Raw genomic sequence first — 57,671 nt, 5'->3', positions numbered from 1 at the left:
CGCAGTTGCAGGTTCAGGAAAAACAACCACCATCATTGAGTATGCCAGGACAAGACCATCCAACTCCCGGATCTTATACCTTGCCTTCAACAAAGCTGTAAAAGTAGAGGCCGCCGGAAAATTCGCTGCAAAAGGTTTACAGAACGTTGATGTGGAAACCGCTCATTCCCTCGCCTTTCGCAACATCGTCATGCGCAGCAAATACCAGGTCAGAAACCAGGATTATACCACAAACGAAATTGCCGGCATTCTTAAACTAAAAGGTACAGGAGAAAAGCACAGTGAATTAGTAATCGCTAATCACGTACTTAAACTCATATCTTATTTCTGTAACAGCGACAAGCCGAAAGTCCAGCACTTAAACTACCTCGAGCTTGCAGCAGATGAAGCTGCGAAAACCCTTGTCGCCGAAAACCATGAATACATTGTTTCACAGGCAAGAATTTTTCTTGGCAAAATGGACCGCGGTGAAATCGAAATCACCCACGACTTTTACCTGAAAAAATTCCAGCTTCAGCATCCCCAGCTTGGCTTCGACTACATCCTGTTTGATGAAGCGCAGGATGCCTCCCCAGCCATGCTGGATATCTTTTTAAAACAAAATGCCACTAAAGTTATTGTGGGCGATACCCATCAGCAAATATACAGCTGGCGTTATGCCATTAATTCCCTTGAGAAAGCTCATTTCAAAACCTACCACCTCTCCACCAGTTTCCGGTTCGGACAGGACATTGCAAACCTCGCAATGGAAACCCTGAGATTGAAAAATCTCCTGGAACCCCATCGCCCAATTACCATACTGGGAAAAGGCAGCGGAAAAAAAATTAAAAGCAATGCCGTCATCGCACGCACAAATCTCGGACTGCTCATCAAAGCAATCGAGTATGTGACCGAAAGGAAAAACATCAGACATATCTACTTTGAAGGCAACATCAACTCCTACACTTATGCGGAAGAAGGCGCATCACTATATGATATCCTGAGCTTGCATAATCGAAATTATAGTCAGATCAAAGATCCGCTAATCAGCGCCATGCGTGATATTAAAGCGCTGAAAGAATATGTGGAGCAGACCGGCGATAAGCAGTTATCGATGATGATTGAACTGGTGGAAAAATATGGTAACGCCATACCCGGAATGATCAAAGCCATAAAAGCAAAGCATGTAGAAAACAAAGATAAATCAAAAGCTGAAATCGTTTTTTCCACCGTGCACCGCAGTAAGGGAATGGAATATGACGCCGTGCTTCTGGCCGATGACTTTGTAACCGAAGAAAAAGTAAGGCGGCTAAGGGAAGACAAAAATGCCCTGCCAGAGGATTTTAACCGGATGAACGAAGAAATCAATTTATTGTATGTTGCCATCACCCGGGCTAAAACTGGTCTTTATATCCCAGAATCCCTGGTTCCAAAACATTTTCCAGCCTCCCCGCAGATCTATTTCATCGCAGCCCCCAAAGCATCACAACATCACGCAAAGACATCCGCAGGATCTCAAAAAAAGACGATCGATACCAAATCAGCTAACCGCGAACAAACACCCTCCGCTAACCAATCCTGGACAGTGGAACTGGATAATGAACTTACCATCATGTTTGCCGATGGCTACAGCCCGGGGGATCTTTCGCTGCACTTTGGCCGCTCCCGGTCCGCAATCAGCATGCGGATAAAAAAACTGGGATTGGAGGATTTATTTTATTAATCCACTTGCCTATATGTTGAAGTTCTGCTCTTAACTATAAAGGTTAAATTTCAACAAACACCGTTCTTCAATGAGGTATAATTCAACATTTAACAACCGAAAGTTGTATACTTAAACATGGTATTGAACAAAATAGGCAGTTGTATATCTTTTTAGAAAAAAATTTATTTAACCGGTTTGTAACCAATAAGAAAACACTATCCCTGAACAACTGAGCGCTAAACTTTTGAACTAAATTCTTCCTATATTGTACTTATAATATCTACCCTCTGGTTTTTTCTTATATCATGTGTATTGATGGCACATTTCGGTGTCGGCAAAATCATAAGGCATTATGATACACCGGAAGAATGGCAAAAAGCTACATTAAAAGGTGTGGTTGTTATCGTTCTTATATTAGCTAGCCCAGGAGCGATCCAATGGTATTTCGGAGAATGATTAATTGCATTCATCAACTTTGTTTTGATTACGGCACAACATTATGATATTCACTGCACAAGGTCTATTTTTTATCACGCCAATCGCAAACTGAACCAAGTCTCCTACATTTAAAATTATCAGATCATCCTCGTTGTAAAATCGAATTTTTTGACCATTTAGATCTCTGATGAACCCATATTTAACATCTCTGTTATAAGACAAAACTATTCCCTTTCTCATATATCTCTATTCTAGCTTTTATGAACTTAAAGACCGGGACGTAATGTAGTTACGTAGATTCAATGGTTTAGGATTTTAAAACTTTCTTACTTATTAAAGTTAGTTGTGCTGCATTAAACAACCGCAAGTTGTATAGTTAAATCCGGTATTGCATAAAATATGCAGTTTTTTATTTTTGCATAAAATGAACTTAAAAAACGAATTTGGGGACAATAAATGGGATAATTTTAGCGGCATATCGCCGCTCATCGCCGTTTTTAAGTCCTTTCATGAACTCAGCCCGGAAATCGAGCAAATCATCAATGCACAGACATTCCCTGTTGCTTTTGCAAAAGGAAAACACCTGGCTTCTCCACTCAAACGCAACCGTTATATATTTTTAATCATCAAAGGCGCCGTGCACGGATATATCAAAGCAGGAAACCAAAAGATCACGACCTGGATTGCCGCGGACAATGAACTTGCAGGAAGCATCCGAAACCTTTGGAAAGAAGTAGATTCGGATGAATACATTGAAAGCATTGAACCTGTTTTGGCTATCGCCGTTCCCCATTCCATGTCAAGATACTTATACGAACATTTCTCAATTGCCAATTATGTCGGTCGAAAAATGACCGAGATCTATTACCAGGGTGCCTCAGAACGTGCCTTCATCGCCAGGCTTCCAACAGCTGCCAAACGCTATGAACGGTTTCTGGTCACCTACCATCATCTGCTGGACCGGGTACCACTTAAATACATCGCTTCCTTTTTAGCCATGAGACTGGAAACCCTGAGCAGAATCCGAAGTGCCGCAGCAAAGATCAATACCAAATAACAACAAAACACAAAACACAAAAAACAGCTACAAATAAAATCATCCTATCACATCAAAATCCTTAAATTAATTAGACTTCAGCCCTTTAATATTGCTAACCGTTGTCACCCAATTAATGAATGAAATGGAATGTTGGCTGAAGTTTAATTACCAACTTCGTCAGTAAATATTCAGTCATCAAGTCTATTATTTTTTGAATTTGATACAAAATACAGTATTCTTGCCCTATCTAATAAAAGACTATGGTCACACCATTTATCAGTTATTGCAAGGCAAATCATCCACTATCCGCTAAATTTATAAAACTGATCCGATCAGATGCCTATATTCTTGAGGTGAGTCGTCATGAGGACCTTACTCAATTGTTACAGGACACCGATAGTACATTCTTTTTGTCTTCCGGACTCATCCGTAAATATATCGAGCACCAGGGAAAAGATATTACGTTGGATTTCCTGAGTGAAGAAAACCTGCTGGACTCCGACCTGTTTAAATACCATTACCTTGAAGGACAACAACTTCGTCTTCAAGCATTAGAAGATTGCAGATTGATTGTCATGCCACACCCATTGATCAAAAAACTGATGCGTCAGTGCCCGGAATCCGGTTTCGTATTAAAAACACTCATGATGAGTAAAATATACCAGCTCAACCAGCAGTCTGCCCTTTCCCGGATCCCTGATGCTTCAGCACGATATCAAATATTCTGTTCCATGTTCAGCAACAATAAAAGAATTCCTGGTAAATATCTAGCGAGCTATCTTGGAATGCGCCCCGAAACGCTGAGTAGAGTCAAAGCCAGCAGTGAGCTGAATTGATTCAGTCTAGTCAGGATCTTGTATGAGTTTCGACGGACTGATGAATCACATCATTCCCTTATCCCCGAAACTATAATAACCATAGGCTGAAACCATAATATGGTCTTGCACCTCAATTCCCAATAGCTTCCCTCCACTATTTTTCTGGTCGGCCAGATATCCGCCTCACCCAGACTGAGCTGCGAACCCGGATGATTGTGAGCTAAATAATACCACTCGCACAAGCTTTCAGTGCCGCAGGAAACACCACCTTCGGGTCAATCAAGACCACTAAGAATCCACTTTGCGCCACATTCAGCACACCAAGTACCCTGTTCTGCATTTTCAAAAACAATAGCTTAAACACTTCCAGCAGCGCCATTTTATTTTGATCCCAACTTTCGTTCAATACGCCACAAGCGATCTTATATGTTTTAGCTTTCTCTGCCACCAATGCTATTATCCTAAAAATTTATCGTTCAAGAAAATGGGTTTTGGATACAAACATAAAGGCTTTGGCTTCATTCCCCATGTTTTGTCGACATACCTTTGCTTTACATTAATAAATTAAACAGAAGCATGTCATCACAAAACAAAATTGCAGTAATTACCGGGGGAAGCCGGGGTATAGGAAAAGATATCGTCCTAAGCCTTGCTAAAAATGAACTTGATGTCATTTTTACCTATCACAGTCAAAGAGATGCAGCCGAAGAAGTTGTAAACCAAATTGAAGCAACCGGGCAAAAGGGAATTGCACTTCAACTTGATATTTCAAATTCTTCGCTATTTGATGGATTCTCAAAAACTTTAATAGCCAAGTTGCAATCTGAATTAAATACAGACAGATTTGACTTCCTTATCAACAATGCTGGATTTATCCACTATGCAGAATTTGAAAATCTTACTGAAAAGCAGTTCACAGAAATGGAAAATGTACACCTTAGAGGACCATTGTTCCTTACCCAAAAACTATTGTCACAAATCAATCCGTTCGGGGGTATTGTAAACGTTTCTTCGGGTCTTACACGATTCTCTACGCCCGGTTTTGCAGCGTACGCGGCATTGAAAGGCGCCATGGAAACCTTGACAAAATACCAGGCACAGGAGTTAGGCAAAAGAAATATCAGGGTTAATGTAATAGCGCCCGGAGCAATTGAAACCGATATTATGGGAGGTGCCGTTCGGGACAATGAGGAAATGAATAGACAACTAGCTTCCCAGACTGCTTTGGGAAGAGTAGGTCTTCCTGGAGATATAGGTGGAGTTGTTGCTTTTTTATGCAGTGACGCGGCACGCTGGATTACCGCCCAGCGGATTGAAATTTCCGGAGGATCCAATCTATAATACCCTATGAATATGGAAAATGAAGAAAATGATTTTGTTAAAAACCTGACGAAATCCGAGATAGAAACAATCAGGAAATTTTACGGTGCGTTTAAAATGAAAAATCCCTCAGTATTGGATGAAATTTGTACGCCGGATTGGAAAGATATCCCACTTGCACCTGGCCAGAAAAACGGGCCCGAAGGTCTGCAGAACATTATGGCCTATCTTTTTGAAACATGTCCGGACATCGAGGTGATCATCCACGACATTTTCGGAAGCCACGAGCGGGCGGCAGTGAGGGCATCAATGGAGTTTACCCACATCAATGAAATTATGGGGATTAAGCCGACCCATCAGAAAGTATCAGTATCGCTGCACGAATTTCATTACTTAAAAAATGGTAAGCTTACACATACCTGGCATTTGGAGGATTGGTTTGGGCTTTTAATGAAAAGCCAGTCAGGAAAAACAAAATAATTTTAAGTGGATAACATTTTTTTTAAAAATATCCAATTCACAACTGATCTTAAATACTTTAAATTGCACCTATGGAAATCGCTAGAATAAAATCCATTACAGAATATCACCGTTTCAGAGGACTTCCAAAACCGGAACATTCCCTAATCAGTCTTGTTGACTATTCACAGTTGCAATTTAGCGAAGATTCAAAAGTTGTGAATCTTGTTATGGATTTTTATTCGATAGCTTTAAAGCGTGATATTGGCGCAAAACTGCATTATGGGCAACAGATTTATGATTTTGATGAAGGATTGATGTCTTTTTTAGCGCCGGGTCAGGTATTACGAATAGAAAAAGACCCGGGTTCGTCTGATAGCGGATCCGGTTATCTTCTGCAAATCCATCCTGATTTCCTATGGGGATTTTCTTTAGCGAAGCAAATTAAAAAATATTCGTTTTTTGATTATTCAATTCACGAAGCGCTGTTTCTTTCCGGTAGAGAAGAAACGGTTATTCTTACTATTTTTGAAAACATAAGACAAGAATACAATGCTAATATTGATAGCTTTTCGCAAGGTCTCATTGTATCTCAGATTGAACTGTTGCTCAAATACTGTGAACGCTTCTACAACCGTCAGTTTATGACCAGAAAAATCAGCAGTCACCAAATGCTGACCAAAGTTGAAAATTTCCTGAATTCCTATTTCTCCGCTGAAGAACAATCGGAAGGTGGTCTTCTTTCCGTCAATAAAGTTGCCGATGCTATGAACGTTTCATCAGATTACCTGAGCAGCATGCTGAAACAGCTTACAGGTAAAAATGCTCAGGAACACATCCACCAAAAACTAATTGAAAAAGCGAAAGAGAAGTTATCCACCACTTATCTTTCAGTGAGCGAAATCGCCTACGCACTCGGGTTTGAACATCCCCAGTCGTTTAGCAAACTTTTTAAGATAAAAACAAACGTTTCACCATTGGAGTTTCGAAAATCATTTAATTAAAAACCAATGCTTATATCTAAAACAATGATGAAGATAAAAATGATAATTATCTACAAACATCAGGGTCAGGCAAATGTAGACTACCTTAAACGTTCTTTCAAATATCCTGCTACTCTGAATTAGAAAATAAACGATAATTATCCTCTTGAATCATCCTTACTTTGCCAAAATCACAATCCTTCACAGCAGCCTTTTTCTATAGTTATTACCATGCTTCCAACTCTGGGAAACCATGCAGGAGAATAAATTCTAATTCAAATGACATCCCTAATTATTACAATCCGGGTTACTACAGTTCAGGTAGAAACAAGAACCATTTCTTACGCGCTTTCAATCCACCTTAATATTTGTAAGTAATTATCATTCCTGATCTGAAATATTGGTGCCAACTTCAATACTGATCTGAATAATTGTTAAAGAATTTACTAAAATGAGAATAAAGACCTGGCATTCAGCGCCAATACCAAACAAAAACAAGCAAGTAATCCGTACATTATTCCAGCCGAAATAACCAGCCTAATATCCTTAAGTACATAAAAAGCAACCAATGGTAATACCTGCAGCGCATGCATCCCTATGAAATGAGCTATGCGCAGATCACCATATTGAAGACTCCAGTTCAGAAAAGGTATTGCGCTTCCACCAGCACCACCAACCCTGTGCGAACCATTGGCGCCGATTATGGTGCCTTCCAAAGCAAATATGACAAATAAAAATATGCCAAAGCGAATAGCCCAAAGATAGTAATCCGGAAACTCAGCAAAATTCCCCGTACAAAACAGTATCCCGATATATCCAGTGTATAATGTGGCCGCTATTGCTGAAATAGCCATGACCACAGTCAGTGAAGCATATAAAGTTGAACTGATGTTATAATGGGACAACTGACCTCTAGAAGCCTGAAGTGATATGTAAAAAACTTCAAATCCAAGGAAGATAATCATTGCCCAATTATATATGTGAATGTATTTATAAAAAAGGTAACCTGTATACCATCCCATAGTCAAACTGAATATGCCGATTGACAAAGCAAATTTAGATGGTTTGTACCATGCATTCACACCACTGATCTGGACATTGCTGAATTTTGATACTGCAAACATTATGACTGCACTTAACAGAGAGAGCATTCCAAAATAAAACAAGTATTCATTTCTTGCTTTCAATAATGCTATGAAATAGGTCATCCTTGAGTTGATAGTTTAAAATTAATTGAAGGATTCCCGGAACTGAACCGGAGAGTGATCTGTTTTGCTTTTAAACAATTTGCTAAACGATTGCGGATATTCGAAACCCAGTTCAAATGCAATTTCGCCAACAGTAAGTGTCGTCGTCGAAAGCTTTTCTTTTGCTTTTTCAATGATCTTTTCGTGAATGTGCTGCTGGGTATTCCGACCTGTCAGGGTTTTTAAAGTATTGCTCAGATAGTTCGGAGAGCAATTGAGCAGTCCTGCTATATACTGTACGGATGGCAGTCCTTTATCAATAATATCCTCATCATTAAAATAGTCATTTAAGATTTTTTCCAGTTTATCCAGAATCTGACTTCCCGATATTTTACGCGTAAGAAACTGACGCATATAAAAGCGATTGGAATAATTAAGAAACGATTCAATTTGGGAAATAATGATCGACTCACTAAACTTATCAATATAGGAATGGTATTCCTGCTCGATATTCTTGATAAAACTGTCTAAGACCAATCGTTCTCTGTCGGAAACAAACAGTGCTTCATTTATCGCATAAGTGAAAAACTCATATTTCTTTATGGTTTTAGCCAATGGATTTCCCCATAAAAAGTCTGGATGAATAAGCAGCATTGTTCCAGAACTCCTGAAATCCTCATCCGCTTTGAAGGAAAATATCTGATTGGGTGATATAAAAAACAAAATGCCATCATCGAAATCATACTTTTGCTGTCCATAGCCATACTCCACATTTCCCAGCTCCACTTTTTTCAATGAGATAATATAGAAATCAAATATCACTCGGATACTTTCCTCACTTCTGTAAGGTATTATTTCAGCAAGATCTATAACACTGATCATCGGATGTTCGGGATTACCTGCACCCAATATTTTATGGTATTCTTTGATGGTTTTTATTCTATAGGGCTGCTGTACATTCATCCTTCTTGCTTCAAAAATTTAAATATAAGATTATTTCACATCAACTCTGTTCAAAGTAAGCCCGGGATTTAATCCAAAAAAAGAAAGACCCCAAAAGCCTCTGACATTCAGACTACCAGTTTTGAGAATGGTAAGATATGAATCGTAGGTATTGCCCTTTCCTCCATCGTAATCGTAGAGCTTTCCCTTCCAACTGTTCTTTCTATTATTGAATTTGATATCTCTTAATAAAAGAATTCCCACCAAAGGCATTTTACGTTTGTCCTTGTCAGGATTATTCACGTCTAAGAGTGGCTTTCCTTCCTGGTCAGTGGCATTTTTTAAATAAATTAATTTACCGTAATAGTTTTCACCGCTTTTACAAATCTGCACATTTCCTTCTTTCACCGGACTGTACCATACACCTAAAATATCATCAGCTTTTGATTGTGCAAATAACATTGATGAAAAATTCAGTAAAAGAAAAGTTAAAAATAGATATCTCATTGTTCTTTATATTTTGAAGCGAATTCTTTCGCAAAATCATTGATTTTAACGCTTCCCATAATGGAAGGCCTGTTTTTAAAGTAATCCTCAAACAGACTACCATTATGCATCCCCACATTCATTTCCGTGAATTCATCGGCAATTTTTTCTGATGCACCTATCTTTATAAAGGCGTTCTTCATTTGCGCATCGCTGATCAGCACCCACTTCAAATATGGTTTCCCAACGGCGTTCCCTACAATGGTGGCTATCTCCTGACAGGTAAGTTCTTCACTTGCAACATATCTTATCTTTTTGCCCACATACTGGTCGTTAATTTCCTCGGCTATGGCAGATGCAATATCGATTGGCGATACCCAGGCGATTTTATCGGTTGCTCCATAATTTGATAAGATAATTCCAGAATATCCTTTTATAATACCTTTCAAACCATAATGTTTCATGTAGAGTAATTTCCCGACAATACCTTCCAAAAAACCTTTGCCTTTAACCATATCCATAAAGGCATACAGGTTATAATCAAAAGATGCGGGACGAAGATGCGTTACAGATACGTCATTGGGAAGTTCTTTGAAAATATTTTCTGCAATATAATGGAAAACCAATACCCCTGCCCCAATCTGTTTTTCGGCACCAACACTGCTCAGATGAACTACTTTTTTCATACCTGCTTTTTGAATCGCATGAACATAATTCGTACTGATCTTTCTTGTCTTTTCCCTATGATCGAGGCTCTGGTCCCCGAAAAAGTTAAATGGCGGGATCATACAGTAGGCAGCATCATGACCCTGGAAAACTTCGGTCAGAAATTTGCCGTCTTCGATTTCACCAATCGCCGCCTTTGCTCCCAACTGTTCTATTTCTGCTTTCCTGGCCACAGAACTGCTGACCACAGTAACCTGATGTCCCTGTTTTATCAACTGTACCACCAACACCTTGCTGATATTCCCTAATGAACCTGTTACAATTACTTTCATATTCATTTACCAAATTTTGTCAGATCAAAGTTCAGTAAGTTGAGATACTATATTGTGTTCGAATCCACTTTTTTCGTGTTCAAAACCACCTTAATATATTTTCAAAAGAGAGATGTAAAACTGCGATGTCATCAGTTTATAAATGAAAAATTACAGCAAACTATAGCATGATAAATAATATTAAAATGTAGCGGAAATCGGCAGCGCGTTGCTGGGACTTGATAAATAGGTCTCAAAAACCGAATATTATTCCTTACATTATTTCTTAAAAAATAGACTATTAAATGATTTTCCAGTAATTGATAGATTTGAGACAAATGACCCAGATTGGCTTTATGCCAAAATTGTAACCCTCAATATTTAAATTGAATAACTATCAACTAAGCAGGAGTATCAATACTGTTAAGAATAATAGCCATTTTGTCTAACTATGCACTCAGGTTGATAATTTGCCCTTATTTGAAGGTGAAAATCTAATATATAAGCCTTGTTTTAACCTGGAGGCTTTTGTAGAAATTAAAATTACTGTGATTTCTTATTGTTAAAATTCTGAATTGTTTTATAAAGAAATAGAAGCTCATCACCTAACTCCCCAACTTCTCTTATCTGACCATTGATGTCATAGTCAATTCGTTTATCTCCAATTTGGCGAACCCGGTCATTAAGATCATAATCAATTCGTTTATCTCCAATTTGACAGACACGCCCATTGATATCATATTCAACTCGATCATCTCCTATTTTTCGAACCCGGTTATTAATATCGTAATCTATTTGTTTATCTCCAATTTGTCGGACTTGTCCACTGATATTATAATCAACTCGGCTATCTCCTATTTGGCGCACCTGGTTATTAAGATCATAATCTATTTTTATATTTCCAATTTGGCGGACACGCCCATTGATATCATAGTCTACCCGATCCTCTCCTATCTGGCGAACCCGGTTATCAATATCGTAATCTATTTTTTTATCTCCAATTTGACGAACACGTCCATTGATATCATAATCGAGTGCTAAACCATCAGCATTACTCAATCGACCATTGAGGCCATAATTCGCTTTCTTAAGTCCAATACTATCAAAAATGGAAACACTTCTACTTATAAATAGACCTTTTGAATCCAGCATCACATCCAATCCCTTGTTTTGAAGGGGGAAAACCTGTTTATCCCTATTATAGGGAAGTTCAGGCTTAATTGCTTGTGAGTAAACGGTAGTTGAAAAGAGTAAAAAAGAAAATATAAATAAGAGTATTTTCATATGGATTAACTGATGTAACTTACTTCTGCTTAAGAATGAATAAACGATAATAACTAATTTTTTGGCGCTTATGTAAACTTTCTTTAAAGCCGGGCAAAAAAATTGAAAAGTTGAAAGATATGATAAAGATATCATACGCTCAATTCATTTGTCGGATTTTTAATTTAACATATATCTATTCGACTATAGCTTAATTATTTCAATAGTCATATGATCTTCACCAATGGCGTTAGCCCATCCTAAATACCGGCCCAAACCTGAATGCATACCATTTATAACTGGCTATATGATTTCACTACCTGCACATTTTTCATCAAAACAAATTGTTGCGATCTATTTTAAATTTTTCAGCTAGTTGAACTTTTTTCTTCGCAAAACGCAAGATCTTTGAGATATGGAAAAAATTAAAAAGAAAATTATAACCCTTCCTGAAATGGTGCCAGGAACAGGTCCTGCGCTGATGCTGAACATGCTAAAATTCCGCGACAGACGCTTGTATGTTGAAGCATACCTTCCGGCATTTAAAAGGGTGATGGCCGTATTAGGATTAGAAGCCAAGATAAACCTGATTAGTGGCATACTCACCAGCGTAGTGGCCAATGAACGTGATAGCTGGGATGCAATTTTAATAGTTGAATATTCAAGCGCCCAGTCATTCTTAAAAGTTGCCAGAAGTGACGCCTACCGCGAAATAGCAGAACCGCTACGACTGGCTGCACTTTCCGATCTTTCACTGTACATGACACGTCCCTTTACCCTATAATTTATATCTTCGCAAAAGCATGCATCAGCTCATTCTAAATAAATTTGCTCTACATATAGCGCTTGCACCAGAGGAACAGGTGCAGGCACTTTCGTCTTTTGAAATCCAAAAAGTTAAAAAGCGAACATGGCTATTGCGTGCCGGAGAAACCGAACGATACATTTACTTTGTTAAAAGAGGCTGTTTACGTATGTTACACACCGACAAAAGTGGAGACGACCACATTATCGGATTTTACCCGGAAAATTGGTGGAACTGTAATATCGCCAGCTTTTTCAATGGAACCCCATCTGTGAATGCGATCCAGACACTGGAAGATAGTGAGTTATATTGCATATCCTTGGCCCAACTCGAAACACTGTTTAATTTAATTCCAAAGTTTGAACGTTTTTTTAGAATCCTTAATCAAAATGGATTCAATCTTTATCATCACCGCATTACCTCCCATCTTTATAAAACAGCTGAAGAACGGTATATAGAATTCCGTAAAAAATATCCAGGGTTAGCGCAAAGGATTGCTCAAAAACATATCGCCAGTTACATCGGTATTACTCCTGCTTTCTTGAGCATGATGAGAAAAGAAAATGGGATCTGAAGTCTAAACCATTTGCTGTTGACAAGAGCAGACACGCTTTGGTTATAACTAAAAAATTAACCAACCTTTGCAAACCATCTCTAAAATCAGATGGATAAATCAGTTAACAAATATCATCATTTTATCCTATCAGGGACAGCCCCGGCGTCCTATTTACACCAAAGACATAGAAAATCGCCCGCCCCGGAAACGGGAATATCCATAAAACACAAATAACAATAACAAACCACAACTACTACCATCCAGACACCTCAACTAGATCTCTTCCCTGCTCACCCCGATCGCATTCGCCTTCCAAAGAATATAACCCAACCTCCCGCAACATTCCGCCACAAAATACTCAATATCCGCAGGCACATCATTTACAATCCTAAAACGGATTTTATATTTGGGATTATAACTGATATACACCACCAGATCATCCGAAGAAAATCCCCTGCCCGACAGCGGCTTAAAATGAACCTCCTGCAACTCCTTTGCTACACGCACCAGACGGTCATTCATCACCTTCGCCAGATTCTTTTCCGGCTTAAAATCAGTTTCCAGTATCGCCAGTACAGTTACAGTCATAACGCAAAAATAAAAGCAGTTTCCATCTGCGCAAACCTGAAAAAGTAAAGCATTGAAAATGAGTCAGAATAATTTTAAAGAGTGTTTTCCTAATCACCACAAATACTTACCGTGTGAGAACGGCCATTTCTCAAACATCCACATCAGTAGCACCAATAATAGTTCATTGATGCTACACCAAAAAACTGACTGCATCTTGAAGCGAATAATTTTGTAGCTTAGCCTTAGGCAAAATCACTACCTATGAACCATACGCTCAACGACAAAGCCAACTTCAAAATGATGAAGACCCCAAATGTAAATTCCAGTCTTTTCACGATCTTATTATGCTTATGCGTATTGCTCGCCTCAGCCCAGCAGACCCCTAACGAAAGAATTATTCAGGTGGAAAACAACCTAACCGGCAGAATCCTTACCAGCGGAGAAAAACCAATGAATCTTCAGGAGCGGATGAAACATTATAACATTAAAGCCCTGAGCATCGCAGTCATCAAAGACTATAAAATTGATTTTGCCAAAGCTTATGGCCTAGCCGATTCCGCTACCCAGTCCAAAGCCAGCATCAACACCCTTTTTCAGGCTGCTTCCATCAGCAAATCTTTCAATGCTTTGGCCATGATGAAGCTCTTCCACGATAAAAAGCTAGACCTCTACGCCGACATCAATACCTACCTGAAAAACTGGAAATTCCCCTATGACTCCCTGTCCAAAGGTAAAAAAATCAATACCGCTAACTTGCTTAGCCATACCGCAGGCCTGAACGTCCATGGGTTCGGCGGCTACCAGATCGGCACGCCTTTACCCACTACCATCCAGATACTCAATGGCACAAAGCCGGCAAACTCTGATCCGGTCAAGTCCCAATTTGCGCCCGGAGAGAAAATGCAGTATTCGGGAGGGGGAACGACCATCACCCAGCAGCTCTTAACCGACATCACCGGCAAACCATACCAGGATTACCTGAACCATACTATTCTAAAAGCCCTGGGCATGAACGAAAGCACATTTGCCCAGCCGCCCCTGGATCACAAAAAAAACTATCTCGCCACCGGATACCTTACAGATGGTTCAGCTATTAAAGGGAATTACCACCTTTACCCTGAGCAGGCAGCAGCCGGACTATGGACCAATCCATCCGATCTGGCCAAATACATCATCAAAACCCAGCTGGCTTACCAGGGCAAATCCAGCAAAGTCTTAAATCAATCCGACACCAAAATTCGTTTGACGCCTTACGCCAACAGCAATGGATCCGCCCTTGGGGTTTTCATTGAATCTCCTGATAGCATAAAATATTTTGGTCATGGCGGCTCCAATTATGGATTCCAGTCCGCTTACTACGGGAGTCTGGAGGGCGGAAACGGCCTTGCAATCATGGTCAATTCCGATAACGGCGCCATCATCCCCGAAATCATCAACAGCATCGCCACGGTTTACGGCTTCAAAGGCCTTTACCAAACCAAAGTGATAAATTTAAGCGATGTTCCCGAATCAGTGCTGGAAAGTTATACCGGTCGCTACGATCTCATGCCCAATTTTATCCTTACCATCACAAAGCAGGGCAAACGTCTTTTTGCCCAGGCCACCGGACAGCCAAAAATCGAAGCCCTGCCCCAAAGCCAGACCAAGTTCTTTTCCAAAGAAGTAAACGCGACCATAGAATTCGTCAAAGATGAAAACGGAAAGATTAAGGAGCTGATTTTGATACAAGGCCAGACTATACATGCCAGAAAACTCTGAAATAGTTAAAATGTTAAAAATAGTTAACTGGCTAATACACGCTTACTAAAAGGATTTATTATCACTATTTTAGAAAAAAAATATCGTGATGAAACGCTCGTATCTTTTATTAAGCATACTGTTTATTTTAAACCTGAGCATAGGAATTTGCCAGACTGCACCCACGTTAAAATCAGTTCTTACAAAAGACATTTTGAATCTGCCGCTTCCAGATTCAACAAGATTTACCTCCACCTTTTTAGCTATTGATGAAAAACCGGAAATCGTAGGAACAATCAATCTGGGTATACTTAACCTAAAGGCAAGCGCTATCGTCGCTTCCAGCTTGGGTAGCGGTAAAATATTGGCATTTGGTTCACCGGCCTATTTTGAGAAAGCCCTTCTGAAGAACCCTTCCGTAGGTAAACTCATTCAAAACACCTTGAAAATTGCAACTGGAAACATTGCCGTTTTTAATCAACAAAGCCACGATCTTGCAGATTACCTGAAGGCTAAGAAGTTTCAGGTGAAAAATTTAGGGAGCCTTCAACTCTCAAAGGATATCAAGACACTTTTTCTTTCAGCAGACATCAATGACTCGCTACAGTTGCTGGCACTGGAAAAATTCGTCAGATCGGGGGGAACACTTGTCGTTGCCTCACCAATTGAAAGTATCAGAATCCGAAAAAAAGACGCTGAGGTTTTTCCAAAACTAAATGCCTTGTTAGCCAAAGCCGGAATAATTAATCTAAATATGATCCTCCGCTCCAGCTGGAACAATAACCTTATCTCTTTAGATCAAGCTCCACCCTATCTCCATATTAATACCATACCCGAGTCCTCCTTAACGCTTCAATACACCGAAAATCCACAGGATTATTATGCTTATATCTGGTTCGTCAAACCTACCCTGTATTTTACTACCGAATACAATGACGAGCGCACCATGATTGTAAAACGGCTGAAAGAATTCTTCCAGATCCCCGATACATTCTATCGGCCGACACCAAAAAGCCCCCTGGATTTATCTTCTCCAAAGAAAAAAATGGCCTACCTTATTTCGGGCAATATTCAGGAATCACAATTAAAAAAGAAATATGGAGCTAAAACTAAAATAAAAGGACATGAAGACTTTCCTGGAATGGTTCCAGATACTGCTCCAAGAGTTAGCAAAAATTTAATTATCAACGTGCAGGTGGGCAAACAAGGGCTTTTTGAACCTCATTCGGTCTATTATCGCCCACACAGCACAGGACTATATATTCCTGCAGGAGAAGTAGTTAAAATAATATTAGATAAAAAATATCACGCTCAGAAACTTAAAGTCCAGATCGGCCTTCATGATGATGACCTCGCCAGTGGTGCAGATCATCTGGTGAGAATTGGATTCGACCTGACCAGAAATTTCGAACTCAATCAAGATACCACCAAGATTTATTCTCCTTACGGCGGATTACTGATGGTCAACATATCAGATACAACAAAACTAAAATCGATTTCATTAAAAGTAATCGGAGCCGTAAACGCCCCTTATTTCAAGCTCGGTGTGACTGATGACAGTGCATGGAACCGGACAATCAAAAATTACCCGGCACCCTGGGCAGAACTGGCCACAGACAAGATCGTGTTTGCTGTTCCAGCTGAGCGAATCAGGCAACTCAAAAATCCAACTGCGCTTATGAAATTCTATGATCAGGTAATGGATGCTGATGCCGATCTTCGGATGATCGACCGGGAAAGATTATACCCTGAAAGAATCATCGTTGATCAGCAGGTAGCCTTTGGGGCCTTGTTCACCACACCAGCCAAAATTGTAGCCCCAAACGATGATGAAAGTACCGGAATTATGCTCAATAAAGAGCAAATTGAAACAAAAGGATCTTGGGGAATTTTCCATGAGCTCGGCCACAGACACCAGTTTCATGACCTCGATTTCGATGGTTTAGGCGAAGTCACTGTAAATCTCTACAGCATGTATGTTTATGATCAGTTATTAAACCTGGGTAAGTACCATAACCAGGACAACATACCCAGCAAAGCGGGTGTGATGGAGAAAATCAAACAATATATGAGAAGCAAGCCAAGTTATGATAAATTTAAACAAAACCCCTGGATAGCGCTGAGCATGTATATTGAAATTATCGAGCACTTTGGTTGGGAACCAATCAAAAGCGCTCATAAAGTTTACGCAGATTTGCCAAAAAATAAATATCCTAAAACTAATGAAGAAAAAATAGACTTATGGTTTAAAACAATAAGCCATGTTTCCAAGACAGATCTATCAGATTTCTTCAAAATATGGCAGATTCCGGTTTCAGCATCCGCAATAGCTGTCGTAAAAAATAAAAATTATCCTGTTTGGCTTCCTGAAGAATTAAAGGAATTCAACAAATCAAATTTTTCATTTTGAGCCTGGTAAAGCAAACGATCAGTCGCTGCTTATAAACCATTATTTAAACGGTTAGGTTCTCTAATTAGGTACTGGTTTATCTGCATGTTTCATCTTCGAGCTGTACCTTCGTTCTACCGCTGATTTGATGCCAACATAAATGATCGGTAACGGATGGATTTTTTCTCAAAATACCATTAATACCTAATAGCTTAAAACCTAAGAAATCTGCCTGATGGCAAAGCATCAAACACCATTTTTTTGCCGTAAAAAAGAGGGTTTCTGTTTCTTCAACAGAACCCTCTGGAAATACATTTAAAACTTACATCTTACTCATGGTGTCTTTCATCATCGTATCAGTCATCATCGTATCCTTGCCCATAGTGTCCTGCATCATCGTATCAGTTGAAGAAGAATCCATAGTGGTAGAATCAGCACCATCCGCTTTTTTTTCTGAGCAAGAAACTATTGATAAAGATAATGCGAAGGCCAAAAAGCCTAATTTGAATAAATTTTTCATGTTGTTTTGTTTTGAGGTTAACATTGTTTGACCTTTATACCACAAAAACTATCAAGGTAACCCATTAGAAAATAGTTATTTAATTAATATTCCCGCAGGTAGTAAGAAACATCAAACCCACCATTTTCAAACGCGATTAGAACTTAACCTACAACATTAGGACGAATCCGGAAATAGTTGAAGCTGCTAAAAATTAATTTAACAGCTCCATTTACTGATAATCAGATAACAGACTTATTTTAAGATTTTTTTTTAGGCATCTTTGCACCTTGCTTTCTGGCCTCAGAAAGTCCGATCGCGACTGCCTGTTTTTTGGACGTGACTTTTTCACCACTTCCGGATTTAAGCGTTCCCTCTTTCATTTCATGCATCGTTTCTTCTACTTTTTCAGATGCTTTTTTTGAATACTTAGCCATGCCAATATTGTTAAATTGTCTAAATCGTAATACGTCCCCCCGTCACCGGAATTGTTGCACCAGCCACATAACTTGCATCCTCAGAGGCCAAAAAGACATAAGCAGGTGCAACTTCAGCTGGCTGACCAGCCCGACCCATAGGTGTATCCTTTCCAAATTGTGTATGATTGGAAATAGTAGAGGGGATTAGCGGTGTCCATATTGGTCCGGGGGCAACCGAATTTACCCTTATTCCTTTTCCGTTCATAAGCAAAATCTGACTTAAGTTCGCCGAGAAATTTTGTATCGCGCCCTTGGTTGCCGCATAAGGCAGCAGCTGCTCACTGGGAGAATAAGCATTCACAGATGTGGTATTGATTATACTACTACCCGGTTTCAAATGTGGTTCTGCCGCTCTGCAAAGATAGAACATCGCAGTGATATTCGTCTGAAACGTACGATCCCATTCTTCGGCCGTAATTTCCTGGATATTTTTCCTGGCCATTTGAAAAGCCGCATTGTTGACCAGGATATCAATCCCGCCAAATTCAGCGATGGCGCTATCAATAATTTTTTGGCAATGAGCCTGTTCTTTAATATCCCCTTTTATCAACACGGCCTTTCTACCGGCATCTCTCACAAAATCAGCCGTAACCCGTGCATCTTCATCCTCTGAGTCATCTAAATAACTGATTAGCACATCTGCACCTTCCCTGGCAAATGCGATCGCTACTGCCCTTCCGATACCTGAATCCCCTCCTGTAATGATGGCTTTTTTTCCTTTCAGCTTATCGCTTCCCTTATAGGATTTTTCACCATGATCAGCTTTAGGGATTAAAGCACTTTCTTTACCAGGTGGGCTTTGATCTTGTTTCGGAAATGGCGGTTGAGGATATTTCCCGGCCGGATCGTTTACTGACATTTTCTCACTTTTCATAATCGAAATATTTAATTTACAGGTATATAAAAAACGTTCCTTAAACCAAAATGGTTTTATCAAAAAAATAAAACCTAGATTTAAGTAAGAAGATATAAAATACAGGGTCAGAGCACAGAAGGCGAAATCGCAATCTTATTTGGCAATACCAGTCACTAGGCAACCTTCCAAAGGTGTTAAGATAGTTTCCGCTTCCATCACTATCATAAAAACCTAATTGCCAGGCAATAACTCGCAAGAACACCTATATTTCTTTGCACCATTAAAACGCAAGATTTCACCATCTTGAAGCGCATAGCTAGTCCATAACATCAGCGCTCATCGATAACCCCAACCCAATTCCAGAAAAGTGAAGGCCACCTGTCATCAGCAGGGTTTAAAACCCAAAATATCATCAGCCACTGTTTTCGTTTGCCAAAAAAAATCAGACGGCTAACCAATTTTATCATCTATTTTAATTTTGTTATCAATTAGGTGGTCATTACCACGTTTGAGCATCTAAACACCAACAAAAGATAAATCAAGAATTTTTAATCGTTTTTAAACCTTATTTGTATGCTGCTTCAATGCCTGCTAAATAATTGCTTAGATTATTGATTTGATATGGCTGAACCAATTCTATCCTCCTGACTATTTTCAATAGTAAAACAAATTCGTTTAACATAACTGATTTCACTGATGGTGATAATTTTTTGGTGAGATTATAAATAATCAGAACAAAATAACTTTAAAAGTTAATGTATTTATAGATGAAACCATGACTTCGATTTAATCGAAAAAAAAATTAATTAGTTTTTGAATATAAATTTAAAGTTATGATATTGCGGTCGCAAGGGGTGAGAGCCTTGCATCAGTCATAAAGATTGAGAGCGTTAATTTAGATAAAGAGGATGCAACAGCGAGTGTTGCATCCTTTTTTTATGGATGCCAATATTTATAGCTAAACATCGTTAGCTACCTTGGCAAAGGTCAAGATTCATAATTTTTTGCTCAGCAACACTATTTCCGTGCAAATCCATGTTTCTTTCCAGATAGAGATAATAATCTCAATTAACCTGATCGAATATTCACTTGGCGTTAGTTCCTTCGCCAACTCATCTACTAACATTTTGACTACACCCAAACTACCTTTAATTTCATGATCTAACTTATCCAATTCTTCAAAATTTGAATTATGAACATTTTTTTGCATATCATACATTATGTAGCGGTTAATTTATTTTAAAAACACCAGCTTTTCAGTATACTATACAATTGAGGGAGATCAAAGTAATATAATATATCGTTAAATAAGGTGGAAGAAATTAAACCAAATGATTAACCATAACAATATCATTAAATCAGCCAGAGAAATTATGCTGTACATTTTCATTAACAATAGGAAAGTTTAACATGTTGCCAGTTAATCCAAAAGATATTGATTTGAAAATCAAATCATTTTATGGGCATTTTTCGTCAGTTCGCATGTAAAATGATGAATGATTTAAGAAGGTTGCAAAAACCAAAAAAAACAACCTGCTGATTGGTTTCTAATTTTTCCTCTAAAATACTGGAAATATTGCCAGCACTGCAGCATAAATAATTTCTTCAATATTTCCGAGAATAGATAGGAAGCTAAAAGGATCGATATCTCATACTAAGACCTATTTTTTCAAATCAATCAGCTTCCGGCTGGCAAACCGGTTTGAGACTAAGCACCTGGTCAACTATTAGAAACCATTTACAAAAGAAGTAGTTATGCATTGATATGCATCATCATTCCTAAGATAAGCCAAATCAGGTTGCCGATATTATATTTTTGTTTTTCAATATGGTACTATTTGGTTAGCACCATTGTTATCGCGCAAATTATTTAATAATCAGCACCGTCCCCGCTCCTTTTTCTAACCTGAAATAATAGTGGCGTTCATAGCGTAGCTCAACGATATCTATCTGAAGTACTCTACCTTTTAACCGGCCATCGCTTTTTATATAATTACCCAGCTTAATATTAGCCAGATCGCTCAAAGTTGAATAGCGGCCAATACGTAAAATTTTGATTCTGGATTTCGATCCGAGCGATACTGCACGCTGATTTGCTGACTCCTCCAGACTTGAAATATAATTGTTTCTCATCATAATTTGGTTATGAAGAAGATATACGATATTAATCAATTTTAGGTTTGATCCGCGAAAAAATCCGTGAGAAATACGGAAGCGGAAACCCAAACAAAAAGAAGAAAACCTCTGTTGTTCGGAACATAACCCTATTCTAAAACTTTGAGCTATGAAGGGATTGTCACCATGGGGACTGAGTGCCATAACCGAACTCGGCCAGACAGAAGAAGTTTACACTGGAATTTTAAACGAAATCCACCTGGGCATCAAAATTACATCTGATTCCCTGTGGGCGACGATTTCCAGTAATAATAAGTCACCTATCCATTTCCGTCCATGCTTTGTTCCTTCCGGAAAAATCCAATCCTTTAAGGTTCGTAAAAGCAAAGACGGATGTAAGATAGATGTTTTCTCGGTGATTGGAACCTTTACCGTTTCAGTGGCACTTTCCAGTGAAACATACCCGATCCTGCGTTACAAGTGTGCATTTACCCCATCATATACACTCTTCATACCATTCTGGCCAAAAGACATTCTTTTACAAAACCACAGGGACGATGCCGTAAAAGATTTTGGTGAGATCCATTGTTCGCAGCGGCAAACTCGTTCAGGCTTAATATATTTAACGAAGCCATCCAGCCATCTGCGGATACTTTATTTCCAAAACCTAACCTCACTTTCCGGCTATTGCGAACAGACCGCAACTTCCTTGAGCGGAGTTGTTGGTGGCGAACTGCCGGAAATCGGTCTTTCCCTACCTCCCTGCACTGAAAAACCTTTAGTTGCCGGCAAATCTATCTTGCTCTCCGACGCGCATATTTGTTTAGGCCCGCTCCCGGATGAAACTTCAGACCAGGCAACTGATTACCTGAACATGCTGGCAGCCATTTACGTCCCCCTGCCTAAACCCAAGACCCGGTATCGCCAATGGCCAAAAATTGTAAAAAATGGGCTGAAAGATTTGATTGAAAACCCAGGCTGCTGGTCGCGTGTGGAGGGGAACAGCTACCTAAATGCCTACCTCTGTGATCATGAGACACCACCGGAAATTATGGTCCAGCTTGCTGTCCTTCTCCCTTTGCTCGATTATACAAACTGGAGTGGAGATCAGCTGGCGGTAGTGAGCACCATCAAAAAAGGACTTCCCTCATTTTATGATAAAAAGTTAAAGTCTATTTTGAGATGGCATCCCGCCGCGGAAGACAAACTCAAAGGAGAAGAAGAACAAAAAATCCCCTTAGTGATGGACTCCTGGTACCTTCACCATCCCCTGTTAAACCTTTCCAGGCTGGCGCTGATGGGCGATAAAGCCACAAAAAAACTTTTTTTAAGTTCCCTAGACTTTGCGATCAAGGTGGCTCACGAATTCAACTACGAGTGGCCTGTTTTTTACAAAATGGATACGCTGGAAATCTTAAAAGCAGAAACCGAACCGGGAAAAGGAGGTGAACAAGACGTTGCCGGACTATATGCACTCGTTATGATCCAGGCTTACACCCTCACTAAGCAAAAGAAGTACCTGAAGGAAGCCATTAAGGCCGCGGACCAACTCGCAGCCGTTGGGCCTGATATCATGTATCAGGCGAACAACACCGCTTTCGCCGCCGGCGCCATGCTCAGGTTATTTAAAATTACTGGAACTCCCCTACACCTTAATTTATGTTACCGGTGCCTGGCCTCACTCTTCCAGAATGTCCAGCTATGGGACTGCAATTACGGATACGGGAAAAATATGCCAACATTTTTTGCTTTATTTCCCTTAACAGATGCACCTTATACAGCCGCGTATGAAGAACAGGAAGTATTCTGCGCCTTCCACGACTTCCTGAATCACGCCATTGGCGTAGAAATACTGCCTAGTGTTCAACTACTTTGCGGGGAATACATCAGGTATCTCATAGACCGGGCGCCATTTTACTACCCGACCATGTTACCAGATGATATGTTGTCAAAGGAGGTTAAAACAGGAAAAGTAGAACGGGATTTATGGATCGCGTTGGAAGACATACACGACGGAACTGAACAAAGTGGTGCAGTCGGACAGGAGGTTTACGGCGCTGGAAATGCATTTGGGATATTGCCAAGACATTTTATCAGAATCGAGGGTGAAACATTTATGATCTATGTTGACGGACCTTTTTCAAAAGTAAGCAAAAAACAAGGCGAAGTAACCTTCCAGATGTTAAGTCACCAAGCCATGACCTATCGGGTCAAAATTGTTTTTGACAAACCTTATCATTCGAATTTATATTTTAAGATCACTAGTGACCGAGCAGGATCTCTTCCAATGCCCGTTAAAAATAAACAGATTGAAATGGAAGTTACCGGCAACCAAAATGTCAGTATCTGCTGGACCGGTAAACAATGAACCGATCGACACCCGCAAGGATCGCACGCTTCCTGAAAGCTTCCCATTAAACCCAAGCCTTATAATTAGGAACAGTATACAGAACACTAGAAAACGAAGGTGGTTGTACCGAAACAACCTATCAGTTTTTTTCTTAACAATTTTTATTATCACCCTTATAGCTCAGGCAATAACAGGATGAAAAACGGATAACAACGAGCTCCAGGGCCTGGGCGCCTCAGCGCTATCATTGAATTCTTATCTATTATCGGGACATTTTGTATCGGCAACTTTTGAGAACTTCGAAAGCGAGTTTCTCCAAATGGCGCTCTACGTGATTTTGACAATCTCACTTCGTCAGATGGGATCCGCTGAATCCAAAAAACTTGAAAAAACAGAGGAGGTAGACCGTGACCCGCTTCCACACGCAGATGCTCCCTGGCCAGTAAAACGCGGAGGCCTGATATTAAAGTTGTATTCTAATTCACTTTCTATCGTTTTTGGTTTCCCTTTTTTAGTAAGCTGGTGTTTGCACTTTTATGGAAGCTGGAAAGACCACAATGTTGAGCAGGTATTGAGCGGGGTGCCGACTGATTCTGAACTTGACTATCTTGGTCCGGCGAATTTCTGGTTTGAGACCTTTCAAAACTGGCAAAGCGAATTTCCCTTGTCGCATCTATTGTCATCCTAACGATATTTCTGCGGCGAAAAGGATCGCCGGAATCCAAGCCAGTACATGCCGCGAATCTGGAGACTGGGAAATAGTCCATTTTCATTCCGCCATCCGTATAACAATGGGGTGATGAATACTGACTTTTGGCATTTCTTTAAAGGATTGCATTGTTTTGGAGCCAGCGCGTTTATTAACCATGCGCTAATTACGAACAATTTTCTTAATTTTGGAACATGGCAAAAGTTTTGATTTTGGATGATGATGCAGATATCCGGAATGTATTGGCGCTCATTCTGGAAGCGTCCCATAAAGTAGTTACTGTAGATAATCCAGGAACCTGGCAACAGGAAATTCAGGACTTCAATCCCGATGTAATCCTCATAGACATTCGTCTGGGCAATCTGGATGGTATCGTCATCTGCAAGAAATTAAAATCAATGCCACACACGAGGCATATAAAAGTGATTTTAACAAGTGCAGCATTATATGACATGAAGCACCTTGAACAAATCTCGGATGGCTTTCTCGAAAAACCCTTTAACATTGCAACAGTAGAAAATCTGATAAACCGTGTTTGTTAACCTCAGCTGAATAACTGCCACCTACTTCCATTGTTCTTATAAGATGATTTTTCTTTTCAACTATAGTGCTATGAAACAGGAACCGTAAAATAAAAAACCGAACCCTCTCCCAAATCGCTACCGACCCATATCCTGCCACCATGCAGTTTTATGATTTCTGAAGATATATAAAGGCCTATACCAAAACCCGAGATCAAATGGTTCCCTTCGACCCGGTAAAACCTGTCGAATATCTTTGGAATTTCGCTTTTTTCAATCCCAATCCCCTGATCCTTAACACTTACCTCAACTTCACCACCGGTGGTGATGCAGGCCACCTGTATCGATGATCCTATTGGTGAATACTTCACCGCGTTGCCTATCAGGTTCGCGATTACCTGCGCAATCTTTCCCTTATCGGCATGTATGATCTGGCTGTCGACAGGCTCAAAGATAAACTTGTGGGTAGTATAAAGCATTTGGGCTTCCTCCTGGGCTTCTCTGATCAAAATCGCTATATCGAAACTCGAAGAGATGATACTGATTTTCGCAGATTCCAGCCTAGAGAAATCCAGAAAACCATTAATCATATCTGTCATCCGTTTTGCTTGTCTTAGAGATTGTGAAACTGCCCTGCGACTGACCACATCCGGATTGTAAGCCTCTCGCATATTCATTAACTGAAGATAAGCCGTGAGTGAGGTTAAGGGCGTCTTTAACTCATGACTGACCATACCCATGAAATCATTTTTTCGCATTTCTTCCATCTTCTGTTCAGTAATATCCATCACTATGCCAGTAAAAGCGGAGAAACTGCCGGAAGGATCCGCCACCAGATTGCCAATGGCCCTGAGCCATCGCAACTTTTGATCATGAAGACCAATAACAGGGTAGCTTACATCATAATCCCCATTATTATGAATCGCGTTTTCAAGTTGAGACGATATACATTCCCGATAGTCATCTGTGATTCGTGCCAATGCCGCTTCAATGGATAGCGGCTCATCGGGATAATATCCGAAGAGTTCCTTTAATCTGGTATCGGTTATAAACTCCCTCGTGCCGGTATTAATATACCAGGTCCCAAAGTTTGCCGCCTCAATGGCCAGGCGAAGCGCCATTTTTCCTTCTTCAATAGTTTGCTGTGCAGCGATTAAGTTCGCATTGGCCTGCGAAAGATGATTATTGGTTGCTATAATATGTTCGTTAGAGGCAGAAAGTTCTTCATTCAATACGGCAAAGTCTTCATTCATAGCCTGCAGGTGTTCAGCACTTTCCTTTAGCTTTTGCTCCCACTGGTCTCGATCGGTTACGTCACGTGTGGTACCCGAAACCGCTATTACTTCGCCCTTATTATTGAATACTGGATTAAGAATGTAATCATATAACCTTCGTCCCAAACTAGCATGCGGAAAGGCAACCTCCCCCCTGACCGACTTACCTGTATCACGAATGAGATCAATCTCCCGTTCGTGCATTTCTGCGTGCCAGGCTTCATAACCATTTTCAATCAATCCTTTTCCGATTGCGTCCTCCCAGGTCTTGCCCCACATTTCCAGAAGCGCGCGGTTGGCGTAAGTAAATTTATAGTCCAGATCAAACATGTACATCAAATCGGGGCTGCCAGAAATGATCATTTCGTAAGTTCTTTTTTGTTGCCCCAAAACATCTTTCGCCTCAGCTAATGCGTTTTCCGCTAACTTTCTTTTTGTGATATCAGAGGCTAAACCGAACCATTCTTTAATTTCCCCATTACCGTCCAGAATCGGGACTGCCCTAAAGAACGTCCATCCTACCATATCGTCGGCACAATTTACACGGTATTCAAGTTCAAAGATACTTTTTGCCGCTATCGCATCTGCAATTTTTTCATTCACCATCTCCATATCCTCAGTGAAGACATTTTTGATTTTCCATTCCAGTATTGGCTTTGATGAATCTTTAAGGAAGCCCCCTTCATCAAGCTCATACATCAACGATCCATCAGGACTTAAACTATAGGCAACATCAGATGTAACCTCAAGTAAGGCTTTGAATCGTTCCTCAATGGTGGTGTTTGAAGATAAGTTTGCGTTCATTGTCCCGGTGTAACAGTTTTCAATATGTTTAAAGACATGAAAATTAAAAAATAGTTTGTATACATCACATTTTTTGATTCGATTTTGCCTTCCGAAATTTTTTTAAAACATAAGCTTGCATACTTGGTATGATTATCAACTTCGGATGAAAAAAACATGACGATTATCAAAAAAGGTAATTTTACCCTCGTAAAATTGCAATGCATTCCACTAATTTTGTAATCCAATATGATGCTAAAACGATTTAAGCCCGATACAACCTTCAAAAAAAACAATGGCGTGAAATTAAATACCCTTCGGGGAAGATGCTTCGCAATAGCCGGCGCGGGATGGCTATTATTGAGTATGGCGTTTATCTACAAGGGCTGCCTGGAACATGTAGAGATAGACTTTATATTATCGGGTTTAGGCGTACTGTCAATCGTTACCTCTGTGGATTCTATCCTTGTATCAACAAAGCTGGATGACAGATTGATCAAGGATTTATAGCATCTTATCAATCGAATCAGTAGTTGCCCGACCAGTATGTAGGCATCGCTGAGGCGTCTCTAAATATCCCCAACAAGGTACCCTATATGTTATTACAATCTTCGCTGACAATTGCGTAAAACAAGAAGGTTTATCAATTGACCTCGCGTATTTTTACAGATATAATTACCTAAAAAAAAAGGAAGTTATACGTAATATCACATAAGCAAAAACCAATTAAGTATCCATCTGTTCAGCTTATATCCGGAAAAGCCGGATTTACCTTAAACTAAATACGATTTGAATGATGAACCACGCTAAATTCACATCTGAGATTTACGCCCACTCTGACCACCTGATGTCACACGCATTAAAATTTACCCGCGATGAGGATGATGCCAAAGACTTGTTGCAGGAAACACTCATCAAGGGACTTCGCTTTGCCAATAGTTTTGACCAGGGCACCAACCTAAGGGGCTGGTTATATGTAATCATGAAAAATACCTATATCAATGATTTCAACAAAACAGCCAAGCGTAAAGCCATTATTACTGTTGAAGATGACATTTCCAGTGGACAGCTAGCAAAAAGTGCTACAAAAAACAGCGGAGAAACCACATTTGCCCTGGAAGATATCAATAAGGCTATGGCTTCCATCAAAGCTGAATATAGCGTACCTTTCAAAAGGTATTTCGAAGGATATAAATACGACGAAATCGCTGCTGAACTGAATCTGCCGATAGGTACAGTCAAAACCCATATACACCAGGCAAGGCTTGGACTTAAAAAATATCTGAAGATGTACAGACCATAGGAAATTAATTCAGTTGGGCTGTCAAGGGATTCATCGGATAAATATCTCCTACTGACTATAATACCAAGCAGGAAACTTGCAGCTTTCAGGACATATGAGACACCCTAGTCTTTTCTGATCACAGAAGGGTTTATTAAAACTGGTTTTAAGGTTTGGGTAAGCAAAAGTTATCCAACCTTATCTTAAAAAACTCTTTGGTGCATACATGTTTCTTACAGGTTTAGCATCCATATTTTCTTGCCAACCTATCCGAAAGAAGTAATTTGCCGCGTCCGCCGGAAAGCTTCAATTTGAAGCCAGCGAAACGTATATCAACTCATCCAGCTCGAACATAACAGCAGATTGACATAGCCTACCTCTTTCCCAATTGGGCAACTATGTTCATTTAAACAAAAATCCTGAATAAATAGTTAAATATTAATTTTAGCTATCAGCAAAAGGCACAGAAGTACATCCACTATGACTTACAAATCTCTTCGAAAAAGCACTTTCACATGTAACTCCATAGTCCTGCAAAATTTGGGTAAATGGTAATTAGTTAAACACATTAATATTGTTAAAAAACTGATATAAAGCATGTTCCGGAAGCAGGAATTATTTCCAGTAAGCCAACATAGTGATGCCGTTTTATCCAATCCAACAAATAAAATCGCCATGGAGTACAGCTCCCAACTTAATTTCGAATAGTTAAATTTCCCTAACCTTAACATACCCGAATGAGGATACAGTACCATGTTCGCCACACACATTGAAATATTGATGTAGCTAGCGAATCTGTACATTTTCTTGCAATGCAGAAAACATTTATAAATGCACGCTGATGATCAATTTTAAAGACATTCAATAATGAGAAAATTTTCAACTGATAAAACGGTGGTATTATGAGATTTTCAAATCTGTCCTGGATTAAAGCATTATTCTAAAACCGAAGCTTCCCAAAAACTTGTATCACAAAACAAAGTTTAATAAATCTACAAAGACGGGTTTTAGTGATACAATAATGAATATCGGATACGCCAAGGTTTCTACTAAAGAACAAAATTAAATCTTCAATTGAAGCGCTCGAAACGGCGGGTTGTGAAATCATTTTTAAGGAAACAATTTTTGGAGCGACGAAGGTATAACGGACAAAAGCATTTAACTTTTTTACCTTGAGTAAATGACTTCATTGCTGCACACGCTTCTTTTTAAAAGATTTTCAATCATAAAAAGGTAGTCTATGTAATCGTTAGGTTGATGTAACTTGAAGGCAACCATTTTACGATCAAGTCTTCTTTGGCATCCTCAATTGTCTCTTCACTGACTTGCTTGCCACTGCCATGATTAACCTCCATACCTGCTTCTACAGGCACACCAAGTACAAAGACCAATTTTGACCCTACTGCTATTTTTCGGCTGACAAAGAAAGTATTTCCGGTGAGTTGTACCGTTGTTTTCACGCCCGGCGTAATCAATTGCCGTTTGCTATGATCTTTTGAATAGCTTGCCCGGAGCATGTCATCGTTCAATTTCAAGTAGCGGCCATCTGCCAGTTTTTCATAAAGCTGAATTTTGAGGTCCATATCCTTTTTGTTGATAATAAAACTTAATTCCCCATCTAATGATCCTGCAATTTTTACCGCCTGTTCAAATTTACCGGTTTCAAAAACCAGGCTATTCTTCCCTATATGAAGTGAATTATCCAATATTAGGGTATTAATTTTATTTGAAATCGTATCGGATCTGTCATGGAAATCAATCTTTTGCTTGATGGTTTTAGTTCCCTTAAAAACTTCCTGACTTAGCTGGTAAACACCATCTTCTTCCTCCGGACGCAGAAAATACTTCAGGTGCCTCCGACTGATATCAGCAAGGGTAGACGCATGATTCCAGCTGTTCTCACCCATTACCTGAAAATTAACCCTGTCTTTCAACATCGCTGGTTTTGGCCCGTTCTTCAAGATATAATCAAACCAGTCAAATGTTAATTTATAGGTCTTGAATATAGCAGCTGAGTCCAGTTTATATCCCGCTACCATTTCCGGCATGCTCAATTGCTGCAGTCCGATATGGTCATAAGGACCCAGAACCAAATAGTGTTTTGCACCTGGGTTATTTTCATTGTGCTTTTTGAAGTAGTGTATTGCGCCGGACTGGTCGACATCAAAATAACCTGCGATGGTAAGCACAGGAATATCAAGTTTCGCATACTCTTCACTTGTAGGTGTAAATTTCGCCCAGTATTCATCGTATGATGGATGTGCCAACCACTCTTGAAATAAGGCGCTAGGGCGTCCTTCCATCTTGTCAAGTGAGGCAAAGGATTTTCCGCTGGTGTGCAAGCTATTGAATAGCCTGGTCCATTTTTTCTGATCCGAAAACTCGGCCATACTCGCACTGTCAAGTAATTTCTTGTCGGTTGCGTAATGTATCCAGTTGAGCATATAACCCATATTGATATTATTATGAGATGGGAAGTCTACCCCAATACCCACCGCTGATTGTGGTACGATTGTTTTTAGCGCGGGATGAAGTTTTTTTACTGCTGCCCACTGACTAAACCCCAGGTAACTCGCACCATACATGCCAACCTTACCATTGCACCAACTTTGTTTGCTTACCCAATCAATCATGTCCCATGCATCTGTAGCATCATTAACAAAAGGCTTCACTTCCCCAGTGCTTAAATATTTTCCCCTGATGTATACAGTTACCCCCACATAACCCCGCAAACTGGAAAGAGTATTGAAGTACCTATCAGTCTGTGGGCTGGCATAAATCGAATACCTAACCAAAGCAGGCAATGGCTGCGGAACTCCTTTGTTGTGGACAACAATTGCACTGAGCTCGTTTCCGCTCCGCAAGCGAATTGTGATGCTGTCTCTTGTGGTAAACTCTTGAGCATATAAATCAAATGCTGTCAGGATTAGAAATAAAAGAATAATTTTTTTCATGAGATAGTTAATTTTTGGGCATAGAAAGTCCATATGTGCTGCTGTCATTTATTTTTTTAGTATGAATATTATTGAAGAAAAGGTCTAGTCTGTCTCGTCCAATAGCTGTTGAAGGTTTTTGATGTAGCGGCCGAAACCAAGGTCAAAAATGTATCTGGTAAAATATGGCTGAACCAGTATTAGTAAAGTATATACCCCAATCCGGACCGGTAAAGCGATATCCTGCCAGAAGTTAAAGGCAGTTGTAGTTTGCTGGTAAATTGTGATCTCTAGTACCAAAATAAGTATAACCAATATTATCCTGATAAATATCAATTGCTTTTTGGTATTAAGGTTAAGCAGGATTAGATTTTCCTGTATCGCATTTTTCAGCGATTCGCTATAGGCATGTTCCATTTTGGATATCAATCTATAACCTTGATAGTACATTACTGCAAGAAGTATCATAATTGGAATGATTACCCAGATAAAGGCATTTTGCTGCAATATCGGCTTATAGATCATAGCTAAGCTCAAAAAGGCAGCGGCAAGAGGGAGCAACATCGCCTGCGTTTTATATTTTGCCTTCAGTTGACTTAAGATACCGCTGCTCTTGGAGGCAATTACCTTATCCAATTGGTAAGGGGGAATGAATTTATCGTTTGACTGATTCCAGTTCTGTTTTAATTCGTCAAGTTCCATTATGAATTGGTTTTAGTGATCTGGCGTATTTTCTCTTTAATTCTATTCATCTTAACCCGAAGGGTTCCATTGCTTATCCCCAGGATATCCTCCATTTCATCGTATGATTTGTCCTCCAAGTATAGCATAACTATTGCTTTTTCAATATCATTGAGCTTTTCGATTGCGGCATACATTTTTTGAAAGTTTTCTTCCTCTTCGGCATTGATGGTTGCATCGGGTAGCTCTATATTCAGGGTCTCGATATCGGTCGCATATATTTTATTTTTCTGCTTTCTGTATTGGGTAATTGCTACATTCAGTCCTATACGGTAAAGCCAGGTGCCGAACTGCGCATCTCCTCTATACTTTGGGTATGCTTTCCATAGTTGGATAATGATCTCTTGAAAAAGATCTTGCCTATCCTCATCTGAATTCCCATACAAACGGCAGATTTTATAAACCATCCGCTCATGTTCCCTGATCAGTTTTTCGAATGTTTGGTATAGGTTATGCTGCTTCAATTTTTTAATATTTGGACAATAGGTCGCAAGAGATAGATAAAAGTTACAAGAAATAAAAAAACTTTTAATTGTAGTTTTGGTCGTTTGCCTAATTATGATTTTTAAAAAGTTCTATACAGCAGTATAATGTCAATATTGACGGTTGGAATCTGTCGTCCTGTAGTAAGAAAATAGGCCAAAATTTTAAGGTTTAAGCTCACAAATCAAACGTTCTTAAATTTTAATCTCATAAAACGAAGAAATCAGAAGTAAAAAGCAAACTCGATAATTTATAAGTTAGCGGATTGTTTGGAGTATATAGCTGATTACCCGATCAGACTTGTTAATTTTATCTTTTATGGATGGTTCAATTAGTATATCAGGAATTACTGCATGACTGTTTTTTGGATCACAATCTACACCTAGGTCAAAGGTAGTAGTGGTTTGGATTTTTAATTTACTGTTGGGCAGTTCCATTAAATAACCTTCACCAAAATCATTTGTATTTTCTCCGGTTGGCTGTCCTATAACTGTTGCCATGTGATATTCTTTTACCCCGTCAGCTAACATGTTTGCACTTGAAAATGTCAACGGTCCTGTTACAAGATATACCTTTCCGGAAAATAAGAGTTTATTATCTACAAACATAGGTTCGTGTGGGCCACACTTCCTATAATCCAATACTGTATTATTCACTTTCTTGAGATAAGATTGGGTTGTGTCACCCTGATCAGTCAGAAAGTCTTTATATCGTTGGCTAACACGCCAAAATCGACCTCCGGAAAGTGAATATGGCTTAACATTGAAATAACTGATCAATAAGTCAGCAATCTGCGAATTGCCACCTAAGTTTTTACGCAGATCAATCACCATTGTATTAATATTTTTAGTTTTTAAAGCCGTAAAGCAAGAATCAAAAAATGCAGTATATGCTTTAAAATCTGACTCCATAGTATTTAAGGCCAGATAACCTATCTTCTTGTCCTTTAATTCGAACGTGAACCTCTGGTTATTTACCTGCGGTAACGCTTTTGCTAAACATTCTTTGAAGGTAATTCCTCCCTGAATAGTGATGAAGTTTTCCTTTCCCTTATATCGGTATCGCACCTTGAAAGGAGGCTTTACATCAGCCAGATACAAGAAGCTTCCAATAAGATTTATTGCCATTTCCTTTTGGTAAGAGCGTAATCCACCGATCATCGAGCTTGTTTTTTTATAGAAGCTTTTCATATCTAAATCATTTATAGAAGTGATTGATGCTCCTGTAGGGATGTTAAACTGCTTATTCTGAACAGGCAAATAGACATTATAATTTTTATCAGCAACTAATTCCAATGGAAAGTATATATTGTCCTTGAAATCAGATTTGAAAATCTGCTGAACTATGGTGGGCATGGTGTGTCCATCCTTTATGGTTGATGTCAGATGACTCATTACCATTGTGAACGATTTCACTGATATGGAGTCATTAATTGAATTTTTTAAACTATCTGTTACCTTCCTGTATGACTCCTCACTTATATATAAGTACGGATTGTAATGAACTTCAAGTAGTGCTTTATTAAAGTAATCAATATCTGATACAGCCTGGGATTTTGAAATATATTGTGCGTTAAGCTTTTGTGTGAGTATCAGGCAAATCGTAAAAAGATATAAATATTTCATTTATTTAATTTTTAATAAGATGTTATTTCATCTGCTTAGGTTGCAAGTGTTATGAAATAAACTTGTTTACACTGGATTTCGGTTTGTTAAATAACAAATAAGTGATAAGCATTCTATAAAAAAGCGGTGGGTTTTCGATAGGTCTTCATTTCGCTCTTAAATTTGTCTCAAAAAACGAACTTTTAATTTGCCATTATGTTTTTTCGTTTACTCAAAATCAGAAATTATAAATTAATTTTGATTATAAAATGAGTTTATGATAATATATGAAGAAACTTGAATACAGCAGGACAACAATAGGTGGCTCTCCTAATTATCATATTCTAAAGTCCTCTCTCCTAACACTTATTAAATTACTAGGATTTTATGGAGTTTTCTGTACGGACATTTGACTTAATATATCTATACTATTTAAGATTATCTTCAATAATATTGTTTAAATTACTGGTATCATATCGTAAAACTAATGCAAATGAACTTTGAAAAAATAATTAAAATATTTGCTATCCTATGGATTCTTTTGGTTGCTTTAAATGGCAATGCCCAAGTTACTATATTTCAGAATACGATCGATAAACTCGAAGGTTATAAAAATTTCAGCGTTCAGTATGTCTATAAACAAAAGGAAGAATTCGGTGATACGTTAATAAATGAACAAAAATTTGTCTTTTTAAAGAAAACTGAAAATAAGGAACTTGGTTATTTTTTCAGACATGAGTTCAAATATAATGGCATGAAATTGCCGACGATAGACCTATATTCAGGAACAGATCAAATTTCAATATTTCCCACCGATAGTACTTATCAAAAAAGCAATCAACAAGCCATGACATTTAATCAGTCACTCCTTGGACAATTAGCTTGGATAAGAAAATTTCTAAATAAAAATCCCTCCAAACTTATAAAAGCCCAGGATACAATTGTTAATGGCTGCAAAAGCTATCATTTTATTATTGATATTAAAGACACGACTATTAACGAAGACCATGCATACACATTAAGACATCTGTTTATTGATAAGGTGACAGGTTTACCTTTAAGGATATTGAACCGAGTAAGGACTGCCGATTTTAGCAAACAAGTATCTAACTACTACACAGAAGAAAATTATTTCAATTATCAACTGGAGCAAGACGTAATTGATGCCGCTTATTTTGCTGTACCTGCAGGATTGCATCCATTCAAAGAAAAACCCATAGAGCAGACTACTTTATTACCGCCAGGGACTTTAGCGCCCGAATGGACTCTGTACGATACCGAAGACAGAAAAACTTCGTTATCAGAATTTAAGAATAAAATAGTATTATTGGATTTTTTCTTTGTTGGTTGTGTTCCTTGTATTAAATCTCTGGCAGCTCTCGAGAACCTTCGAGAGAAATATAAAAATAAAAATTTTGAGATACTTAGTCTAAGTACCAGGGACAACAAGAAATTAGTGAAAGAATTTAAGGAAAGTCAGCATATAAAGAATAAAATGTATCCAAATGCAGGTGATGTTGCGAACTTATATCGTGCACATGAAGCTCCTACATTCTACCTCATTGATAAGGACGGTAAAATATCAAATGTTGTAAAAGGATACTCTAATGATTTTGAAAATAAAATGTCTGGCTTGATAAATGCTTTACTTAGAGGAGAATAAAGGAGCAAACTTCTCCATTAAAAAATGGTAGCATTCTGATGGGTTGAGGGTTTTGCAATTATATTTTTTCGTCTCACAAAAACGAACAATATCTGTAAGTAAAGCATTTCATTTGACTTGCATAATTATCTATCAATCCTGGGTTTAATTAGTCATAAATTTATTCTATCAAAGAATAGTTTTCCTCAAAATATTTACTACTCGTTAGGTATATTCGCCAAAAACCAAACAATATGTCAGCAGTATCTAAACCAGCCAGAATTGATTTCTTTTTTTACGTATTTACAATAATGGTATTCATTTCGCAATTTAGCTTTGCTCAGTCTTTTGTTGACTCAACATGCTACCAATATTTTGAAATTACTGCAAAACTTAAGCAAGGTGATTCACTAAGCCGATCAGATTGGAAATCGTTTCTGTCAAACAACGCGATTAAAGACTATATGGCTGATCAGGGCGTCAACGAACAATACTTTGAATCATACAGGAAAAATATGCAGATTGTTTATATGCCAAAAAACAGTTCCATACTGCAAAAAAGATTAGCAGATCCAAATTCTTATTGGCTCACATATATGATAAATCAATATAAAGTTGATGAGGATGGTATGAAAGAATATCTTAAACGCATAGATTCTGATCCTAAATCATATTTTGACAGGTCTTACCAATATGCCTATTCCGCTCTACCTAAAACCGCTCATAAGAAGTTACCTAATCTTAAGGTTGCTATTATTCCAATTCATAATGATGCGCATGCACAAGATGGCTTAATCATCTATACATTACTGTGCGCTTATAAAAATGATCAAAATAGATTGGGAGCGCTAGGTGGGCATGAACTTCATCACATGCTCAAACCCCAGCCGTCATTCGACATTGAACCAGATGATAATAGCATTGTAATGGCAATGTACCGGGTATTGAATGAAGGTTCAGCAGATATGGTAGACAAAAAATATATGACTGATACAGCCAGCCGGTTAATGCCCACCCAAAGATATTTTCAGGAATTTTTTGATGAAGCAAAAAAAATACTACCATTAATGGATAGTTTATTTTCTCAAGATGTTAAAAACAGGAAAAGTCTGAAGGTTAGAGACTATTTTAAAGGAACCCCATATACGGGCGGACATGTACCCGGAACATATATGGCTCATTATATTGAAAGAAATGGCTTGAAGAAGGAATCTATTAAGTCATTGGACGATCCCTTTTCATTTTTTTTGATCTATGATAGAGCATCAAAGATGGATAAATCAAAACCATTTCGCTTTTCAAAAGCATCGATCCGAAATATCGAATTTCTTAGAAAGAAGTATATCAAATAGATATAAGATTCTAGATATTGATTAAGTCAGTAACAGATTGAATTTGATAGAATTGAATAAACCATGGATAATAAGCAATTTGTTTAGGTGGCATAAGCTTTCATAAATTGTCTCAAAATACGAAGTAAATATTTAATAGGTTCGAACCATGTTTGATGCATTAAAGAATCTTTTTGAATACTTTGGCTCAAAAAATAAGGATTACGTTTATAAGATCTATCTACCTATAAATGGCAGGATAGTTCTGACGATGTTAGACCTAGATACAAGTTATAGGTTATTTTATGACACGGCTAATATGAAAAGAATTCTACTACAAGCAATTTCTCTATTTTTAAGCTTTTCGGCTTATTCGCAAAGTATCAAATCACTTAGTACTGTTGGTGCAGGCGACATAATTTCTAACGAACAATGTGTAATTTATGGTAACTTCATTCAAAGGCTAGGTTTAGTAGTGGAGGCTATCCACAAGACATTCGAATAATGAACACGGACACAAAGGAGATATTCAGCTATAGAGTTAAGCCGACTTTCAAATCTGCCAAGGAAAATCAGTTTACATATTTCTTGAAACCTGGCAAATATATCATCGTTAATTACTGGTGGACACAAAGCAAAGTCTATGGAGGCACAATGTATGCCGAACCAATTTTCAAAGGCATTGACGCTACAAATAAATTTGAAGAAAAAATTAAATCAGGCGAATTGAAAGAAAAAGACCTTACAAGCTTTAGCTTTATAATTACTGAAAATACGCTGAATTATCTAGGTACGTGGCATTTTGACAAAGGTTTAGTGTCTTTCACTGACGACAAGACAAGCCTTGACGAAAAACTCTCTAAAAAGTTCAAAAAACTTGATTTCACAAATAGTAAAACTACAATACCCAATTAAAACAACCTATAACAACAGGTTTAAGTTAAGCCTCAGGCTAAGTGAGACCACAAAAATTTGAAGTTATTTAGTTAGTTTAGTGCTATGGGTGCTATTATGAAAAATAATAAGGCTCAACTTAAACCTGGAAAACGTTATAAATAGTAAACCCCTGTCTCAAAAAACGAACGTAACTATCGTAAACTACATTTTTTTTTTCACTTGTAAATCTATTTGGCAATTACGGCTAATGGAACATGTCATGAAAAAAGTAAGCCTTGTCTGAAGAAATTAACTTTCTCCTTCTCATTTGTAAACTGAGCCTCAAATTCAGCAATATGTTGTTCTCTTCACTCTCGGACAATATTTGCTGGCTAAGCTGTTTCAAATAAGCGTCTTCAATCAAAAGGCTTTTTCAGGATACTACAACCGGATCATCTTCGCCAGCATTCCTCAAATGAGCTTGAGGCTTCACATCCTAAATATCGAACGCCTCTGCAACCGAACTGCCTTTACCAACTATGATTAGGTGCACAAGGTTAGGAAATAAGCAAGTGAACCCAGGCGATTCCCATGCACGTCCGTTCTGAGAAATTTAGGTAATCCATCGAGTTCTATATTTACGTGCTCGCCAAATGACATATTACTTATGTTCTGCGATGTATTCAGCAATAGCTTTTCTGGATGATGTTCCAGCTGCCTTTGCATATTCTTTATACTCACTTGGGCTGATGCCAGCCTGCTGAGCCGCATAACTCACTTCGTTTGGATCGTTCAAATCTACTTTAGCATCATCACGACCATCTTGTTTTCTTTTATCGTCCATGCTAATACAACATGTAGGAATGTGCGTTTGTTTTAGAATTTTAATTGGATTCCAGAACACTGAGTCTAAATGGTGTATCTTGTCGTCAATAATAGAATCCCCTAACCTAATTAAGCGGCTATTTCATAGTGCTATGGCATGTTAAAAAAATAAAGATCGAAGCCAATTAATTCTGGATTACCTTTACTGGATGACAATTCAGCTGTATGAAGATCGGTTTAATAGCAGAGAAGTTACCAAAAGGAGGAACACTATTGTTTCCTGGAACAACTATAATTGATTCAGAGAGATTTCCAGCCGTATCTATATCGACATAAAAGCAAATCCAGATGCGGAAGCGAATACAGCTATATAATACCGACTAAAAGCTTTTAATACTCTAAATAAAATCAAATGTATAGTCATAGATGTTTAGTAAGGCGATTTAAGACATCCATCCTAAACCGCCTACGTTCATTAATTCAACTGTCGCTCAGGACAGCGACTATATTAAAACCAGCGTAAATAATTCTTGTTTGTAACAAAAAAGGCTATCTTCTGATAGCCTTAAGTTTAACAGATGATATTAAAAGTTTCCTTAATATGAACACCTTTTTATAATCTTCAATTCACCAAATTAAAACATGTTCTACTTAAGTTATTTAGAAACATGAGTTAGACAGTTGTGTTTTTAAGATTTGATTAACCTGGTAGGATAAGGCTATCAGTGTATGATAACCGATACTTATCAAAAATTTCGTGTTTAACTTTGTTTATCTATCCCTATTATTTATAAACACGTTAACTGAACCTGGCGAAAACAGATATAATTGCCCAGGTTGCAGGATTTTTGAAACCTATAAAATTCCTGGTGATTTCATTTGTAAGAAAATTTTAACCTTTCTTCCAGTAAGGCAATATAAATGTGATAGGTGTATGCATAGATTTACAACTTTGATTATTAAGATCAGGCCGATACAAAAAGCTTTTTCAATAGCCTGATTTCCAGCATGATATATACAGACTAAAGATCAACAGGTGAATAATCCAGATTAGAAATCTGCAGGCGTAAATGCCACCCTGTAGTATAAAAGTCAATTATCCGCCTAATAGCCATTATTGATCATTAAAAAATATCTTCTGCCAACACCTCCATGGGCAAAAGTCATGGTAATTATTTTATCACCGTCCGGAAACGAAACATTAAAAGCCGTAAATGTTAAGTGCATATTCCATTTTTAATGCAATCTAGGATACGTGCGTAGATTAAAGGGTGTATCATGTTTTGACCGGTCAAAGCGTATTCATCATTTTTTCTAATTACATAGCCTTTAAATGCATTATTAATATTGATCCTAAAAAGGTTAGTGTCTCCCTTAACTGGTTCAATAGCGATTAAGTCAGGGCCAATTTTAATGTTTTTTGTATCTGTTGCTTCTTGATATTTCATCAGGTAAATATTACTAATATTTTTAGCAATCACAAAAGAAGTTGTGAACAAATTAGCAGCCTTTTATACAACAATATGGAATAATTTTGTAACAACTTTATGGTTAATTAACATTAATTATTGGTAAAAATTAATTTAGTTTAAAAATGTAGGTTATGAAAAAGATTTTAATTGTTGAAGATGATAAATCAAATTTAGACGTCCTGACACTTATTTTTGAAAACGAATCACATTTAGTGAAAGGGCTGTCCAGCGGCAAAGATTTTCTTAAAAATGTACTTAGGTTCAAACCCGATATCATCTTTGCTGATATTATGCTTGGCGATTATAACGGAATGCAATTATGCAATAGTCTGAAATCTAATTCACAAACAAAAAGTATCCCATATTATTTTATGTCTGTTGGAAAGTTTGAAGAAGTTTCTAAATCATTTGGTGCGGCGGGATACATCAGTAAACCCTATGAACTGTCCGATATTTTAGCAGTAATCTAGTTTATGAAAGTCTTAAAAATGGATACGCACAAATTTTCTCTGCTCACGGAAAGGCAATACGATGTCCTCCAATTAGTTGCGGAAGGTTTAACAAACTCCGAAATTGGAGACAAACTTTTTATAAGCTGCAGGACTGTCGAAGGAATAAGGGCAGATTTATTGAGAATTACCAGAACTAAAAATACTGCAGCATTAATTACGCATTGTTTTAGAAGCGGTATTTTAGTATAAAAAAATGCAGATAGAATTAACTAACTGCATTCAATAGGGATAACACTATGTTTGTTTGGAGGTTAGTTAAACCAGTTTTACATTTACAGCATTTGCGCCTTTTTTACCTTGTTCAATATCGAAGGTCACTTCATCACCTTCACGAAGTTCTTGTTTCAATGCTGTTGCGTGAACGAATATCTCTTCACCGCTGTCTGTCTTAATAAATCCGAAACCTTTGGTTTCATTGAAAAATTTTACTGTACCTAATGCCATTAGCTTTTTTATTTAAAACTAAGTATTATTTTCAAACAGTATACAGTAGAAACTAAAATGTTACCATTTCTTTTAAATTCTAACCAATAAAAAAACATACAACTATTGCTTCGCACTTCCTAAAAATTCAGACCAGTTAAAAGTAGAATTCTAGAACCTCAAGATAAAGGCATGTCCCAAAAAATTGAAGGCATCAATCCCCTACTATCTGTACTCATCAATAAACTCCTTGGTTGTGAAATCTTTTAGCCATTTCTGCTGTATTCAACATATCCCAAAAGAAAATATGGCAGCCGATCGCTATCAATTTAAACAATTTTAAATGATTATAAAACCATAACTCCAGCATTGTGTTTAAAAAATAGCATCCAGCTGCCAGTCAGCAGAATACTAACTGTTTCCACCTCAAAACAGCAACATGAAACACAACAAAACACAGCTTACCCCTGAAGAAAGAAAACTCTTCGGCGATCTTATGCCCGAAGAATTAGAAGAAGTCATCCAATCCGGATTTAACAGGAGACACTTCATTAAACTGATGAGTCTGGCGACAGCGGGTCTTTTAGCCAGCCATGCCATTGGTGCAGAGCAGCTTTTTGCCCGAAGTATTGAAGATGAGGCCATTGCTGATCTGATTCCGGAGGCAGTGGAAAACGGTATTACCATTAATTTAAAAGTGAATTCGGGAGCTAAAAAAGTGCTCGTCGATTCCAGGATGACCTTACTCGATACTCTTCGTGAGCGAATCGGCCTGACTGGTTCTAAAAAGGGATGTGATCACGGGCAATGCGGCGCCTGCACAGTGATTGTGGATGGACAGCGGGTCCTCTCCTGCCTCACCCTGGCAGCTACCTGCGAAGGAAAATCAGTGATTACCATTGAGGGGCTGGCAAAAGATAATGTACTCAATCCCATGCAGGCTGCTTTTTTAAAACATGACGGATTCCAGTGCGGCTTTTGTACGCCAGGTCAGATCTGTTCTGCTGTGGCACTGATGAAAGAAGCCAAAGAAGGCAATCTCAGTTATCTGACAGAAGACATCAGCAGCGAAGCTACACCCGTGATGCTTTCAAATAAAGAAATAGCAGAACGCATGTCAGGAAACATTTGCCGGTGCGGCGCCTACCCTAACATCGTCGCTGCGATCAAAGAAGCCCAATCAGGGAAAAACATTACTCAAAACTGGCTTTTCGCAGGTTAAAACCCATCACTATGAACCCTTTCAAGTTTATTTCAGCAACCGATAGCAATGCCGCAATTGCAGCGCATCACCAGAACAGCCGGGCCGCCTTTCTTGCCGGAGGAACCAATCTAATGGACCTGATGAAAGAGCATGTTGCCCTGCCCGAAGCGGTAATTGATCTGGGAAGAATCGGGCTAAAAGAGATTAAAGAAACCGCTAAGGTTGTTTCGCTTGGCGCTCTGGCGAGTAATACTTTTACGGCCAACCATAGCCTTGTCCGGAAATATTTTCCCCTGCTGAGCAAAGCCATTCTCGCCGGCGCTTCTGCCCAGATCAGAAACATGGCAACAAATGGAGGCAACCTGTTGCAACGTACGCGTTGCAGCTATTTTTATGATATTTCGATGCCCTGCAATAAGCGAAAGCCAGGCAGCGGCTGCGCTGCGATGGAAGGTTTTAACCGGATGCATGCCATATTCGGCTGGTCAGACCACTGTGTGGCAGTTTATCCTTCTGATATGGCCATCGCACTTAGCGCCATGGATGCCCGCATAAAAGTAAGCAGTGACGGATCGCAGCGGGAGATTGAAATGAAAGACTTTCACCTTTTACCCGGGACGCACCCGGAAAAAGACAATAGCCTGTCTTCAGGAGAACTCATCACTTCAATTGAGCTGCCAAAAAACAGTTTCGGTAAACATTGGGCCTATGTTAAGGTCAGGGACAGAAATTCTTATGCTTTCGCACTGGTATCTGTCGCTGTTGGTTTACAGATTAATAACAACATCATTGAATCCGCGAAAATAGCGATGGGCGGTGTTGCTCATAAACCCTGGAGGGCACTCAAAGCCGAGGCATTTTTGAAAGGCAAAAGTGCTACGACAGCGAATTTTATTAAAGCTGCAGCGATGGAAATGGCCGCAGCAAAACCGCTTTCACATAATCAGTTCAAAATAGAAATGTCCAAAAAAACGCTCGTTAGCGCAATGGAAGTTGCGCTCAAAGGTTAAGAAAGAAATCGTTATGGAAGAAAATAAAAAATCAGTTGGCAAAGGCATTGACCGGATAGACGGAATACTTAAAATCACCGGAAAAGCCAGTTATGCCACAGACTACCCGGCCGCCAATCTGGCTTATGCGGTTTTATTTAAAAGCACCATCGCGGCCGGAGAGATCAAAGAAATGTTGACAAGCGAGGCCGAAAAAGCTCCGGGCGTATTAAAAGTAATTACCCATCAAAATGCCCCAAAGCTAAACGTGAAAGGAGGCCTGCGTGGAGGTGCACTATTACAGGGACCCGAGATTACTTTTCACGGTCAGCACATCGGTATCGTAGTGGCCGAAAGCTTTGAACAGGCCACCGCCGCCGCACACCTGATCAAAGTCAGCTATAACCGTAAAGAAGAAAAAATTGATTTTGAAAAACTTTCCAAAAGCCCTGAACTTCCAAAAGGAAAAGAACTCGCCGACCAGGTTCGTGGGGCGGGGAAATCAGCGATTGCCAGCGCCGAGATGAGCGTGCAAGAAAAATATGAAACCCCGATAGAACACCACCACCCATTAGAGCCTCACTCCACTTTAGCGGTATGGGAAGGAGAAAAACTGACCTTATACAATGGTTCGCAAATCATCAACGGGGCGCAGGCAGCTGCTGCAGCAACATTGAACTTAAAGCCCGAACAGGTCAGGATCATTTCTCCGTTTATCGGTGGCGGATTCGGATCAAAAGGGGGACAATGGGCTAATCTGGTGCTTACCGCAGTTGCAGCTAAAATGACCGGCCGCCCGGTTAAGCTCGCCCTCACCCGTCAGCAAATGTTCAATTCAGTGGGCATGAGACAAAAGAATATCCAGCAGATCAGCCTGGGGGCAACAAAAGAGGGAAAACTTACCACTCTGGCGCACGAAACCATTTCGCATACGGCTGTGGACAGTGAATACATAGAACCCTGCGGAGACTGTTCTAAAATTATGTATGAGGTTCCCAATAGCCTGATCAGCTACCGGGTCGTACCCATGAACCTGATCTTACCTACCTATACACGGGGACCGGGGAAATCCACTGGCAGCTTCGCTTTGGAATGCGCCATGGATGAGCTCGCCCATAAATTAAAAATGGATCCCATTGAACTCCGTATCAAAAATGAGCCCCCAAAAGATTCTTCAAACGGGAAAGCCTGGTCATCGAGAACTACCGTAAAATGTCTACAAGAAGGTGCTAAAGCATTTGGCTGGGAAAAAAGAAAACCCCAGCCCGGAACAAACAGGATTGGAGAGGATCTTATTGGTTACGGCGTGGCCTGTGGCACCTATCCCGCCCGGCAACGCGACAGCTCAGCAATAATTAAGCTTAGCATGCGCAGTTCAAAAGTGTTTGCCACCGTAGAGATCGCGGCATCTGACCTGGGTACAGGAACCAACACCATCCTTGCCCAGACCGCGGCTGATGGTTTAGGCTTAAGTGTGGACAGGATCACCGTTAAGCTGGGAGATTCTGATCTGCCACCTGCCGCAGGTTCTGTTGGCTCAGTTGGCGCTTCGAGCTTTGCCAATGCAGTAAACGATGCCTGCAGTAAAATCACAGACGAACTGCTGGCAAAATCCGGAAAACAATTTTTTGTCCGTCCCAGCGCATCAGAACTGATGATCTCTGAAAATATAGCGGCATTTCAAACCCGGTCGGATTCCAAAGCACCTGCCGAAGCAGAAAAATATTCTGCACATAGCTTCAATGCAAACTTTGCGGAAGTGAGGATCAATAGCGTAACTGGAATGATCAAGGTCACCCGTTTTTTGGCCGTCACCGGAGCAGGAAAGATTTTAAATCCAAAAACCGCCCGCTCGCAGATCATCGGCGGAAATATATGGGGAATTGGGATGGCTTTGAGCGAAGAATCGGTTGTTGATCCAAGATATGGAAATTTCGCTACCAGATCTTTCGCGGACTATCACGTACCGGCCAACCTGGACATTGGAGAAATGGAAGCGATCTTTATTAACGAACAAGATTTAATCCCCAATAAAATGGGCATAAAAGGTATCGGGGAAGTAGGAATCGTCGGTGTTGCTGCCGCGGTTGCAAATGCGGTTTTTAACGCCACAGGCAAAAGAATCAGAACCCTCCCGATCACACCTGATAAATTGCTTGGATAGACCAGATAATAGTTATATGGAAAAACCAATTTATCTGGTCATTTACATCGACTTTTGACGACGTAAGGCCATAGCAAACATTATAAATTCCTAAATCAAAAATAGAAGGTTAGGATTGTGACCGAACCTATGATAATAGTATTAACTACGCGAACTCAGTATGTAAATCATTTGCTTATTGTCCAATTTGAATAAAAACTCACAACAGTCGTCACTGACTTTTTTGGAGATACCAACAACTGCGCCTTGTGAGTCGTACCCGTCAACAATCCTGTCTCCTAGGGAAATTGAGTTTAACTTTCTTAATGAAGTTTCGTGCGTAATTTTGACCATGCGTATTTAATTAATCGCGCAAAGGTATAGAAATCATTAAAATCTTTTAAAATAAGTCGTACAAGTTGTGTTTATTTATGGATGATTTAAAATACAAAAATGTTCGGATATGATGATTTGTTCTGCGCTGCGTGCTAATTTTATCTTTGGTTTTCTATTGCTTGGGCATTCCATTTAAAGCCATAATTTGCCAAAAGCAATTGTTACCGGTGATAACCATTTGACCGATAAGTATCGAAAACTTTAAGATTTGGCATACGATAACATCAAAAGCAAAACTAAACGCTCTATTTGTCAAATCCCCAAGAGAATCAGGTAAGAAATATAAATCTCTCCCGTTAAATAGATCATTATAATTCGCTAATTTGAAACAAGTAGATGCACCATGAGAAGATTGTATTATGCCGTAACAGCGTTCATAACTATTTTAAGAGGAAAAAATCATTTGTATTGCGATCGGAACGTTAAATCGATAGTAGCAACAAAAAATGTTTTTATAGAATTTCGCGATGAGTTGACTGAAATGGTTGGTAATCATGAAGATGAGAAAAAAAAAGTCGCATAGCGGCGGGTAGAAATAACCATTGAAGCAGGGCAGTGATGTGTTTTTCGTTGTTCTTTATTCTCCCATCCAGCTGAAATAACCCAGCGAGCAGTACTACTTCAACTAAAATCACCAAGATCCTAGTTCATGGGTTAAGCGCCAAAATGTTCCGAGCTAATAAAAACTAGCTTTAAAAATACACCGTCGCGGTTGTTATTGCCTTTAGGTATGGCATATTAGTCTAAGGGAAAAAAGGTACTGAAACGTTATCAATTCGCAATGTGGCTTTTAATTTGCCTTAAAAGGTTCTCAATATCGAAGGGCTTTTGAATAAAGTTATTAGGCCGGCATTTGGTTTCTATATCTTTGAGGGTTGCATGTGCACTCATCACCAATATTGGTGTTGTTTCAACTGAAGACAATTGTTCACACACATCCAGGCCGGAACCATCGGGAAGCATAACGTCAAGTAAAAACAGATCGGCATGGATAGATTTATCTCTTTTGCTAAATTCAGTAATCGTGCTAAAATAACCTTATAATTTTCTTCCTCCAGAATCAGATGTATCACCTGTCTAATGTCATTATCGTCTTCCAGTAAAAATATCGTCTTCATCTCACTAAGTTTATAGTTTAAACATTTAATTCTGACGATAAGCTTGATGATTATAATAATATATTTTCTAGCCAATAAGCGATTTGATTAGCGTAATAATTGCGGTACATAAAATAGTTCTTCAATGACGGCGTCTGCACTAAAGTCTACAAATAGATCTTTTAAAGATCCTGCACTTATAAAGATTACACAAGTGCTAAAGAAGTCAGGATAAGCAATGATGTTTTGACGCAGGATGTCGTCTACCAGTAAAAGTGAGCAATTTCATTGATCGCAATGACATATCCTCACATTGCCTTTTAATGTGTTCATTTAAGATCCCATGGAATAAATGCAGTTGCGGTGGTTATTTTTCCACCTCACAATGTTGCCGCAGCTGCTTAGGCCCTTGCGGCCAGATATATGAGGTTGTTTGCTTTTTCCACCCAATGCTTTTATAAAATCTGTCAGATCTAGGAGCGGCGGTAAGGTTCACAAAATGATAATCCACCAACTGATCATTTAGCGCCTGAACCAAATATTTCCCCAATCCTTGCCCCTGGTAGTCCGGATCCACAACAATATCGGCTAACATGGCATAGTATCTGCCATCCCCTACCACTCGGCCAAAGGCAATAATGAGCTCATTGTGATATACAAAAATCGTCGCCGTGCTATTTCTGAATGTGCCTTCGATCTCTCCCGCTTTCCTGTACTTCCATGCAACAGCTTTAAATAACTCCAAAATGCGTTGCCAGTCAACTTCACTGAGATCAACGTTCAATTTATATTGGTAATTTGTATTCGGAGTGATAGTGGCCATGATGAGAGATAAATTTAAAGCAAATAACTATCTTTCCATTGGTAAAGTTTTGAGGATTTATACTCGAAATAATACACCATTGGTTTTCAATCTACACTTTGATTCAGTAAGTCACACACCTCGAGAATTAGCATTTATTTATTAGCAACATTATTAATTGAAGCAGAAGTCAGAAGAGCCCGGGAACCGGGATTGAAAATTCAAAACGACGCATTTAAAATATTTGGTATATCCTGAATAAAATCTTTTCAGCATCTACTCTATTTATTCTAATTTAAATTTACGACTGAAGAATTCGGAAGAATTAATGCTAATATATAATTGAAATCAGTTTATGAACGATTTTTAAAAACGCGCAGCAGGCAGACCTTGCGAGCTTAAGTACAAAACAGTATTGAAAAAGATAATCAGGACTCCAATGATTATTAGGTTATCTGATACTATTACATGAAAAAATGTCTGGATAATTTCCCAAAAAGCAATCTGAAATTTATACTTTTCAAAGAAATATCTGATAACAAAAACTCTAACGGAATACTGCATTTTCAACAGCTATTGTTGGCATCAGGTTAATAACTTAACTTTTTTATCGCCTGTTGCCTGTATAATTTACCTAGTGGTATCATCTGACCCCTGATCTCGATCTCCTCAGTTGTAAAGGAATCTATCTTATTGATAGAGATCAGGAAAGATCGATGAACCCTCAAAAAATTGTTGGCGGGAAGCATTGCTTCGAGTGCAGCCATCGCGTATTTTGTAACGATCATGCCCTTTATGGTATAAACCTTAACGTAATCCTTTAGACTCTCTATATATAATATATCATTTAAAAAAACTTTGACCATTTTCCTGTCTGCACGGAAATAAAGAAATGCAGGTTCAGCTGTTTCTGAACGGTAAGAAGCAGGTCCGGTTGACAATGATGATCCCAGATCAGGCATTGCCTTCATCACAGCTTTTAGAAACCTGTCAAAGCGGATGGGCTTGAGTAAGTAGTCTGTAACGTCCAGCTCAAAGGCCTGGATAGCATACTGCTCAAAAGCGGTAGTTAATATTATTTTTGGGGACTGTGATAAAGCAGCGATCAGATCAATACCTGAAAGTTGCGGCATTTGGATATCAAGAAAAAAGATGTCGACCTGCTGCTGTTTTAGCGCCGTAAGTGCCTGTATAGCATTAGCGCACTCTTCCACCAGATTGAGCATGGGCACCTGCGCAACATAACGGCGCAGCACCTCCCTGGCTGGTGGTTCATCATCAACAACCAGGCAGTTATATTTCTTCATGGGCTCCATCGTACACTGGGTTTAGTTAGTTCGGGATTCATATTAATTAGCTCCAGGCTTAAATTCACGATATACATCTCCTCTACATCATGAATGGTTAACACATGCCGATCCGAATAAAGTATCTCCAGACGTTTGCGCACATTGACTATGCCTATTCCTTCGTTATTGTTCAGGTTTCCGATGGGTTTGCCATTAATCAGTTTCATTTCAAGCTTATCATCCATAACGGTGATGGCCAGGCTTATCCATGGCGCTTCAGCCATTTGACTGGCACCATGCTTAAATGCATTCTCGATAAAGGGCAATAACAATAACGGGGCTATCATGTGGTTTGTTGCTTTTGGGAGCTGTACAGAAATATCCAGCCCGTCATCATATCTTATGGTTTCCAAAGCCAGATAATCATTTATCATTTTCAATTCTTTATCCAGGGGCACCAACGGCTTATTACATTCATACAGGATATAACGAAGCAATTGAGAAAGCTCCATGATCATAGCTGATGCTTTCACAGAGACATTCTGCGTAAAAGAATAAATATTATTAAGGGTATTAAACAAAAAATGTGGGTGAAGCTGTGCCTTCAACATCTGAAGCTCTGCATTCGCCTTTTCTTTTTCAAGGACGAGGGCTGCCTGCTGCCTTTCAGAAAAACATTTCATCAACTTTATGGCAGCAGCTACACCTCCCACCGTGATACTTCCACGCAACCCGGCTAACATGGCCACCCCAAACTGAATATAAAAAGCGGGATGTGGCTCACTTGCGACCAGTGGCGATAACTTATCTGCATTTAGGTGCCGAAGAAAATCAATAATGGTCATGGATAATCCTGCCGAAAGTGCCGCAGTTAAAAATACAATTACCATAGCACCGAGTATGGCGAAAACATACTTTCCAGGTAAAACCAGTTTGGGTATAACGATATACATGAGCGTATAAGCCAGAAAAAGACTGGGTATCATATAGATCAAAGTTTCTGGAGAAGTGATGACCAGTCGATGCAAAAACGGTTGCTGCTGCAATGCCGGCGAAGGTGAAAAGGAATACAGGAGCAATTGAAACACAAACCATAGCAGCCAGAAGACCAGATGCCGCGACAGCCGCCACTCTAGCTTATTCGAATTTATAAAAGGTAATTGCTCCATGAAAAGGTCAACTTGATACTAAGATAAGGATAGAAGCATGAAATCAGTAATTCATATCAGGTTATTCGACCAAGGCTACAAAACTATCTATCAGCGTCTTTCATCGACGACAAAATGATCCGGTAGACAAAAAAACATTATCTGCATTCAGTCGGGGAATGTTAAGCTACTTTATCAAAATCATAGCATCACTTCTGATAGTTTTGAGCAAAACAATAGTATGAAGAGTTTATTCACATTAGCACTGTTACTTATTTTTACCAGCAGCCTGTATGCTCAGGTCGATACTGCAAGCTATTCCAAAGAGCGTCAGGAAATCCGTAAACTATTGCGTAGCCAGCGACCCGGAACAATCATAGATTGTAATGATATGATCTCAGTTGGCCCCAAAGGCGACATCTCCTTTACCCATCAGGAATGGATAGACGCGCAAAAGAAAGAAAAGCTGATTTTTAAGTCTGTCAAAGTAATCCCTGGGAATGAATTCATCCGCATTTATGATGGGACTACCGCAGTAGTTAATCTACTGATCAACGTCAATATTATTGTTGATGGCCGTGACCTGAACATCAAGGTGCGCCGGCTGGAAGTATATCACAAGAGTTCAGGCAACTGGTGCCGGGTAGCAGGCCAGGGCACGCAGGTTGACGAAACATTATTTCCTGTCAGATAATTCAAACATCACAACCCAACCATGAAAAAAAAATTGAATTATCTGTAGCCGTCATCATATTGACCACCCTGCTATTTATCTATGCTTGTAAAAAAGATAAGAAAGATATCAATAACGCCTCTAATGGTACCTACAGCTTTTCCAATACAGAATATACCGGCATCGCCAGAGTAGGTAATCATTATTATCCCAGGCCCCTTTCGCTACGTTTCGGCGCTGGAGACAGCGTTACTGCATGGTCGCATTTAACACTAACCAAATGGCGTCGTGGTGATGTACACGGAAAAATAACAAAGGTACAGAAAGATGCCCTGGGTCAAACACAGATTACAATATTATTTGACCTTCCGGGTGACGAACAATTTAATTCCCCATAGGTTTATACCATCTCTGCTGATAAGTCGAAGATCACAGGCGGCACTTCACCCATCATCACCATGGTAGATATTAACCTTTTCCCCAAGACTGCTCCAGGCATTGTCGGCACCTGGGCGCAGCCGGACCACCCGGAGTGGTTCCCTGATGTAAACGTTATAGTCTTTTTAACACAGGGAATCACAAATCATTTTCAAGCCGGTAAGCCGGTGTATTTCTCCTATAACGACGGGATATATTTTCAAAGGGAATATAAGCAGGATGGCTCGCGGATCACTTTTTCAGGCACCAACGTTGTTGATCCAAATTTATGTTGTTCCTTATTACGGTGTCCTTTCTGCAGATGGAAATACCCTATACATAGATGCTTATGACTTTAACGGAGCCAGGATCACTACCTCGTTAAGTACCTTTGAGTGGTATGGACCTAAAGGTGTAACGCCCTGGTTGAAGCGGCAGTGAGCTTTTCGCGGTTCAGATTCAATGAGTATTTTCTCTAAGTCAACATTTGCTATCTGATAAAACCGAACCAGTTTTGAATCTGCTCAACAAAGCAAGTGCTGTTCAAATCTGTTACAATAGCCAAAAAAATTTGAACAGCACTTCACATGGATAATCTTTCAATAGTTCCTTTTATTTATATTAATCAGCTGTATTTTTTAATTTCATTAATAGCGAATAAGCACCTTTAAACACGATCGTTTTACCATCCAAACTCCCTCCGACTACAGTTTGATTATTCTCTGATATTCCTTTTTTTAAGGGCGTCAAGCGGAAGCTGGAATCACTTTCTTTGACAAAAACATAGTCCTTGTTTTCAAAATTAACGATCGCATCGTTTGGAACCACTTTCTCTTTTTTAGCATTCAGCTGAATTTCGGCATTCATGTACATACCAGGCGTCAGGCTTTTATCTTCCTGATCAAAATGGCAATGCACCTCGGCACTTCTGTTTTCGTTTAAGGAATGGCTGACCAAAATAATGCTCGAGCTATACTTCTTATCAGGGTTGTTATTGGTATAAGAAATGACCTTTTGTCCGATAGAAACTTTATCCAGATCTTTTTCGTAAACTGTTAAGTTTAAATGAATATCCTCAGGATTAATCAGCTCGAACATCACATCAGATGGGGTAACATATTTACCAATATTCATATATACCTTACTGACATAACCATTGATCGGGGAATAAATTCTGATAGCGCGTGATATATTTCTGGCTGTCAGATTCCTCCTGTTGATACCGATCATTCCCAGTTTAGCAGCCAATGCACTGGTTTCTACTCTCAGGTTTTTTAACTCGCTTTCCGCCTGCTGAAGTACCTTATCACTACTTGCTTTGGTACTGTTCAGTTCACGCTGGCGTTCATATTCCTTGATGGCGAAATCTTGTCTGTTACTTGCCCGCAAATAATCTTGCTGAAGCTGAATATACTCCGGATCTTCCATTATGGCCAATACCTGTCCCTTGCGCACCCTAGTCCCCGGCAGCATTTCTGTCGATTTTAAATAGCCACCCAAAGGGATGCTTACAGAAACCAGATTCTGTGGCGGAACATCTATTTGTCCACTTAATTTAAGCACATTACCCACCTCCTGAAGTTTTGTTTCGCCAACTTCCAGATTGATGGTATTGGCTTGCTCTGCATTTAAATACACCAGATCAGTATTTGTTATTTTCGGTTCTTCAGTTGCTTTTTCTTCCCTGTTACTGCAGGCAAACAAAAATACAGACAATGCTGCAAAGGCTATGACTGGTTGATATAACTTAAAATTCATTGCTATTTTGATAAAAGGTAATTTAAATTAATAATGCTGTTGTTCATGTTTTTTAAGGCATCGAAATAATCAAGCTGAACCTGTAAAGCCTGTTGATTCAGGATGGTCCATTCCAGATAATTGATTTCACCGTTTTTAAGCTGTCTATCCAAAGTTCGCGTTACTGAAACTGCATTTTTTAATGCCGTATTTTCATACTCTTCAACAATGTCTGCATATTGCCTGACCTGCATCATTACACTTTCAAACTCGGTCTGCAATTGCTTGCTCCGGTATTCCGTTTCGTTTTTCGCAACCAGCTGTTGTGTTCTGGCAGATTTAACCCTCGCCTTCTGGGCACCCGCAAATACCGGAATCTCAACGCCAAGCTGAACGGATTGAAACCTGTTCCCCCTGTTGTAAATGATTCCATCCCGCAGACTCATGTTGTTGTAGGCCAAGGAAATGTCAGGTAAAAGCTTTGCGCTTTCAGTTTTAACGGATGCCGCTGCGACCTTTTCTTGCTGGCGGTGCCAATTCAAATTAGGGTGTGATGCTAATGATGAGCTATCTGCTATTGGAACGTTTAGTTTCAACCTCTCTGTACTGGGAATGAGGATTTCGCCAGTATTCATCAGGAGCATCAATTCCCGTAATCGCAGTTCCTTTTCATGCACAAGGTTTTTCTCCTGAATTTTTAATTGCGACAACTGATTTTCAGCTGATGCCCTTTCCAGCATATTTGTTTCTCCTGCTTTAAGGCGCAGTGTAGCCACCCTTAGAAACGCAGTATAGGCCGAGTCCATCCTTTTCAGCAACTTACCCCTCTCATCAATCAAAAGCAATTCATAAAACACAGATTGGGTGATTCTTTTAATCTCGGCTGCCTTCACATCAACCTCCATCAAAACCGCTCTCCACTCCTCGCTCAGCTGTCTGGTTTGCCTGTTATACACCGTTGGTAAGCTGAAACTTTGAGAGACGCTGAACTTATCATCGGTAAGCGGACTGTTGAAATTTCCATATTCTGCTCCTATAACAGTTTTGGGAAGATTGCTGCCGGTTGTAATAAGCATTTTTGCCTGCGCTGCCCTGAGTTGGCGGTTTTTGATCAATAAATTATTCTCCACGGCAGTTTCCACGGCTTCCTGAACAGAAATTCTTCGTTGAGCACTGGCTGGCAAAAAAGCCAGTAACACCAAAACTGTGGCCATCACCGGTTTCGCAACTTTAGCCTTGATTCCTTTTTCAAAGGCAATATAAAGAACAGGCAATACACATAAAGTCAGTAGCGTGGCAATCATCAATCCTCCAATCACTACCGTGGCTAAAGGCCTTTGGACAGATGCACCTGCTCCATTACTCAAAGCCATTGGTAAAAAACCAAGTGAGGCTACAAAAGCGGTCATCAGTACGGGCCTTAAACGCGTAACTGTACCTTTGGTTACAATTTTTCTCAAATCAGTTTCCCCCGAATTTTTGATCCGGTTAAATTCTGCCACCAGTACAATTCCGTTAAGAACGGCAATTCCAAAAAGCGCGATAAATCCAACGCCAGCACTGATGCTGAAAGGCATTCCCCGCATGCTGAGCAGAAAAATCCCCCCTATTGCCGAAAGCGGAATGGCGGTGTAGATAAGTAAGCCATATTTAACAGAGTTGAAGGCAAAATATAAAAGCAAAAATATCAGTACCAATGACACCGGAACAGCGACAGATAAGCGTGACTTTGCTTCATTCAAATTTTCAAATGATCCGCCAAAGCTTACCGTATAACCTGTGGGCAATTTAATTTTAGCGGCTACTCTCTCCTGAAGTTCCTCCACAATGCTTTCCACATCTCTGCCGTTTACATTAAAGCCAACCAATATCCTTCTGCGGGTATCCTCACGTTGAATCTGACTTGGACTATCGACCAGTTCCACTTGTGCCAGCTGATTTAAGGGAATCTGTATGCCAGCTGGCGTTGGAATCAGTAAATTCTGAACATCCTGGATGTCCTTTCGCTGATCGTGCTGCAAGCGCACTACCAAATCAAACTTTTTCTCCCCTTCAAATACCAATCCTGTACTCTGACCAGCAAAAGCCGCATTAATGTTCCTGTTGATTTCTGAAATGTTCAACCCATGTTGTGCGATGGCTGCCCGGTTATACTTAATCACGATCTGCGGCGTACCGGTAATCTGCTCCACGTACAATTCTGTAGCCCCATCTACAGTTTTGACCAGATTCCCCAACTGTCTGGCAAAAATCCCAAGCGTATCAAGGTTCTCGCCAAAAATCTTGCATACCACATCCTGCCTGGCGCCCGTCATGAGTTCATTAAACCTCATCTGCACAGGAAACTGAAAACTGGTGGTCACACCCGGTACTTCGCTGGCCGCTGCACCCATCTTCTCGGAAAGTTCATCAAAAGACTTAGCCGTTGTCCATTCGGATTTGGGCTTTAGATTAATAATCATATCACCCATATCCATCGGTAAGGGTTCAGTGGGCACCTCACTGCTACCGATTTTGGTCACGACATTAATCACTTCCGGAAACCGTGATTTCAAAATACCTGCAACCTTTTGTACATTTTCCATGGTTGTATTCAGGCTGCTTCCCGATAATACCCTGGTTTCAACCGCATAATCTCCCTCCTCAATGGACGGGATAAACTCCCCACCCATCCCACTGAGCAGCAAAACCGCGATCACGAATAGCAAAAGCACACCGCTAATAATGATTTTGGGTATCCGCAATGCGTTAGTTAACAATGTTTGATATCGGCGTTCAATTTTAGCCATTATCCGGTCTGAAAAGTTCTGCCTCGTTTTAATCTTCTTACTCAAAAAAACACTGCTCAACATTGGGATGTATGTTAAGGATAGGATGAATGCACCCAACAACGCAAAAGCAACAGTTTGCGCCATGGGTTTGAACATCTTGCCTTCAATACCTTGCAAAGCAAAAATGGGCAGGTAAATAATAAGGATGATAATCTGGCCGAAAACAGCGCTGTTCATCATCTTCGAGGAAGCACCTTTTACTTCTTTATCCATATCAGCTTGCGAAAGCGTGGTTACGCCAGCGAACCTATTATTGTGGCTTAGCTGGTGCATCACAGCTTCCACAATAATCACAGCCCCATCCACGATCAAACCGAAATCCAGTGCGCCTAGACTCATCAGGTTTCCGCTTACACCAAAAAGGTTCATCATAATCACTGCAAATAACATAGACAACGGGATCACAGAAGCCACCAGCAAGCCAGCCCTGAAGTTTCCCAAGAACAAGACGAGTACAAAAACAACGATTAACGCACCCTCCAACAGGTTAGTTTGCACTGTGCTGATCGCATTGGCTACCATATTGGTGCGATCCAAAAAAGGTTCGATCACCACACCTTCAGGTAAAGTCTTCTGAATTTCTGCAATTTTTTCTTTAATGCTTTTGATCACAACGTTACTGTTTGCTCCCTTGAGCATCATCACGATGGCACCCGAAACTTCGCCTTGGTCGTTATAGGTAAGTGCCCCGTACCGCGTGGCAGAACCAATCACCACTTCCGCCACGTCCCTGATCAATAGCGGTGCCTCACCCTTATTGCTCCTGATTACCACATTTTCAATATCCTCTTTGTTGCCAATGAGTCCCTCACTTCTGATGTAAAGCACTGTAGATTGTTTCTCAATATAGGCTCCTCCGGTATTTTGGTTATTACTTTCCAGTGCATTAAAAACATCAGCGATCGTAATTCCTTGTGACTGCAGCTTACCTGGGCTAATGGCAACCTGATACTGTTTCAGTTTACCACCAAAACTGCTCACCTCCGCAACGCCTTTTACACCAAGCAGCTGACGGCGAACGACCCAGTCCTGAATGGTCCGGAGTTCGGTGATGTCGTACTTGCCCTCGTAACCCTTTTCCGGCCTGACGACATACTGATAGATTTCGCCCAATCCGGTGGATATAGGACCCATTTCTGGCTTTCCGATTCCATCAGGAATGGATTCCTGTACCACAATCAGGCGTTCTGATACCTGCTGTCTGGCCCAGTAGACATCTACATCATCATTGAAGACCAATGTCACCAGCGATAAACCGAACCGGCTATAACTCCTGATCTCCTTGATACCCGCAATGTTGCTGCTGGCCTGTTCCACTGGAAAAGTGATCAATCGTTCGATATCAGTTGCACCATAAGATGGCGCCACGGTAATGATCTGAACCTGATTATTGGTGATATCCGGCACAGCATCTACCGGTAATTTAAAGAGTTCAAAAACTCCGTATATAATTAGGGCGATGGTAAACAACGCCACGATGAGTTTATTCTTTACAGAAAACCCAATGATTTTATTAAGCATAAAAAATGAATATGATCTTTCTCAATTAAAAAAAGGAATGACCAAAAAAAAGAGGGCATAT

The 57,671-nt window shown here is 39.5% G+C and carries 53 protein-coding genes and 1 pseudogene (1 of these 54 only partly in view); 26 read left to right on the top strand and 28 right to left on the bottom strand.

Going from position 1 to position 57,671, the window contains the following annotated elements; translation table 11 throughout:
• From R2Q70_RS20125 to R2Q70_RS20115, 3 genes are all read left to right on the top strand, one after another.
• On the top strand, positions 1 to 1,702 hold the 3' portion of the coding sequence (locus R2Q70_RS20125; RefSeq protein ID WP_316809344.1) for a UvrD-helicase domain-containing protein. Its footprint begins 59 nt before the window's first position; the window shows 1,702 of its 1,761 coding nt (coding positions 60-1,761); the start codon falls outside the window, past its left edge; it ends in the stop codon at positions 1,700 to 1,702.
• Positions 1,703 to 2,546: 844 nt separating this feature from the next.
• Positions 2,547 to 3,179, top strand: coding sequence for a Crp/Fnr family transcriptional regulator (locus R2Q70_RS20120; protein WP_316809343.1), 633 nt, complete (start codon positions 2,547 to 2,549; stop codon positions 3,177 to 3,179).
• A 242-nt stretch (positions 3,180 to 3,421) separates the two neighbouring features.
• Entirely contained in the window at positions 3,422 to 3,997 is a 576-nt protein-coding gene (locus tag R2Q70_RS20115) for a Crp/Fnr family transcriptional regulator (RefSeq protein ID WP_316809342.1), read from the top strand.
• Positions 3,998 to 4,042: 45 nt separating this feature from the next.
• Here the strand turns inward: R2Q70_RS20115 and R2Q70_RS21940 are convergent, their stop codons facing one another.
• Both R2Q70_RS21940 and R2Q70_RS20110 read right to left on the bottom strand, forming a co-directional pair.
• A complete protein-coding gene (locus tag R2Q70_RS21940) occupies positions 4,043 to 4,108 on the bottom strand; it encodes a hypothetical protein (RefSeq protein ID WP_410478393.1) in 66 nt (21 codons plus the stop codon).
• Positions 4,109 to 4,199: 91 nt separating this feature from the next.
• Complete coding sequence (locus R2Q70_RS20110) at positions 4,200 to 4,427, bottom strand: JAB domain-containing protein (protein WP_316809341.1); 228 nt, start codon at positions 4,425 to 4,427, stop codon at positions 4,200 to 4,202.
• 128 nt (positions 4,428 to 4,555) lie between these two features.
• Here R2Q70_RS20110 and R2Q70_RS20105 point away from each other — a divergent pair, with 128 nt between their 5' ends.
• From R2Q70_RS20105 to R2Q70_RS20095, 3 genes are all read left to right on the top strand, one after another.
• Entirely contained in the window at positions 4,556 to 5,320 is a 765-nt protein-coding gene (locus tag R2Q70_RS20105; protein ID WP_316809340.1) for an SDR family NAD(P)-dependent oxidoreductase, read from the top strand.
• A 12-nt stretch (positions 5,321 to 5,332) separates the two neighbouring features.
• Positions 5,333 to 5,779: an ester cyclase gene (locus tag R2Q70_RS20100; protein ID WP_316809339.1), complete on the top strand. Its 447-nt coding sequence runs from the start codon at positions 5,333 to 5,335 to the stop codon at positions 5,777 to 5,779.
• A 71-nt stretch (positions 5,780 to 5,850) separates the two neighbouring features.
• Positions 5,851 to 6,762, top strand: a complete 912-nt coding sequence (locus tag R2Q70_RS20095) for a helix-turn-helix transcriptional regulator (RefSeq protein ID WP_316809338.1) — start codon at positions 5,851 to 5,853, stop codon at positions 6,760 to 6,762.
• Between the two features lie 425 nt (positions 6,763 to 7,187).
• On the opposite strand, the gene R2Q70_RS20090 is transcribed toward R2Q70_RS20095, so the two are convergent.
• The 5 genes from R2Q70_RS20090 to R2Q70_RS20070 form a co-directional block, all read right to left on the bottom strand.
• The gene (locus R2Q70_RS20090) at positions 7,188 to 7,949 is read right to left on the bottom strand and encodes a hypothetical protein (protein WP_316809337.1); all 762 of its coding nucleotides are present in this window, start codon (positions 7,947 to 7,949) and stop codon (positions 7,188 to 7,190) included.
• Between the two features lie 21 nt (positions 7,950 to 7,970).
• Complete coding sequence (locus tag R2Q70_RS20085) at positions 7,971 to 8,891, bottom strand: helix-turn-helix transcriptional regulator (protein WP_316809336.1); 921 nt, start codon at positions 8,889 to 8,891, stop codon at positions 7,971 to 7,973.
• A gap of 30 nt (positions 8,892 to 8,921) precedes the next feature.
• Positions 8,922 to 9,377 carry a DUF2147 domain-containing protein gene (locus tag R2Q70_RS20080; protein WP_316809335.1) on the bottom strand — a complete coding sequence of 152 codons (456 nt, stop codon included), beginning with the start codon at positions 9,375 to 9,377 and terminating at the stop codon, positions 8,922 to 8,924.
• Entirely contained in the window at positions 9,374 to 10,354 is a 981-nt protein-coding gene (locus R2Q70_RS20075) for an NAD(P)H-binding protein (protein ID WP_316809334.1), read from the bottom strand. Before R2Q70_RS20075 ends, R2Q70_RS20080 begins: the two co-directional genes overlap by 4 nt.
• A 522-nt stretch (positions 10,355 to 10,876) precedes the next feature.
• Complete coding sequence (locus R2Q70_RS20070; protein ID WP_316809333.1) at positions 10,877 to 11,617, bottom strand: hypothetical protein; 741 nt, start codon at positions 11,615 to 11,617, stop codon at positions 10,877 to 10,879.
• 394 nt (positions 11,618 to 12,011) lie between these two features.
• Between R2Q70_RS20070 and R2Q70_RS20065 the strand changes: the two genes are divergently transcribed.
• Both R2Q70_RS20065 and R2Q70_RS20060 read left to right on the top strand, forming a co-directional pair.
• Complete coding sequence (locus tag R2Q70_RS20065) at positions 12,012 to 12,380, top strand: hypothetical protein (protein WP_316809332.1); 369 nt, start codon at positions 12,012 to 12,014, stop codon at positions 12,378 to 12,380.
• A gap of 19 nt (positions 12,381 to 12,399) precedes the next feature.
• On the top strand, positions 12,400 to 12,975 hold the full coding sequence (locus R2Q70_RS20060; protein ID WP_316809331.1) for a Crp/Fnr family transcriptional regulator: 576 nt from the start codon (positions 12,400 to 12,402) through the stop codon (positions 12,973 to 12,975).
• A gap of 255 nt (positions 12,976 to 13,230) precedes the next feature.
• On the opposite strand, the gene R2Q70_RS20055 is transcribed toward R2Q70_RS20060, so the two are convergent.
• Positions 13,231 to 13,545, bottom strand: coding sequence for a hypothetical protein (locus R2Q70_RS20055; RefSeq protein WP_316809330.1), 315 nt, complete (start codon positions 13,543 to 13,545; stop codon positions 13,231 to 13,233).
• A gap of 243 nt (positions 13,546 to 13,788) precedes the next feature.
• Here R2Q70_RS20055 and R2Q70_RS20050 point away from each other — a divergent pair, with 243 nt between their 5' ends.
• Positions 13,789 to 15,285 carry a serine hydrolase gene (locus R2Q70_RS20050; RefSeq protein ID WP_316809329.1) on the top strand — a complete coding sequence of 499 codons (1,497 nt, stop codon included), beginning with the start codon at positions 13,789 to 13,791 and terminating at the stop codon, positions 15,283 to 15,285.
• Positions 15,286 to 15,373: 88 nt separating this feature from the next.
• A complete protein-coding gene (locus R2Q70_RS20045) occupies positions 15,374 to 17,674 on the top strand; it encodes a M60 family metallopeptidase (protein ID WP_316809328.1) in 2,301 nt (766 codons plus the stop codon).
• A gap of 301 nt (positions 17,675 to 17,975) precedes the next feature.
• Here the strand turns inward: R2Q70_RS20045 and R2Q70_RS20040 are convergent, their stop codons facing one another.
• From R2Q70_RS20040 to R2Q70_RS20020, 5 genes are all read right to left on the bottom strand, one after another.
• Positions 17,976 to 18,197, bottom strand: a complete 222-nt coding sequence (locus R2Q70_RS20040; protein ID WP_316809327.1) for a hypothetical protein — start codon at positions 18,195 to 18,197, stop codon at positions 17,976 to 17,978.
• A gap of 215 nt (positions 18,198 to 18,412) precedes the next feature.
• A complete protein-coding gene (locus tag R2Q70_RS20035) occupies positions 18,413 to 18,589 on the bottom strand; it encodes a DUF6496 domain-containing protein (RefSeq protein ID WP_316809326.1) in 177 nt (58 codons plus the stop codon).
• A gap of 19 nt (positions 18,590 to 18,608) precedes the next feature.
• Positions 18,609 to 19,505 carry an SDR family oxidoreductase gene (locus tag R2Q70_RS20030; protein WP_316809325.1) on the bottom strand — a complete coding sequence of 299 codons (897 nt, stop codon included), beginning with the start codon at positions 19,503 to 19,505 and terminating at the stop codon, positions 18,609 to 18,611.
• 976 nt (positions 19,506 to 20,481) lie between these two features.
• Positions 20,482 to 20,697 (bottom strand): hypothetical protein, encoded by a 216-nt coding sequence (locus R2Q70_RS20025; RefSeq protein ID WP_316809324.1) that lies wholly within the window; start codon positions 20,695 to 20,697, stop codon positions 20,482 to 20,484.
• 656 nt (positions 20,698 to 21,353) lie between these two features.
• Positions 21,354 to 21,623: a hypothetical protein gene (locus tag R2Q70_RS20020; protein ID WP_316809323.1), complete on the bottom strand. Its 270-nt coding sequence runs from the start codon at positions 21,621 to 21,623 to the stop codon at positions 21,354 to 21,356.
• A 148-nt stretch (positions 21,624 to 21,771) separates the two neighbouring features.
• Here R2Q70_RS20020 and R2Q70_RS20015 point away from each other — a divergent pair, with 148 nt between their 5' ends.
• The 3 genes and pseudogenes from R2Q70_RS20015 (at position 21,772) to R2Q70_RS20000 (ending at position 25,203) form a co-directional block, all read left to right on the top strand.
• Positions 21,772 to 23,970 (top strand): hypothetical protein, encoded by a 2,199-nt coding sequence (locus R2Q70_RS20015; protein WP_316809322.1) that lies wholly within the window; start codon positions 21,772 to 21,774, stop codon positions 23,968 to 23,970.
• 229 nt (positions 23,971 to 24,199) lie between these two features.
• Positions 24,200 to 24,714 (top strand): annotated as a pseudogene (locus R2Q70_RS20010) (DUF6766 family protein).
• Between the two features lie 141 nt (positions 24,715 to 24,855).
• Entirely contained in the window at positions 24,856 to 25,203 is a 348-nt protein-coding gene (locus R2Q70_RS20000; RefSeq protein WP_316809320.1) for a PleD family two-component system response regulator, read from the top strand.
• Positions 25,204 to 25,271: 68 nt separating this feature from the next.
• On the opposite strand, the gene R2Q70_RS19995 is transcribed toward R2Q70_RS20000, so the two are convergent.
• A complete protein-coding gene (locus R2Q70_RS19995) occupies positions 25,272 to 27,260 on the bottom strand; it encodes an ATP-binding protein (RefSeq protein ID WP_316809319.1) in 1,989 nt (662 codons plus the stop codon).
• A 775-nt stretch (positions 27,261 to 28,035) separates the two neighbouring features.
• Here R2Q70_RS19995 and R2Q70_RS19990 point away from each other — a divergent pair.
• On the top strand, positions 28,036 to 28,542 hold the full coding sequence (locus tag R2Q70_RS19990; protein ID WP_316809408.1) for an RNA polymerase sigma factor: 507 nt from the start codon (positions 28,036 to 28,038) through the stop codon (positions 28,540 to 28,542).
• A 1,217-nt stretch (positions 28,543 to 29,759) separates the two neighbouring features.
• On the opposite strand, the gene R2Q70_RS19985 is transcribed toward R2Q70_RS19990, so the two are convergent.
• The 4 genes from R2Q70_RS19985 to R2Q70_RS19970 form a co-directional block, all read right to left on the bottom strand.
• Complete coding sequence (locus R2Q70_RS19985; RefSeq protein ID WP_316809318.1) at positions 29,760 to 31,475, bottom strand: CocE/NonD family hydrolase; 1,716 nt, start codon at positions 31,473 to 31,475, stop codon at positions 29,760 to 29,762.
• 84 nt (positions 31,476 to 31,559) lie between these two features.
• Entirely contained in the window at positions 31,560 to 32,156 is a 597-nt protein-coding gene (locus R2Q70_RS19980; protein WP_316809317.1) for a hypothetical protein, read from the bottom strand.
• Positions 32,156 to 32,659: a sigma-70 family RNA polymerase sigma factor gene (locus R2Q70_RS19975; protein ID WP_316809316.1), complete on the bottom strand. Its 504-nt coding sequence runs from the start codon at positions 32,657 to 32,659 to the stop codon at positions 32,156 to 32,158. The genes R2Q70_RS19980 and R2Q70_RS19975 overlap by 1 nt, the downstream gene beginning before the upstream one ends.
• Positions 32,660 to 32,935: 276 nt before the next feature.
• Positions 32,936 to 34,303 carry a S41 family peptidase gene (locus tag R2Q70_RS19970; protein ID WP_316809315.1) on the bottom strand — a complete coding sequence of 456 codons (1,368 nt, stop codon included), beginning with the start codon at positions 34,301 to 34,303 and terminating at the stop codon, positions 32,936 to 32,938.
• Between the two features lie 472 nt (positions 34,304 to 34,775).
• On the opposite strand from R2Q70_RS19970, the gene R2Q70_RS19965 reads away from it, so the two are divergent.
• From R2Q70_RS19965 to R2Q70_RS19950, 4 genes are all read left to right on the top strand, one after another.
• Positions 34,776 to 35,945, top strand: coding sequence for a TlpA disulfide reductase family protein (locus R2Q70_RS19965; RefSeq protein ID WP_316809314.1), 1,170 nt, complete (start codon positions 34,776 to 34,778; stop codon positions 35,943 to 35,945).
• Between the two features lie 233 nt (positions 35,946 to 36,178).
• Entirely contained in the window at positions 36,179 to 37,276 is a 1,098-nt protein-coding gene (locus R2Q70_RS19960) for a DUF5700 domain-containing putative Zn-dependent protease (RefSeq protein WP_316809313.1), read from the top strand.
• Between the two features lie 298 nt (positions 37,277 to 37,574).
• Positions 37,575 to 37,760, top strand: a complete 186-nt coding sequence (locus R2Q70_RS19955) for a hypothetical protein (RefSeq protein WP_316809312.1) — start codon at positions 37,575 to 37,577, stop codon at positions 37,758 to 37,760.
• Positions 37,760 to 38,170: a hypothetical protein gene (locus R2Q70_RS19950; protein ID WP_316809311.1), complete on the top strand. Its 411-nt coding sequence runs from the start codon at positions 37,760 to 37,762 to the stop codon at positions 38,168 to 38,170. The genes R2Q70_RS19955 and R2Q70_RS19950 overlap by 1 nt, the downstream gene beginning before the upstream one ends.
• 622 nt (positions 38,171 to 38,792) lie before the next feature.
• Here the strand turns inward: R2Q70_RS19950 and R2Q70_RS19945 are convergent.
• From R2Q70_RS19945 to R2Q70_RS19935, 3 genes are all read right to left on the bottom strand, one after another.
• The gene (locus R2Q70_RS19945; RefSeq protein ID WP_316809310.1) at positions 38,793 to 38,975 is read right to left on the bottom strand and encodes a DUF3606 domain-containing protein; all 183 of its coding nucleotides are present in this window, start codon (positions 38,973 to 38,975) and stop codon (positions 38,793 to 38,795) included.
• A 1,085-nt stretch (positions 38,976 to 40,060) separates the two neighbouring features.
• On the bottom strand, positions 40,061 to 40,183 hold the full coding sequence (locus tag R2Q70_RS19940) for a hypothetical protein (RefSeq protein WP_316809309.1): 123 nt from the start codon (positions 40,181 to 40,183) through the stop codon (positions 40,061 to 40,063).
• A complete protein-coding gene (locus R2Q70_RS19935; protein WP_316809308.1) occupies positions 40,174 to 40,404 on the bottom strand; it encodes a hypothetical protein in 231 nt (76 codons plus the stop codon). The genes R2Q70_RS19940 and R2Q70_RS19935 overlap by 10 nt, the downstream gene beginning before the upstream one ends.
• A 155-nt stretch (positions 40,405 to 40,559) precedes the next feature.
• On the opposite strand from R2Q70_RS19935, the gene R2Q70_RS19930 reads away from it, so the two are divergent.
• Positions 40,560 to 40,898 (top strand): PleD family two-component system response regulator, encoded by a 339-nt coding sequence (locus tag R2Q70_RS19930; RefSeq protein ID WP_316809307.1) that lies wholly within the window; start codon positions 40,560 to 40,562, stop codon positions 40,896 to 40,898.
• A 3-nt stretch (positions 40,899 to 40,901) separates the two neighbouring features.
• Entirely contained in the window at positions 40,902 to 41,129 is a 228-nt protein-coding gene (locus tag R2Q70_RS19925; RefSeq protein ID WP_316809306.1) for a LuxR C-terminal-related transcriptional regulator, read from the top strand.
• Between the two features lie 66 nt (positions 41,130 to 41,195).
• On the opposite strand, the gene R2Q70_RS19920 is transcribed toward R2Q70_RS19925, so the two are convergent.
• Entirely contained in the window at positions 41,196 to 41,384 is a 189-nt protein-coding gene (locus R2Q70_RS19920) for a cold shock domain-containing protein (protein ID WP_316809305.1), read from the bottom strand.
• Positions 41,385 to 41,802: 418 nt separating this feature from the next.
• Between R2Q70_RS19920 and R2Q70_RS19915 the strand changes: the two genes are divergently transcribed.
• Genes R2Q70_RS19915 through R2Q70_RS19905 form a run of 3 tightly spaced genes read left to right on the top strand, consistent with a single transcriptional unit; the run spans position 41,803 to position 45,720 of the window.
• Entirely contained in the window at positions 41,803 to 42,585 is a 783-nt protein-coding gene (locus tag R2Q70_RS19915) for a 2Fe-2S iron-sulfur cluster-binding protein (RefSeq protein ID WP_316809304.1), read from the top strand.
• A gap of 11 nt (positions 42,586 to 42,596) precedes the next feature.
• On the top strand, positions 42,597 to 43,577 hold the full coding sequence (locus tag R2Q70_RS19910) for a xanthine dehydrogenase family protein subunit M (protein ID WP_316809303.1): 981 nt from the start codon (positions 42,597 to 42,599) through the stop codon (positions 43,575 to 43,577).
• 13 nt (positions 43,578 to 43,590) lie between these two features.
• A complete protein-coding gene (locus R2Q70_RS19905; RefSeq protein WP_316809302.1) occupies positions 43,591 to 45,720 on the top strand; it encodes a xanthine dehydrogenase family protein molybdopterin-binding subunit in 2,130 nt (709 codons plus the stop codon).
• Positions 45,721 to 46,866: 1,146 nt separating this feature from the next.
• Here the strand turns inward: R2Q70_RS19905 and R2Q70_RS19900 are convergent.
• The 4 genes from R2Q70_RS19900 to R2Q70_RS19885 form a co-directional block, all read right to left on the bottom strand.
• Positions 46,867 to 47,058: a response regulator gene (locus tag R2Q70_RS19900; protein ID WP_316809301.1), complete on the bottom strand. Its 192-nt coding sequence runs from the start codon at positions 47,056 to 47,058 to the stop codon at positions 46,867 to 46,869.
• A 501-nt stretch (positions 47,059 to 47,559) separates the two neighbouring features.
• Positions 47,560 to 48,015, bottom strand: a complete 456-nt coding sequence (locus R2Q70_RS19895; protein ID WP_316809300.1) for a GNAT family N-acetyltransferase — start codon at positions 48,013 to 48,015, stop codon at positions 47,560 to 47,562.
• A 569-nt stretch (positions 48,016 to 48,584) separates the two neighbouring features.
• Positions 48,585 to 49,301 carry a LytTR family DNA-binding domain-containing protein gene (locus R2Q70_RS19890; protein WP_316809299.1) on the bottom strand — a complete coding sequence of 239 codons (717 nt, stop codon included), beginning with the start codon at positions 49,299 to 49,301 and terminating at the stop codon, positions 48,585 to 48,587.
• A complete protein-coding gene (locus R2Q70_RS19885) occupies positions 49,298 to 50,269 on the bottom strand; it encodes a sensor histidine kinase (RefSeq protein WP_316809298.1) in 972 nt (323 codons plus the stop codon). Before R2Q70_RS19885 ends, R2Q70_RS19890 begins: the two co-directional genes overlap by 4 nt.
• 403 nt (positions 50,270 to 50,672) lie before the next feature.
• Between R2Q70_RS19885 and R2Q70_RS19880 the strand changes: the two genes are divergently transcribed.
• The 3 genes from R2Q70_RS19880 to R2Q70_RS19870 all read left to right on the top strand — a co-directional run bounded on the left by R2Q70_RS19880 (position 50,673) and on the right by R2Q70_RS19870 (position 51,962).
• Positions 50,673 to 51,125: a hypothetical protein gene (locus tag R2Q70_RS19880; protein WP_316809297.1), complete on the top strand. Its 453-nt coding sequence runs from the start codon at positions 50,673 to 50,675 to the stop codon at positions 51,123 to 51,125.
• Between the two features lie 59 nt (positions 51,126 to 51,184).
• The gene (locus R2Q70_RS19875) at positions 51,185 to 51,502 is read left to right on the top strand and encodes a hypothetical protein (protein WP_316809296.1); all 318 of its coding nucleotides are present in this window, start codon (positions 51,185 to 51,187) and stop codon (positions 51,500 to 51,502) included.
• Positions 51,503 to 51,761: 259 nt separating this feature from the next.
• Positions 51,762 to 51,962 (top strand): hypothetical protein, encoded by a 201-nt coding sequence (locus R2Q70_RS19870; protein ID WP_316809295.1) that lies wholly within the window; start codon positions 51,762 to 51,764, stop codon positions 51,960 to 51,962.
• Between the two features lie 180 nt (positions 51,963 to 52,142).
• Here the strand turns inward: R2Q70_RS19870 and R2Q70_RS19865 are convergent, their stop codons facing one another.
• Both R2Q70_RS19865 and R2Q70_RS19860 read right to left on the bottom strand, forming a co-directional pair.
• Positions 52,143 to 53,279 (bottom strand): efflux RND transporter periplasmic adaptor subunit, encoded by a 1,137-nt coding sequence (locus R2Q70_RS19865; protein WP_316809294.1) that lies wholly within the window; start codon positions 53,277 to 53,279, stop codon positions 52,143 to 52,145.
• Between the two features lie 2 nt (positions 53,280 to 53,281).
• Complete coding sequence (locus tag R2Q70_RS19860) at positions 53,282 to 57,610, bottom strand: CusA/CzcA family heavy metal efflux RND transporter (RefSeq protein WP_316809293.1); 4,329 nt, start codon at positions 57,608 to 57,610, stop codon at positions 53,282 to 53,284.
• Positions 57,611 to 57,671: the final 61 nt, after the last annotated feature.

Origin of the sequence: Pedobacter agri, assembly GCF_032678665.1 — a bacterium.
Classification (GTDB): domain Bacteria; phylum Bacteroidota; class Bacteroidia; order Sphingobacteriales; family Sphingobacteriaceae; genus Pedobacter; species Pedobacter agri_A.
The sequence above is the reverse complement of the archived record's forward strand: the minus strand, read 5'-3'. Positions and strand labels throughout refer to the sequence as shown.

Bases quoted from the DNA above. Each gene is read 5' to 3' on its own strand.
- R2Q70_RS20120 (WP_316809343.1), top strand. From the start codon at position 2,547: ATGAACTTAAAAAACGAATTTGGGGACAATAAATGGGATAATTTTAGC.
- R2Q70_RS20115 (WP_316809342.1), top strand. From the start codon at position 3,422: ATGGTCACACCATTTATCAGTTATTGCAAGGCAAATCATCCACTATCC.
- R2Q70_RS20105 (WP_316809340.1), top strand. From the start codon at position 4,556: ATGTCATCACAAAACAAAATTGCAGTAATTACCGGGGGAAGCCGGGGT.
- R2Q70_RS20100 (WP_316809339.1), top strand. From the start codon at position 5,333: ATGGAAAATGAAGAAAATGATTTTGTTAAAAACCTGACGAAATCCGAG.
- R2Q70_RS20095 (WP_316809338.1), top strand. From the start codon at position 5,851: ATGGAAATCGCTAGAATAAAATCCATTACAGAATATCACCGTTTCAGA.
- R2Q70_RS20090 (WP_316809337.1), bottom strand. From the start codon at position 7,949: ATGACCTATTTCATAGCATTATTGAAAGCAAGAAATGAATACTTGTTT.
- R2Q70_RS20085 (WP_316809336.1), bottom strand. From the start codon at position 8,891: ATGAATGTACAGCAGCCCTATAGAATAAAAACCATCAAAGAATACCAT.
- R2Q70_RS20080 (WP_316809335.1), bottom strand. From the start codon at position 9,377: ATGAGATATCTATTTTTAACTTTTCTTTTACTGAATTTTTCATCAATG.
- R2Q70_RS20075 (WP_316809334.1), bottom strand. From the start codon at position 10,354: ATGAAAGTAATTGTAACAGGTTCATTAGGGAATATCAGCAAGGTGTTG.
- R2Q70_RS20070 (WP_316809333.1), bottom strand. From the start codon at position 11,617: ATGAAAATACTCTTATTTATATTTTCTTTTTTACTCTTTTCAACTACC.
- R2Q70_RS20065 (WP_316809332.1), top strand. From the start codon at position 12,012: ATGGAAAAAATTAAAAAGAAAATTATAACCCTTCCTGAAATGGTGCCA.
- R2Q70_RS20060 (WP_316809331.1), top strand. From the start codon at position 12,400: ATGCATCAGCTCATTCTAAATAAATTTGCTCTACATATAGCGCTTGCA.
- R2Q70_RS20055 (WP_316809330.1), bottom strand. From the start codon at position 13,545: ATGACTGTAACTGTACTGGCGATACTGGAAACTGATTTTAAGCCGGAA.
- R2Q70_RS20050 (WP_316809329.1), top strand. From the start codon at position 13,789: ATGAACCATACGCTCAACGACAAAGCCAACTTCAAAATGATGAAGACC.
- R2Q70_RS20045 (WP_316809328.1), top strand. From the start codon at position 15,374: ATGAAACGCTCGTATCTTTTATTAAGCATACTGTTTATTTTAAACCTG.
- R2Q70_RS20040 (WP_316809327.1), bottom strand. From the start codon at position 18,197: ATGTTAACCTCAAAACAAAACAACATGAAAAATTTATTCAAATTAGGC.
- R2Q70_RS20035 (WP_316809326.1), bottom strand. From the start codon at position 18,589: ATGGCTAAGTATTCAAAAAAAGCATCTGAAAAAGTAGAAGAAACGATG.
- R2Q70_RS20030 (WP_316809325.1), bottom strand. From the start codon at position 19,505: ATGAAAAGTGAGAAAATGTCAGTAAACGATCCGGCCGGGAAATATCCT.
- R2Q70_RS20025 (WP_316809324.1), bottom strand. From the start codon at position 20,697: ATGCAAAAAAATGTTCATAATTCAAATTTTGAAGAATTGGATAAGTTA.
- R2Q70_RS20020 (WP_316809323.1), bottom strand. From the start codon at position 21,623: ATGATGAGAAACAATTATATTTCAAGTCTGGAGGAGTCAGCAAATCAG.
- R2Q70_RS20015 (WP_316809322.1), top strand. From the start codon at position 21,772: ATGAAGGGATTGTCACCATGGGGACTGAGTGCCATAACCGAACTCGGC.
- R2Q70_RS20000 (WP_316809320.1), top strand. From the start codon at position 24,856: ATGGCAAAAGTTTTGATTTTGGATGATGATGCAGATATCCGGAATGTA.
- R2Q70_RS19995 (WP_316809319.1), bottom strand. From the start codon at position 27,260: ATGAACGCAAACTTATCTTCAAACACCACCATTGAGGAACGATTCAAA.
- R2Q70_RS19990 (WP_316809408.1), top strand. From the start codon at position 28,036: ATGAACCACGCTAAATTCACATCTGAGATTTACGCCCACTCTGACCAC.
- R2Q70_RS19985 (WP_316809318.1), bottom strand. From the start codon at position 31,475: ATGAAAAAAATTATTCTTTTATTTCTAATCCTGACAGCATTTGATTTA.
- R2Q70_RS19980 (WP_316809317.1), bottom strand. From the start codon at position 32,156: ATGGAACTTGACGAATTAAAACAGAACTGGAATCAGTCAAACGATAAA.
- R2Q70_RS19970 (WP_316809315.1), bottom strand. From the start codon at position 34,303: ATGAAATATTTATATCTTTTTACGATTTGCCTGATACTCACACAAAAG.
- R2Q70_RS19965 (WP_316809314.1), top strand. From the start codon at position 34,776: ATGAACTTTGAAAAAATAATTAAAATATTTGCTATCCTATGGATTCTT.
- R2Q70_RS19960 (WP_316809313.1), top strand. From the start codon at position 36,179: ATGTCAGCAGTATCTAAACCAGCCAGAATTGATTTCTTTTTTTACGTA.
- R2Q70_RS19955 (WP_316809312.1), top strand. From the start codon at position 37,575: ATGAAAAGAATTCTACTACAAGCAATTTCTCTATTTTTAAGCTTTTCG.
- R2Q70_RS19950 (WP_316809311.1), top strand. From the start codon at position 37,760: ATGAACACGGACACAAAGGAGATATTCAGCTATAGAGTTAAGCCGACT.
- R2Q70_RS19945 (WP_316809310.1), bottom strand. From the start codon at position 38,975: ATGGACGATAAAAGAAAACAAGATGGTCGTGATGATGCTAAAGTAGAT.
- R2Q70_RS19940 (WP_316809309.1), bottom strand. From the start codon at position 40,183: ATGCACTTAACATTTACGGCTTTTAATGTTTCGTTTCCGGACGGTGAT.
- R2Q70_RS19935 (WP_316809308.1), bottom strand. From the start codon at position 40,404: ATGAAATATCAAGAAGCAACAGATACAAAAAACATTAAAATTGGCCCT.
- R2Q70_RS19930 (WP_316809307.1), top strand. From the start codon at position 40,560: ATGAAAAAGATTTTAATTGTTGAAGATGATAAATCAAATTTAGACGTC.
- R2Q70_RS19925 (WP_316809306.1), top strand. From the start codon at position 40,902: ATGAAAGTCTTAAAAATGGATACGCACAAATTTTCTCTGCTCACGGAA.
- R2Q70_RS19920 (WP_316809305.1), bottom strand. From the start codon at position 41,384: ATGGCATTAGGTACAGTAAAATTTTTCAATGAAACCAAAGGTTTCGGA.
- R2Q70_RS19915 (WP_316809304.1), top strand. From the start codon at position 41,803: ATGAAACACAACAAAACACAGCTTACCCCTGAAGAAAGAAAACTCTTC.
- R2Q70_RS19910 (WP_316809303.1), top strand. From the start codon at position 42,597: ATGAACCCTTTCAAGTTTATTTCAGCAACCGATAGCAATGCCGCAATT.
- R2Q70_RS19905 (WP_316809302.1), top strand. From the start codon at position 43,591: ATGGAAGAAAATAAAAAATCAGTTGGCAAAGGCATTGACCGGATAGAC.
- R2Q70_RS19900 (WP_316809301.1), bottom strand. From the start codon at position 47,058: ATGCTTCCCGATGGTTCCGGCCTGGATGTGTGTGAACAATTGTCTTCA.
- R2Q70_RS19895 (WP_316809300.1), bottom strand. From the start codon at position 48,015: ATGGCCACTATCACTCCGAATACAAATTACCAATATAAATTGAACGTT.
- R2Q70_RS19890 (WP_316809299.1), bottom strand. From the start codon at position 49,301: ATGAAGAAATATAACTGCCTGGTTGTTGATGATGAACCACCAGCCAGG.
- R2Q70_RS19885 (WP_316809298.1), bottom strand. From the start codon at position 50,269: ATGATACCCAGTCTTTTTCTGGCTTATACGCTCATGTATATCGTTATA.
- R2Q70_RS19880 (WP_316809297.1), top strand. From the start codon at position 50,673: ATGAAGAGTTTATTCACATTAGCACTGTTACTTATTTTTACCAGCAGC.
- R2Q70_RS19870 (WP_316809295.1), top strand. From the start codon at position 51,762: ATGGCTCGCGGATCACTTTTTCAGGCACCAACGTTGTTGATCCAAATT.
- R2Q70_RS19865 (WP_316809294.1), bottom strand. From the start codon at position 53,279: ATGAATTTTAAGTTATATCAACCAGTCATAGCCTTTGCAGCATTGTCT.
- R2Q70_RS19860 (WP_316809293.1), bottom strand. From the start codon at position 57,610: ATGCTTAATAAAATCATTGGGTTTTCTGTAAAGAATAAACTCATCGTG.